This is a genomic window from Bradyrhizobium sp. JYMT SZCCT0180, from assembly GCF_018130165.1.
GTDB lineage: Bacteria > Pseudomonadota > Alphaproteobacteria > Rhizobiales > Xanthobacteraceae > Bradyrhizobium.
The window spans coordinates 1-57,129 of sequence record NZ_JAFCLZ010000016.1 but is presented as its reverse complement, the minus strand read 5'-3'; the positions used below and the strand labels follow the sequence as shown (position 1 = coordinate 57,129).

The following is a 57,129-nucleotide window of genomic DNA, read 5'->3' as shown; positions in this document are numbered from 1 at the left end:
ACGGCTGGTACCGCTGAACGAGGCGTCGCGGCAGGCGATGGCCGATTACCTCGCCGCGATGGAAGCGCTGAAGCCCGAGAAGAAGAAAAACGCCCCGGCCTCGAAATGGCTGTTTCCCTCCTTCGGCGAAAGCGGACACCTGACGCGACAGCATTTCGCGCGCGACCTCAAAGAGCTTGCATCCGCCTCGGGGCTGGCGCCGCGGCTGGTCTCACCGCATGTGCTGCGTCACGCCTTTGCCAGCCACCTCCTGCACAACGGCGCCGACCTGCGCATCGTGCAAACGCTGCTCGGCCACACCGATATTTCGACCACGCAGATCTACACCCATGTGGTCGAGGAGCGGCTCAAGAGCCTGGTGCGCGACCTGCATCCGCTGGCGGAGAAGTAGACTTCCGCGTCTCCAGCAAGTATGCCGCCTTGACTTCGACGCCTTCTCCCCCGAAACAGCCTCACGCTATCGCTACCCGCCATGGGCCTCCGCCCAGACCGTCAGCTAAATCGTTGAAGAGACTAATCTTCTTTATCAAAGACGAAACCACTTCGCCCGCAGCTAAGTTCCTCCCTATATTGGTTTGATGCCGGATCAGATGCGCAGCTACCTCGACTTCGAAAAACCCGTCGCCGAACTCGAGGCCAAGGTCGACGAGTTGCGCGCGCTGGCTGCGACCGGCAGCGACATCGGCGACGAGATTGCGCGCATCGAGGACAAGGCGTCGCAGGCGCTGACCGACCTCTATGCCAGCCTGACTCCGTGGCAGAAGACGCTGGTGGCGCGCCATCCGCAGCGGCCGCACTTCACCGATTTCATCAATACGCTGATCACGGAATTCACGCCGATGGCGGGCGACCGCAAGTTCGGCGAGGACGAAGCGCTGATGGGTGGCTTCGGCCGCTTCCGGGGCGAAGCCATCTGCGTGGTCGGCCAGGAAAAGGGCGCCACCACCGAAAGCCGCATCAAGCACAATTTCGGCATGGCGCGCCCTGAAGGCTATCGCAAAGCCGTTCGCCTGATGGAGCTGGCCGACCGGTTCGGCATCCCCGTGCTGTCGATCGTCGATTCGGCCGGCGCCTATCCCGGCATCGGCGCCGAGGAACGCGGACAGGCGGAAGCCATCGCGCGGTCCACCGACGCCTGCCTGTCGCTCGGCGTGCCTAATGTCGCGATCATCACCGGCGAGGGCATGTCCGGCGGAGCGATTGCGATCACCACCGCCAACCGCGTGCTGATGTTCGAACACGCGATCTACAGCGTGATCTCGCCCGAAGCCGCATCCTCGATCCTGTGGCGGGACGGCACCAAGGCTCAGGAAGCCGCCACCAGCATGAAGATCACCGCCCAGGACATGCTGCGATTCGGCGTCATCGACCAGATCCTGAAAGAGCCCCCCGGCGGCGCCCATCGCGACCCCGCCGCCATCATCGCCTCCACCGGCGATGCCATCGCCCAGGCCTTCAACGACTTCCGCAACCTCGATGCGGATGCGGTGCGCAAGCAGCGGCGGCAGAAATTCCTCGATATCGGCCGCAAACTGGGCTGAACGGGTTCGATTCCCGGCCTTTTTGGGAGATCAAGCGGCCGCGAACCGCTAAAGCGGCAGGCCCGATCGCAGAATCGCCGATTTTTCGCCAAATCGTTGAATTTAGCCGCAATTATGCCCCGACCGCGTTCTTTAAGATCTGTTGACCATGCCCGCCAAGGTACCGCCTTGTGGGGCGGGTTCGAGTTGCGACAAATCGGCCTAAAGGGTAAGATTTTATACATCGGCTTCAGGGCATGACGCTGTGGTTGGGGTGCGAAAATTGCCCGATGGGTGTGGAGCTTAGCTTTTGATTTATCGCTCGCTGGTTCGCGCGCTCGTCACGTCGGCTGCCCTCGCGGCCAGCGTCATGCTGGCCGGCTGCAACAGCGACGAGATTTCGCTGGCCAATAACGCCAAGGCCAACCAGCCGGTCCCGCCGAAGCTGATCCAGGCCATGGTCGAAAAGGACATGGACCTGAATTCGCCGATCCTGGTCCGGTTGTTCAAGCAGGAAGCCGAACTCGAAATCTGGAAACAGGATCGCGCCGGCCGCTTCGCACTGCTGAAGACCTATCCGATCTGCCGCTGGTCGGGCGATCTCGGACCGAAAATCAAAGAGGGCGACCGCCAGGCGCCGGAAGGCTTCTATTCGATCTCGCCGGCGCAGATGAATCCGCAGTCGGCCTATTATCTGTCGTTCAACACCGGCTATCCCAACGCGTTCGACAAGGCGCTCGGCCGCACCGGATCGCAGCTGATGGTGCATGGCGACTGCTCCTCGCGCGGCTGCTACGCGATGACCGACGAGCAGATCGCGGAAATCTATTCGCTGGGCCGCGAGTCCTTCTTCGGCGGCCAGAAGTCGTTCCAGCTGCAGGCCTATCCGTTCAAGATGACGCCAATCAACATGGCGAAGCATCGCAACAATCCGAACATGCCGTTCTGGAGAATGATCAAGCAAGGCTACGATCATTTCGAGGTGACGAAGCGCGAGCCGAAGGTCGATTTCTGCGAGAGGAAATACGTGTTCGACGCCATCAGGGCGCCCAACGCCACGCGCGACCCGGTGTTCGACGCATCGGGCAAATGCCCGGCCTATGCCATTCCCGAGGAAGTCGCCGACGCCGTGCGCGACAAGCAGCAGGCCGAGGCCGCTGAAACCGCCAAGCTGATTTCGAAGGGCACGCCGGTCGCGCGGCTCAACACCGGCATAGACGGCGGCATGCACAAGATATTCGCCGCGCGGGTTCCTGAAGCCAGCACCGGGCTCTCGGAAGGCGGCGACAGCCAGGGACTGGCGGCGCTCTCGCTGGCCCGCGCCCCCGGCACCATCCCGTCCCACGTCAACCCGCCGCGTGCGCCTTCTGACAATCTCCTGCTCGGCGCGCCGCAGGAGCCGAAGCTTGCGGCGGTCGCCAGCGCACCAACAGCCGGACCGACAGCCTCGACCCCGGCCCCGACACGGGTCGCCAACGCCGCGCCGGCCACGCAATCCGACGGCTGGTTCTCCAGCCTCGCCCGCAAGGTCGGCATTGGCGGCGGCGATGCGACCGCGAGCACCTCAAGCACACCGCCGGCCGCGTCGGCGAAGCCGAAGGTGATCGAGGCCAAGCGAACCGAGCCACCGCGTCACGAAGCCGCGGTGCCCAAGACGTCAGCCCCGAAGGCCGAACCCAAGCAAGCCGCAGCCCGGCCGCCGCTGAAACCGTCGGTGACCGATACCGCAGCTCCAGCCGCTGCGGCAGCTCCCGCGCAGGTCGCCGGCTCCGCGCCGATCGTCTCGGCGAACTCGTTCGAGAGCCGCTTCGGGGCGGTGAAGTAGGCTTCTCCGAGTCACAGAAGCGTAGGGTGGGCAAAGCGAAAGCGTGCCCACCATTCAACCTGAACTCATCGGGAGAGAAGATGGTGGGCACGGCGCTTACGCGCCTTTGCCGACCCTAAGATATCGCCTTCGCTGACGGTTACGCTGAGCAGCTCAGCCGTACTTGCCGTGGCAGTGCTTGAACTTCTTGCCGGAGCCGCAGGGACAATCCTCGTTGCGGCCGACCTTGCCCCAGGTGGCGGGGTTCTTGGGATCGCGGTCGGCGGCGCTGACCTCGGGCACCAGCGAGGCATTGGCGAACGCCATCTCGTCTTCGCCGGTATCCGGATTGAGCTTGTGCGCTTCCATCACCGGCAACGGCGGCTGCTGTTCTTCCGGCGGAACGATCTCGACGCGCATCAATTGCGCCGTCACCGCCTCGCGCAGATGCGCGATCATCGCCTCGAACAGGCTGAAGGCTTCCGACTTGTACTCCTGCAACGGATCGCGCTGGCCGTAGCCGCGCAGGCCGATCACCTGGCGCAGATGGTCGAGCATCACGAGATGCTCGCGCCAGAGATGATCCAGCGTCTGCAGCAGAATGGTCTTTTCGACGTAGCGCATCACGTCGGGGCCCCATTGCGCGACCTTGGCCGCCATGCGCTCGTCGACATGCTTCTCAATGCGCGCCAGCAATTCCTCGTCGGCGATGCCTTCTTCCTTGGCCCATTCATCGACCGGCAGATCGACGTCGAGCACGCGCTTCAATTCGTCCTTGAGGCCGGTAACGTCCCACTGCTCGGCATAGGCATGCTCGGGCACGTGCTTGGTCACGACGTCCTCGACGAAGGCGTGGCGCATGTCGGCGACGGTCTCGGCGACGCTGTCGTCCTTCATCAGGTCGACGCGCTGGTCGAAGATCACCTTGCGCTGGTCGTTCTGGACGTTGTCGAATTTGAGCAAATTCTTGCGGATGTCGAAGTTGCGCGCCTCGACCTTCTGCTGCGCCTTCTCCAGCGCCTTGTTGATCCAGGGATGGATGATCGCCTCGCCTTCCTTGAGGCCGAGCCGCGTCAGCATGGTATCGAGCCGGTCGGACCCGAAGATCCGCATCAGGTCGTCTTCCAGCGACAGGAAGAACTTCGAGCGTCCGGGGTCGCCCTGACGGCCGGAGCGGCCGCGCAGCTGGTTGTCGATGCGCCGCGATTCATGGCGTTCCGAACCCATGATGTAAAGGCCGCCGGGCTTGGTGATGGTCTTGGCCGGCTTCGAACCCTTGGCGGGTTCGATTTCGACGACGTCCACGGCCTTCAGCACGATCTCGCGGAAACGCTCGATGTCGGCCTTGATGAGTTCGATCTTGGCGGCCTTCTCGGCCTCGTCGGTGATATCAGCGGTCTCCTGCAAGATCCGCATCTCGAGCGAACCGCCGAGCTTGATGTCGGTACCACGGCCGGCCATGTTGGTCGCGATCGTGATCGCGCCGGGGACGCCGGCTTCCGCGACGATATAGGCTTCCTGTTCGTGGAAGCGCGCGTTCAGCACCGCGAACAGTTTCGCAGGCTTGCCCGCGCGCGCCGCGGCATAGAGCTTCTCCATGCCGGATTCCGAACCGAAATCGATCTGCTTGTAGCCGTGGTTCTTCAGGTAGTCGGCCAGCACTTCCGACTTCTCGATCGAGGCAGTGCCGACCAGCACCGGCTGCAGCCGCGCATTGGCGCGTTCGATCTCGGCCAGGATCGCGGCGTATTTCTCGGTCTGGGTGCGATAAACCTCGTCGTCCTCGTCGAGGCGCGCCACCGGCACGTTGGTCGGGATTTCGACGACCTCGAGCTTGTAGATGTCGAACAGTTCGTCGGCTTCGGTCAGCGCGGTGCCGGTCATGCCGGCGAGCTTGGCGTACATCCGGAAATAGTTCTGGAAGGTGATCGAGGCCAGCGTCTGGTTTTCCGGCTGGACCTGGACATGCTCCTTGGCTTCCAGCGCCTGGTGCAGGCCTTCGGAATAGCGCCGGCCCTGCATCATGCGGCCGGTGAATTCGTCGATGATGATGACCTCGCCGTCGCGGACGATGTAGTCCTTGTCGCGGTTGAACAGCGAATGGGCGCGCAGCGCCTGATTGATGTGGTGAACCACCGAGACGTTCTCGACGTCGTAGAGCGACTCGCCCTTGAGCTGGCCGGCGTCGCGCAGCAGGGTTTCGATCTTCTCCATGCCGGCTTCGGTCAGCGTCACCGTGCGCTGCTTCTCGTCGACGTCGTAATCGGTCTTGTCGAGCTTGGGCAGGAAGGTGTCGATGGTGTTGTAGAACTCCGAGCGGTCGTCGAGCGGGCCGGAGATGATCAGGGGCGTACGCGCCTCGTCGATCAGGATCGAGTCGACTTCGTCGACGATGGCGTAGAAGTGGCTGCGCTGGACCATGTCCTCCAGGCGGTACTTCATGTTGTCGCGCAGATAGTCGAAACCGTATTCGTTGTTGGTGCCGTAGGTGATGTCGCGCGAATAGGCTTCCTTGCGCTCGGCATCGTCGAGGCCGTGGACGATCACGCCGACGGAAAGGCCGAGGAAATTGTAGATCTGCCCCATCCATTCGGAGTCGCGGCGGGCGAGGTAGTCGTTGACGGTGACGACGTGGACGCCCTTAGCCGCAAGCGCGTTGAGATAGACCGCAAGCGTCGCGACCAGGGTCTTGCCTTCGCCGGTCTTCATCTCGGCGATGTCGCCCTCGTGCAGCACCATGCCGCCGATCAGCTGGACGTCGAAATGACGCTGGCCGAGGGTGCGCTTGGCCGCCTCGCGCACGGTGGCAAACGCCGGAACCAGGAGGTCGTCGAGCGTCTTGCCGTTGGCGAGTTGCTCGCGGAATTCGGCGGTTCGGGCCTTCAGCGCCTCGTCCGACAGCGCGGTGAGCGTGGGCTCGAGCGCGTTGATGGCGCTGACGCGGGACTGGTATCCCTTCACCCGCCGGTCATTTGCGGAGCCGAAAAACTTGCGGGCGAGCGCGCCGATCATGCCGAGTTCCTGTCTATGCCGTGTCTTGCTTTGTAGTGTCTTGCTATGCCGTGTCTTGCGTTGCGGCCGTGACGTGATCCACCAAGTTGCCTATCAACTCACCGTGACGCGTCGCGGCAAACGCCCCGATCCGGGGGTCATCCGCCAAGTGAGTGGGATTCAGGCAAGCTAAGGTTCAACGGCAAAAAGCCCAGTAAAATAAGCGCTATCGCCATCGATTGGTTCCGGCAGAGATATGGCTGGGCATGAGCCTTGTCAACGCCGCCAAGATGTCAAGGAATTCATCATTTTGACAGACTTTTCGCGTTGCCAAGGTGCCATGATTGGGCGAGTGTCCCGCCGCCTCACACATACCCATCTTTAAGACAAGGATTTTGCATGACCTCCCCGTTCCCGGAAACGAAGACCGGCCCGCGCTTCGGCTTGGCCTCCTTGAAGGTTTCCTTGGCCCTGACGACCTGCCTGGCTGCGGTTCTGGCCGCCGGCCTGCCGGCCCGCGCCCAGGACAACCCCGTTCTGGCGAAGGTTAACGGCGTGGAGATCCGTCAGAGCGACGTCGCGCTGGCCGAAGAGGAACTTGGCCCCAGCCTCGCCCAGATGGACCCGGCGACCAAGAAGGACAACGTGCTGGCCTTCCTGATCGACCTCAAGATCGTCGCCAAGGCCGCCGAGGACAAAAAGGTCGAGAATTCCGAGGACTTCAAGCGGCGCATGGCGTTCACGCGCAGCCGTCTGTTGATGGACAGCCTGCTGGCCACCGAAGGCAAGGCGGCAACCACCGAAGAGGCCATGAAAAAGGTCTATGAGGAGGCCTCCAAGCAGATCACCGGCGAAGCCGAAGTCCACGCCCGGCACATCCTGGTCGAGACCGAGGACGAGGCCAAGGCGATCGCCGAAGAGCTGAAAAAGGGTGCCGATTTCGCTGATCTCGCCAAGAAAAAGTCCAAGGACCCCGGCGCCTCCGACGGCGGCGACCTCGGCTTCTTCACCAAGGAGCAGATGGTCCCCGAATTCTCGGCCGTGGCGTTCGTGCTCGAGCCCGGCAAGATTTCCGATCCGGTCAAATCGCAGTTCGGCTGGCACATCATCAAGGTCGAGGAAAAGCGCAACCGCAAGGCGCCCGACTTCGAGCAGGTCAAGCCCCAGATCGAAACCTACGTGACGCGCAAGGCGCAGGCCGATTACGTGGCCAAGCTGCGCGAGGCCGCCAAGGTCGAGCGCATGGACAAGCCGGCCGAGCCGGCGGCGAAGCCGGCCGAGGCTGCCAAGCCCGACGCCTCCAAGATGGCCCCCCCGGCGAAGAAGTAAATCGACTTCGCCGCCCGACTTCAGTATTTAGGCATCATGCCCGGCCCACTTCGGTGTGCCGGGCATCCATGTCTTTGGGCCTTCATCGACGGATGCTGAAGGCGTGGATGGCCGGCAAGACGCGCTTTGCGCTTTTGGGTGTGCCGGGCATCCATGTCTTAGGGCCTTCATCAACGGATGCTGAAGACGTGGCTGGCCGCGAATCCCAAGGCGCCTCGCGCTGCTGGATCCGGCCACATCGCTTCCAGTCTTCCTGTCGATAAGGCGCCCCCATGTCATCAGCCGTTTCCCCCCTCGCCCCGACCGAAGTCCCCGACATGCCCGTGATCGCGGGCGTGCGGCTTGCCACGGCTGCCGCCGGCATCCGCTACAAGGGGCGCACCGACGTGCTGCTCGCGATCATGGACAAGGGGACGAATGCGGCCGGCGTCTTCACCCAATCGAAGTGCCCAAGCGCTCCGGTGGAATGGTGCCGCGCCCAACTCAAAGGCGCAGGCTCTTCCAAGGGGCTCGCGCGCGCGCTGGTGGTGAATTCCGGCAATGCCAATGCCTTCACCGGCAAGACCGGACGGCAGGCCACGACCTTGACGGCGTCGATTGCCGCCAAGGCTGTGGGGTGCAAACCAAACGAGGTGTTTCTCGCCTCCACCGGCGTGATCGGCGAGCCGCTTGACGCCACCAAATTCGACGGCGTGCTGGGCACGCTGGCCGAAAGCGCTGCACCCGCGGACTGGATGAGCGCGGCCCGGGCGATCATGACCACCGACACCTTTCCAAAGGTTGCGACCGCGACCGTGAAACTCGGCAAGGCCAAGGTCACCATCAACGGCATGGCCAAGGGCGCCGGCATGATCGCGCCCGACATGGCGACCATGCTGTCCTTCGTGTTCACCGACGCGCCGCTGTCGTCGGCCGTGCTGCAATCGCTGCTCAAGAGCGGCGTCCAGGATACCTTCAACGCGCTGACCATCGACAGCGACACCTCGACATCCGACACGCTGCTGGCGTTCGCCACCGGAACGGCCGCCGCCAACGGCGCGCCAAAAATCACCCGCGCCAGCGATCCGAGGTTGAAGGCCTTCACCAAGGCGTTCCGCGCGGTGCTCGCCGATCTTGCCGAGCAGGTCGCCCGCGACGGCGAAGGCGCGCGAAAACTGGTCGAGGTCATCGTCGAGGGCGCGACTACCAGCATCTCGGCACGCCGGATCGCCATGTCGATTGCGAATTCGCCGCTGGTCAAGACGGCGATCGCCGGCGAGGACGCCAATTGGGGCCGCGTGGTGATGGCGGTCGGCAAGGCCGGCGAGCCCGCCAACCGCGACAAGCTGTCGATCTCGTTCAACGGCATCCGTGTCGCCAAAAGCGGCGCGCGCGATCCGTCGTACAACGAGGCGGAGGTTTCCGAGGCGATGAAGGCTCCGAAGATTCAGATCAAGGTTTCGCTTGGCCTCGGCAAGGGCCGCGACCGCGTGCTGACCTGCGACCTCACCAAGGAATACGTCGCGATCAACGGCGATTACCGGTCGTAGACACGGTTCGTCATTGCCTGCGACAAACGCGAAGCGTTTGCGCAAGGGAGCAAAGCGACGAAGCAATCCACAGTCGCTATGCCGCCCATGGATTGCTTCGCTTCGCTCGCAATGACGGGATTGACGAGTTGAGCCTGCGTCAGCTGCTGATCCGCGCGTCGGCGATGGCCTTCTTGAACAGCGCGTTCATCGCTTCCGCAATGCCCTGGGTCGGGCTGACCTCGAAATACAATCCGGTCGAGGCGCAGCTCTGCATGTTCTGCGCGATCTGGCTGTTCGGCGACGGCCCGTAGGGCCCGGTATTGAACGGCGCGATCCACGAGTTGTACCAGGCGTTGGTCGGCAGCGCGAGATAGGTGGTGTAGAGCACGGCGATCTTGATGCCGCGGGCCTTGATCGCCGTGCAGAGCGCCGCGTTGAGCGGCGACTGGCAGCGTCCGCTGCTGGTGGTCGGCTTGATGCAAGACGACGGATTGTACTCGTCGGCGACGCCATCAGATACGAAAAACAGGTACTTCAGCGGCGCCGAGGAGGTGCCGGCGCCGGGCGCGCTGATCGCGCTGTTGATCGCGGGCATGATGCTGGTGAACTGGGTGTCCTGGTCGTTGTTCTCATTCTGGCCTTTGACGGTCATCAGGTCGATGTTGCCGGCCGCGCTCTTGGCGCTCGACAGGCTGGACGACAGCGAAAACAGCGCGCGCAGCCCAGCCGAGCTCGCAGATGCGCCGAAATCGTAGATCGCCATCCGGAACTGGCTCGAATAGGTCTGGGTCGCGGCCGCGGTGTCCATCAATTGCTCGGTCGCGCTGCGCAGCACGTCGATCCGCGTGGTCACGCCGAGGGTTTTTGCCAGCTTGTAGTAGTTGTTGTTGTTATTGAGATCGTGACAGGCAAACGCACACTTGTCCGACGTGTTGTTGACCATCTTGCTGACATCGGCCGGCGTCGCGCCGACGCCCATCGACGGCGAATTGTCCATCAGCAGATAGAAATCGATGTAGAGCGGCATGCTGGTGGTGGCGGTCGACGCGCCGGTCACGGTGACACTGGTCTTGCCCATCACGCCGAGGAACATCATCGGAACCGCGGCGGAGAACTGAACCTTCGAGGTGATGATGTTCCCGGCCTTGGTCATTGCCGGCGTCATGCTCGTGAGCGTGTAGCCGACCACGCCGTTCATGTTGGCGTTGAAGATATTGGTGGCGTCGGTGACGCCGGCCGGGATCGGCCCATCCGAGGTCATCGATCCCGCGGCGATGAAGCCGGGCGCGCTCTTGGCGACCGAGCCCACGCTGGCCGCGTCGATCGCCGCCTGCAATTTGCTGCGCAGCTGGGTGGCCCGCGAATAGTCGACCGCGCATCCGACCGCCGATATGATGGGCAGCGACGCGATCGCAAAGATCACGGCGATATTGCCGGAGCGGTCGCGACGAAAGCGGTTGAGCAGAGAAGTGAAAGCGCGCATAGGATGCCTGTTCTGGGCTGGTCTTGCGCACATCTTGCCATCGAGAGATTAACTTATAACTTATAAGCATCGATCCTTCGCTACGCTGAACAAACCGTTTGGCCTCGCGACGATTGCTGGTTAATGAATGGCGTGCGGCGCTCCCGCGGTTTTCCGATTAGTTCTTGTGCATGGCTGACATCAAACTCACCCTCGTCGTCGCCTGCGCGCTGGTCGATGCCGACAAGCGCGTGCTGCTGGCGCAGCGTCCGGCCGGCAAGACGATGGCCGGCCTCTGGGAATTTCCCGGCGGCAAGGTCGAGCCCGGCGAACGCCCCGAACAGACGCTGATCCGCGAACTGCACGAGGAGATCGGCATCGACGTCAGCGAGCCATGCCTGGCGCCGCTGACCTTTGCCAGCCACGCCTACGAGACCTTCCATCTCCTGATGCCGCTCTACATCTGCCGGCGCTGGGAAGGCCAGGTGATCGCACGCGAAGGCCAGCAACTGGCCTGGGTGCGCGCGGGCAAACTGCGCGACTACCCGATGCCGCCCGCGGACATTCCGCTGATCCCGCATCTGCTGGATTTGCTGTTGTGAGGTGAGCGCGGTCAAATCTCTCGTCGTCCCGGCGAACGCCGGGACCCATACGCCGCGGCGGTCATTTTGCGAAAGGTATCTAACGTCTGCGCTCTTACCGATGGGCCGCGGCGTATGGGTCCCCCGATGCGCAATTGCGCATCTGAGGTCAAGCCCGGGACGACGGCGGTGCTTGTTGCTGCACCATGATCCAAAACACACCTTCGCATTCTCGCGACGCATTGCGCCCGAGCTTTGCCAGAAATTTCCTTGCCCTCGAAAACAGAGGGCGCAGGGAAGACCGGGTGCGCGCTGCACCCGCGGTCTCGTGTGCAATTGTGCATAAGAATGCGCACACGAGCATACAGGGCAGCGGTGAACACCCGGCCTTCCCTGCGCAATGGCTTTACGGCTTATGACGCGCTCTCCCCGGTGAGACGGCCTCTATTGCCACCGTCGCCCCTCGGAAGCGTTGGCTCCCTTAAGGCTTGACGCCGTTACGGGCGCCAGGACCACACGCTTTCGCCGTACGCATCAGCCGCGACCGTCAATCGCAACTTCAGCGTCCACCGCAACCCGCCCCTCGTCGTGACGACGGCCGACGCCCCTCTGAATGGGACGGGATGGCGATAGATGCCCACTGATTTGGGTCGGACGACAACAGAAATATTTTTGATTTACGGAAATTTTTGACTTGACACGATTTCTGCAAACCAGAAGTGATTTGCCCGTCGGGCAGCCGGGGCCTTGTTCGACAGGCCGGATAGCGGCACAAAATCCATGGGCCCATATCTCACCAACGGAGGCGCGGCATCATTTGATCAATCTGCAATGTTGGTCGCCGCTATGGCGAAACGACGGTAACCAGCCATCGGACCGGGATACAGGAACTGTCTTCCTTGACCGATCGGACCATGCCCCTCACGGTCGCCGAGCCAAAGGTCAGCGTGGCGACTTGTCCTCGATATTGGGCGTAGCGGCTGCGTCGGGCCTCGGTGGGGTCATTGGTTTCGATCTGCTGCACGTATCCCGCCAATCCGTTCATGAAACACAAATCGTGACCATGTGCTGAAACTGTAAGCACATGCAGTTAACGAATATCCGACAGCGGCGCAGGCATCGTCCAAACAAATGCTGAAATAAGCCAGTTGCCACCTCGCTATTTGGGCAAATGAGACTATATGTGAAATATCATCGCGCGCCCCCGGCAGTTATCGATGACTGAGAGCGTTGCGCTCCCGCCTCAACCAAGCAGGCGGTCCACTGTCAAATTCCCCAACGTCCGACTTTCGTGAGTGGCTGGTGCCTCCGGTGCTGCTGCCGATCTTTTTCGTCATGCTGATCGCCGCCGCAGTCATTCTTCAAAGTTGATCCGTCTACGCAAGACCGCAGAACAAATCCCATCGGGAGGTCGCAATGGCCAACAAAGCAACTGTCAGGAACGCGTATGGCGTGCCGGCCATGTTCGCCGGATCAAAAACGGGCAGTGATGACGCTGCCTTCGTTTTTGTCAGGGTTGGAAATGAGGAGCGCCGCATGCGATGGGCCGAATGGGATGCTCTCCCGGCATGGACCGGGCCTCGTCCCTCTTGGGGACCGAAGTCTGGCGCCCCAGCATCCAACCTCGACCAAACATGACGGCCTTCCAGTTCCATTGCTGGAGGTTCGGCAGCTTCTTTCGGCAAATCGATGCTGCTCAACAGCCCCGGCTCGAACCTCCCGGTCCGCGCCGGGGTTCTTCTTTCCCGGAGGCCGGGTACGGAGATTAGGCTCATCAAATGCTCACAGAGGAATCAAAGGCGCTAAAGCTGGGGCAACCGGTCTCCTGGAACGGCAGTCGCAAGCACAAAGGAACGGTTCTATCGGTCGATTGGAGCGGCGTTGAAATCGATTGGAACGACGGCAAATGTGAGTATCGCCATCACACCAACATGGACGATATTCGGCACGAAACGGGCACTTGAGACCACCGCGACGAACGGGTCTCGTTGTTCACGCAAGTACGGTCATTCGGAACTGCTCTATCTGCGACCACGTCGCGCAACAGGCTTGGTAGGTCGCCATCAATCGGCGTCCGTGATCTTTCCTTTGCCGGCGCAAGCCTTGCATTGGAAGGCGGACCCGGCGGCGGAAGGAGAGTAAACGGGCCGCGGCAGGTTGTAATCGCGTGGTGGAGTAGCCACCTAAGAAACACTCTGCATCCGACACGCTTGAAGCACCTGTCCGGATACGCGACGCCTTAGCCACGCAAAATCCTAACGACGATAGCGGCCAACGGCACGTCGCCCTGACGTGCGCGTCATGGGTCAGGACATCCTATGCCTACCGAACATGCCGCCGTGCGGGTCGTCCACAAGCCTTGGGGGGTCCGTGATCTGCACCCCTGGAGCACTACTGACGGGTCTGGTGACGCGATCGGCGAGCTGTGGTTCGAGCGGGCCGCCGAGGATGCGCCTATCCCGGCCTTGCTCCTCAAGCTGCTGTTCACCAGCGAACCCTTGTCGATCCAGGTTCACCCGGACGACACTTTCGCGCGCGCGATGGGGATGCCGAACGGCAAGAGCGAAGCGTGGTATATCCTTTCGGCCCAGCCCGACGCACAGATCGGCGCTGGACTGAAGCACCAGGTAACGCCACAGCAATTGCGTGCGTCCATCCGGGACGGTTCGATCACCGAACTGATGCACTGGCGACCGGTTGCGAAAGACGACGTCATCTACATCCCGGCCGGCACCATCCACGCCATCGGCGCCGGTATTGTGCTCGCAGAAATTCAGCAGCGCAGTGACGCGACATTCCGCCTGTTCGACTATGGCCGGCAGCGCGAATTGCACGAAAACGACGGGGTCGCAGTCGCTCACCCATGGCCGCTTCGAACGCCCTGCAATCCGACTCGCCTTACTGCGGACCGAACGGTTCTCGTCGCCAGCCGGCATTTCGTCCTCGAGCGCGTTGAACTCCCCGAGGGTTCAAGCTGGGCGCTGCTTGCCGAACCCGAGACCTGGATTCTCGTTCTCGGCGGTCACGCCGCCATTGGACTGGCCGCGGCCTCGATCGGGGAGGCCGTCTTCGTCGCCGGCGGCCGCACCAGCATCGAGGTCGGCAGCCACGGATTGAGCGCCTTGATCGCGTATCCGGCGAGCCGGCCGATCGATTCCCTGTTGCAACGGCTTGGTGAAACACCGGGCAACGCTGCCAATCCGGCGGCTCCTGCTGTTCCGCAGCTTGAAGGCGCCAAGGAGCCGCGAACATGACGCCGCTTCGCCGCATCGCCGTCATCGGCAATTCGCTGCCCCGCCGCTGCGGTATCGCCACCTTCACGACCGACCTGGAACGCGCGCTCTCCAGTTCACGGCCGGATCTGGAGGTCAGCATTGTCGCAATGAACGACCACGGACAGGCCTACGACTATCCCGCTTCGGTTGCCTTGCAGATCAAGGATGACACCATTGAAGACTATGTGCGTGCCGCGGCGTTCCTGAATGCCGGCCGGTTCGACGTCGTCTGCCTGCAACACGAATTCGGAATCTTCGGTGGCGAAGCCGGCGGGCACATCCTCGAACTGCTTTCACGCCTCAGCATGCCTGTCATCACCACGCTGCACACGGTGCTGGCCAAGCCGACCGCCGCCCAGCGTGCGGTCATGGAGCGCATCGTCGATGCTTCTTCGAAGATTATTGTGATGGCCAACAAGGGCCGCGAGATGCTGCGCAGCGTTTATCGCGTACCGGACAACAAGATCGAGGTGATCGCGCACGGCATTCCCGACTTTCCGTTTGTCGAGCCCGACGCGGCAAAGGCCAAACTCGGATTCAGCGACCGCTCCGTCATTCTGACGTTCGGCCTGCTCTCCCCCAGCAAGGGCATCGAGGTCATGATCGACGCCATGCCCTTGATCCTGGAACGTCGCGCGGACGCAGTCTATGTCGTGCTCGGCGCGACGCATCCAAATCTGGTGCGCGACCAGGGTGAAGCCTATCGCGACAGCCTGATGACGCGCGTGCGCGAACTTGGCGTCGAGAACCATGTCGTCTTCCTCGACCAGTTCGTCGATCAGGCAACATTGTTAGAGTTCATTTCGATGTGCGACGTCTACGTCACGCCCTATCTCAACGAAGCGCAGATGACGTCGGGGACGCTGGCCTACAGCTTCGGATTGGGCAAGCCGGTGGTGTCGACGCCGTATTGGCACGCGCTGGAGCTGCTGGATGACGGCCGTGGCGTCATCGTTCCCTTCGGCAACGCGGTCGCGATCGGCAAGGAAATTGCGCAATTGCTCACCAATGCCCCGCGTCGGCAGGCAATGCGCGAGCGTGCCTACACCATCAGCCGATCGATGACATGGGAACGTACGGCCGAACGTTACATGGCCACCTTCGAACACGCGCGCCATGGTGACTGGCTCAAGGTGGTGGCGCGTACCGGTCCGGTCGCGATCGCGCACAGCCCTGCGGCGTCGGACATGCAATTGGATCATTTTCTTTCCATGTGCGACGATACCGGCCTGTTCCAGCATGCGGTGCATTCGGTGCCCGATCGCGCCCACGGCTATTGCGTGGATGACAATGCCCGCGCCTTGTTGCTGGCGTGCGCGCTTAACAATCCGGGCGAAACGCGCTTGTCCGAAGTTTTGACGGCCCGGTTTGCCGCCTTCGTGCAGCATGCGTGGAATCCGGACACCAGACGCTTTCGCAATTTCATGGGCTTCAATCGAACCTGGCTCGAAGATCGCGGCTCCGAAGACAGTCATGGGCGAACATTATGGGCGCTGGGTGAGTGCGCGCGCAGGGACGCAAGCCCGTCGCGACGCCGATGGGCGGCCGCCTTGTTTGCCGAGGCATTGCCGGCCGTCGAGGCTTTCAGTTCACCCCGCGCATTGGCTTTCACCCTGCTGGGTCTGGACGGCTATTGCGCCGTTGTTCGCGATGATGCGCGCGCCCGGGAAATCCGACATTTTCTCGCCGACAGGTTGATGGCGGGGCTCGCGTCGGTCGAGACGCCGGAGTGGACGTGGTTCGAGGAAGGCCTGGCGTATGACAACGCGCGCCTGCCGCAAGCCTTGATGCTGACAGGCATGGCCACGCAAAGCCCGATTTATCTCGCTGCCGGATTGCGATCGCTCCGTTGGCTGATGACACAACAAACGGCTTCAACGGGACATTTCCGTCCCGTCGGCACGACCGGCTTTGGCGAACTGCGCCAACCGCCGCGCGCGTTCGACCAGCAGCCGGTAGAGGCAGCGGCGACGATCGCGGCCTGCCTGACCGCCTGGCGCGCGGAGGGCGACGCCGAATGGAAGACGACCGCAAGCAACGTTTTCGCCTGGTTTCTCGGCCGCAACGATTTGTCGATCGCACTGGTCGATCCCGAGACCGGCAGTTGCCGGGATGGACTGCATCCCGACCGCGCCAACGAAAACCGCGGCGGCGAGTCGGTCGTGTCCTATCTGCTCGGTCTTGCCGATATTCGTCAGCTTGCGCGCGTCAACGTCAGCGTGACACCGCCCGTGGCGCTTCGCGCCATCGGCGCCTGAGTACATTTTTCTCTCCAGCGAACCGAGGACACCTTGTCGCAAGCCTCCTTCATGAATCGGCAGGCGCTCTATCTGCGCCCTGACCCCGCGCGCGTGATCGTACGCCCGTTCAAGCCCGCGACTGAACCACGCGACCTCAACCCGACCGACAAGACCCGCGCCAACCATATCGTCGAGCGCGTTCTCGCACTCGACCCGAAGGTCGCAGCTCATCTGTTGGCCGACGTGCTGGAAAACTTTCAGGGCCGGCATCGCAACCTGCTGGAGACGTTCGAGGCCCGTGCCGACGTCATGGAACAGGCGCTGGCGGCTCACGGCGCGTTTTCCAAGGTCCAGCGCCAATTGATCGGCGCTTATTTTCTGAACGAATATTCCTTCGAAGCCTCGGCGCTGTTCAATCCCAGCATCGTCCCGCACCCCGATCAGTCAGGCGCGCCGAACGGCGGTCTCCGCTTCGTGCTCAGCCTCCGGGCCGTTGGCGAAGGCCACGTGTCTTCACTGACATTTCGCACCGGCACCATCGCCGCCGACGGCAGCCTGGCCGTCGATCCGACCGCGCGGCTGGCCTCCAGTCCCCGGGTCGGACGTCGCGTATCCGGACCATCAGGCGAAGAGGTTGAGATCACCTTCAAGGAGGAACAGGATATCAGCGAACGCGTGATATTTCCGGTTACCGCATCCCAATCCCAGGGCATCGAAGACGCGCGTTTCGTCGAATTCAGCGATGGTGACCACAAGACTTACTACGCTACCTTCACCGCCTATACCGGCAGAGCGATACGATCGGAGTTGATCGAGACCAGCGACTTCCTGTCATTTCGAATGTCGCCGCTGCAGGGGACCGCGGCCCACAACAAGGGCATGGCGCTATTCCCGCGCAAGATCGACGGCAAGTACGCCATGATCGCGCGTCAGGATAATGAGAACCTCTATCTGATCTATTCGGATGACCTGCATCAGTGGGACGGCGGTCAGGCGATCCTGAAACCACAATTCCCCTGGGAGTTCGTGCAGATCGGAAACTGCGGATCGCCGATCGAGCTGGATGAAGGCTGGCTGCTGCTCACCCACGGCGTCGGTCCGGTCCGGAAATATTCGATCGGCGCGGCGCTGCTCGACAAGAAAGACCCGTCCAAGGTGCTGGCGCGTTCGGTCGAGCCGTTGCTGCATCCCGAACAGTCAGAACGCGAAGGCTATGTTCCCAACGTGGTCTATACCTGCGGCGCGATGCGCCACAATGACCAGATCATTTTGCCCTACGCCATATCCGACACCTACTCCAACTTTGCGACCATCAAGATCGCAGCCCTGCTGCAGGCAATGTCCTGATGGCGCGGAGAAGCTGTTCGTACGAGAGACCTGTTTCGACGTCCGCTTTGCCGCTGCCTCGAGACTTCCGCCGAGCCTAGCGGTCTGGATTTCATGCGGCGCCCAGCCGGACAGCCCGATCACGTTGAAGGCGGCCTGGATGCGGCCGTCGGGATTGGCCAAGCGGTCGCTGCAGCGAAGATTGAACCGCTCCTCAATTAGAACCAACTCGCCCTCGCGGTGCGGCACGTTTCGGCAGATCGCCAATGCGCGCTCTGAGGCGCGGCAGCGCGAAGTCCAGGAAGGCCCGCAATTTGACCGGCATGAAACGGTTGGGCGGGTACACAAGGCTGACAGGCAGCGGCGGCGGCTCAAAATCCTGCAGCAGCAGCACGAGCTCTCCGGATTTGATCGATTCGGCAAGTTGGTAGGAGAATGCCGCGGCGATCCCCATACCCGCGCGCGCGGCATCGCAGGTCGCTTCAAGGTTGTTCAAGACGAGACGCGACCGCACCGGCACCACATATTCGGTCTGGTCCCGTTTGAACGTCCATGTGGTTGACGAGTGGAACGGCAGGAAGCTGACGCAGTCGTGTGTGGAGAGGTCTTCAGGGGATTTGGGCGTCCCCCGCGATTTCAGATACGCTGGACTGGCGCACAACACGCGGCGGATTTCTCCAATCCGGATCGCAATCAGGCTGCTGTCGGTGAGGGTCCCGATCCGAAGCGCGACGTCGACATGGTCTTCAACAAGATTGACCGGCCGGTCCTGCAAATCGAGTTGAATGTCCACCTCCGGAAAGACAGCCACGAACTCCGCCATCACCGGCACCAAATGTAGCCGGCCAAAGGCAAAGGGCGACGACACAATCAGGTCTCCGCGCGGCGTCGTGTATTCGCCGGACGCCGTGCGTTCGGCTTCCGCCACGTCGGCGAGAATCCGTTTCGCTGCGGCGATGTAGGAGCGGCCCGCATCCGTCGGCACGAGCGCACGGCTCGAGCGGTTGAACAGCTTGGTCTGCAGGTGCGCTTCGAGCTCGGACACTTTCCGGCTGACCGTTGCGAGCGGCGTTTTCTGCCGGCGCGCCGCAGCCGACAAACTGCCGGCCTCGGCAACCGCCAGCACCAGCGACATGGCTTCGAAGCGGTCCATTGGATGTTTCCATTTTTTGGAAGGGTCTTTCTCGAATTTACCAGATACCCATCATTTTCGGAAGGGTCTAGTTACGAACACACAGCAACGGACTGCCCCCAACCCCGAATTCCAGGAGACCGACATGACCTCGATCCAAACCAAAGGCATCGCCCTCATCACCGGCGCATCAACCGGCATCGGCGCAATCTACGCCGACCGGCTGGCGAAGCGCGGCCATGACCTCATTCTGGTGGCCCGCAACAAGGATCGGCTCGCCGCCCTTGCGCGCCGGATCGCGGGCGACACCGGCCGCAAGGTCGAGACGGTCGAAGCCGATCTCACCGTCGCTGCGGATCTTGAGCGCGTCGGGGACATCCTGCGGACCAACGCCGGCATCTCCATGCTGGTCAATAATGCGGGCGTCGGCGCCACCGGTCCGCTGGTTTCCTCCGACGTCGACAAGATGGACGACATGATCAGCCTGAACGTCACCGCGCTGACGCGCCTGACCTATGCGGCGGCGCCGGGATTTGTTGCCCGCGGCAACGGCACGATCATCAACATTTCATCGATCGTCGCGATCGCGCCGGAGGTGCTGAACGGTGTCTATGGCGGCACGAAAGCATTCGTGCTCGCGTTCAACCACTCGCTGGTTCACGAGCTCGCCGACAAGGGCGTCCGCGTGCAGGCGGTTCTGCCGGGCGCCACGGCCACCGAATTCTGGGATGTCGCCGGCATGCCGGTTCATCATTTGCCGCAGCAGATCGTGATGTCGGCCAACGACCTGGTCGACGCTGCTCTCGCGGGCCTCGACCTTGGCGAGACCGTGACCATCCCGTCGCTGCCCAACCAGGCGGAATGGGATCGTTATGAGGCGGCGCGCCGCGCGATGTCGGACAAGATTTCGAGCGCCATCCCGGCCCCCCGCTACAATTTGCGCAACCACGAGCGCGTCAGCGCCTAGGCGACGCGCAACAAGTTCAGCCGAACATCGAATTGAAACCACAACCCTGAAAACGGAGTTCACCATGTCATACATTGCAACTCAGCTCACGGCACCACGCGCTGTCTCCAGCTGGCGCGATCATGCCGAAGACCTGCTCACCTACGCCGAACCGGTCAGCCGCGCCGGCCTCTACGTCTCGCTCGCGGTCATCTACGCCTGGTTCGGCGGGATGAAGTTTACGCAATACGAGGCCAACGGGCTGGTGCCGCTGGTGGAGAACAGCCCGCTCGTCGGCTGGTTCTATGCCCTGCTTTCGGTCCGCGGCTTCTCCACCTTCCTCGGTTTTGTCGAACTCAGCATCGGACTCTTGATCGCCCTCAGACTGGCGAGCCCGATCTTTTCCGCGGCCGGCGGCGTTCTCTCGGCCGGACTCTTCGTCACGACCCTCAGCTTCATGATCTCGACGCCCGGCGTCGTCGTGCCGGAGCTCGGCTTCCCCGCGATCTCGGTCGCGCCCGGCCAGTTCCTCCTGAAAGATGTCGGCCTGTTCGCCGCCTCGTTCTGGGTGTTCGTCGACTCGCTGAAAACCGTCATTCGCAAATGAGCAACCTTTCCAGACAAGATGGAGCAAGAACATGAGCAAACGATTGGACTACAACCATGTTGCACCGGCAGGCGTGAAAGCGCTGGGCGGCGTCTACGGCTACGTCATGCAGAGCGGCCTTTCACCCGTGCTGGTCGACCTGGTCTACTTGCGGATTTCCCAGATCAACAACTGCGCCTATTGCCTCGACATGCACACCCGCGACCTGCTCAAGAAGGGGCAGAAGATCGAGAAGCTCGCGCTGCTGCAGGCCTGGGCGGAAGCCGGCAATTTGTTCGATGAGCGCGAACGCGCCGCGCTGGCATGGGCCGAGACCGTGACCCGTGTCGCCGATACCGGGGTGCCGGATCAGGCCTATCAGGCCGCCCGCGCCGTGTTCGAGGAGCGAGAGCTCGTCGACCTCACGATCGCGATTGGCATGATGAACGCCTACAACCGCCTCGCCATCAGCTTTCGCAACACGCCGCAGGCCGCGCTCGAGAGTTTGAAGGCGGCATAGTTCAGGCCCCGCGCGGCGTGACGACGGCTCTGAAAGCCGGGCTAACGCCGCTCGAGCTACCGCGGGGCAGCGGACGCGGGACAAAGCACGGCCTACTTCGGCGCCCGCTTCACCGCCGCTTCCAGGCTGGCTTTCGCCGAACCCGGCCGCAACGGTTTGGGCTGGCTTTCATGCGGCGCCCAGCCGGACAGCCAGATCACGTCGCAGGTGGCGCGGATGCGGCCGTCCGCATCGGCAAAGCGCTCGCCGTAAATCTCTGCCATCCGCAGCAGCGTGGCGCGGCGGGTCGGTACCCGCCGGCGCTCGACCAGAATATTGGTCGCACCCATCCTTCTCAGATCGGCCATCAGCGCCAACGCGCTGTCGTAGCGCACGATGAGGCGATCGACGTCGGTGACCGGCAGCGCGAAACCCGCGCGCTGCAACAGCGCGCCGACATCGCGCAGATCGGCAAAGGGTGCGACGCGCGGCGACACCCCGCCCTCGCATTCGGCCTCCGCCGCCGCAAAGGATTGCCGGAGTTCGGTCAGCGTATCGCCGCCGATCATCGCCGCCAGCAGCAATCCATCCGGCCGCAGCGCGCGCCTGATCTGCGCCAGCACGCCGGGCAAATCGTTGACGAATTGAAGAGCCAGCGCAGAGACCGCAAGATCGAGCGATTCCGGCGCGAGCCTCAACGTTTCCATTTCATCCGGTTCGACCCGGGTGATGGATTTGAAACGATCGGCGACCGGTTTGCGCAGCAATTCGCCCGGCGTCCAGATTTCGGCGGCGTCGGAAAACTCCCGCGTCACCGCCTGCAAACGCTCTTCGAGGTCTTCGGTGACGCGATCGAGCAGGAAGGTCGCCGGCCCAGCACGGCGCGCACGACCCTGCCGCGCGCGCAACAGCGCGCGGTCGAACAGGATGGGTGCGGTGGTCGGGTTTTGAGCCATGGCGGTTGGTACGCTGATTGGCGCGCCTCTGGCAATCCGGTGCCGGCGCCGAGACATCACCACCACGCTCCCTTGTCGCATCCCCAACGCCGTCTTCTGTGGTGCAGATCACATCTCACGCTTGATCCCGGTCACATAAGGAGCGTGCCTTCACGTGAAGGTGACCGCTGGGCTTCCTTGCAAGGGAGTTTGCAGCTTCATTTCAAGGAGAATGGCAATGGCAGTTTTGGGACTGGAACGCTTTAACAGATATTTCGGCTCGCAACTCCTGGGGACCGACGAGGGTGACAGCATCTTCGGCTTCGGTGGCAACGACCGCATCTACGGCGGCATGGGTGTCGACTACATAAGTGGCGGCAATGGCGACGACCAGATCTACGCGGAAAGTGGTGCACGGCCGAACGTCTTCGAGTTCTGGGGCAACGACACCGTCAGGGGTGGAAACGGCAACGACACCATCAGCTATTACCACTCGGTAGACCCCGTGACGATCTACGGCGATCACCAGCAGGCGTCGGAGGGCAACCTTCAGGATGGCAACGACACCATCTGGGGCGGCTGGGCGCGCGATACGATCATTGGCGGTGGAGGCGATGACACGATCATTGGCGGTCGTGGCGACGACTACATCATCACGGACTACGGATACGGCACCACGCCGGGCTACTACGGCACCAATACCGTATGGGGCGGCGCGGGCCAGGACACGGTCATCGTCAGTGGCTGGGACACGCTCGTGATCAACAGGGGCGACAGCAATCCCGTCGACGGGGCGCAAGACATCGTCGCGCATTTCGACCGCGCGCATGCTCATCTCGAGTTGCCTGGCGATGCGACCGCGTCGAATTACGACGAAACCTACATATCGGGCCGCGGGTTCGACGCTGCGCTCAACATGGCCAATTACATGTTGAAGTCGGTGGACTATGTTTTCATCACGGATGGCCAGAACGGCTACGTGTTTGCCGATACCGACGGCGATACGCGTGCCGACATCGGTGTCACGATGGCCGGGCTGACATCCACCGATCAGTTCAGTCACTATCACATCACCTGAGACTCGAGCGGCGTATCGGGAGCGGCGGCTCGTCACTGGGCTACCGCTTCCGAACGTTACGAGACTCGATCGTCCGCAAGGTCGCCGATCACGACTGGAGGCCTTGTCGATGGTACTGCCTTGGCGCTAGCCTCGCCCCATGGACGCCGAGGCATCACCACCACGCTCCATTTCCACCCATTGGCGCGGCGTGCTGAACGCGGCGCGCGGCGTGTTCGCGCATATTCCGCGGCTGGCGCTCGACATCGCGCTGCCGACGCTGTGCGTTTCCTGCCGCGAGCCGGTCGATGGCGAGGGCGTCTGCGCGCAATGCTGGGCCAAATTGTCGTTCATCGAACCGCCCTACTGCCCGCGGCTCGGCATTCCCTTTGTCTACGACCCCGGGCCCGATCTGCTGTCGATGGAGGCGATCGCCAATCCACCGGCCTACCAGCGCGCCCGCGCCGCCGTGCGCTACGACGATGTCGCGCGCACGCTGGTTCATTCGCTGAAGTACCAGGACCGCACCGATCTGGCGCCCGCGATGGGCCGCTGGATGGCCCGCGCCGGCCAGGAATTGCTCGGTGAAGCCGACGTGCTGGTCCCGGTTCCCCTGCATTGGCGACGCGGCTGGAGCCGCCGTTACAACCAGTCCGGCGCGCTGGCGCGGGTGATTTCGCGCCAAACCGGGGTGAAACTGGCCTCCGAGGCGCTCCGGCGGGTTCGGGCGACCGAACAGCAGATCGGGCTGTCGCGCCCGCAGCGCGCCCGCAATGTGCAGGGCGCGTTCAAGGTAGCCCCTGACCGCAGCACCGACATCCAGGGCCGCCGCGTGGTCCTGATCGACGACGTCCTGACATCAGGCGCCACCACCGACGCCTGCGCCCGTGCCTTATTGCGCGCCAAGGCCGCGCAGGTCGACGTGCTGGTATTCGCGCGGGTTGTGGACACCCACCGGGCTCCCATATAATTCAAAGACTTGCCATTCCCGGAACTTGCGAACCAGAGCGCTCCATGACCGCTGCCGTTGAAATCTACACCCGCCCGGGCTGCGGTTACTGCACCGCGGCCAAATCGCTGCTGACGCGCAAGAATGCCGCGTTTACCGAACTCAGCGTATCCAACGACCCTTCCTATCGCGAACAGATGTACGATCGGGCCGGCGCCGGCTCGACGTTTCCGCAGATCTTCATCGGCGCAACCCATGTCGGTGGCTGCGACGAGCTTTACGCGCTGGACCGCGCGGGCAGGCTCGATGCGTTGCTGGCGGGAGAAAAGGCCTCGTCATGAGCGCTGCCACGACCTTCACCGCCGCGATGGTGCAGATGCGCACCTCCCTGCTGCCGGAGCCGAGCCTCGAGCAGGGCATGAAGCTGATCCGCGAAGCGGTGGCGCAGGGCGCTGATTATGTGCAAACCCCCGAGGTGAGCAACATGATGCAGCTGAACCGCAAGGCGCTGTTCGAGCATCTGGCGAGCGAAGAGGACGACAAGACGCTGAAGGCGTATCGCGCGCTGGCGGCGGAGCTGAAGATCCATCTGCATGTCGGCTCATTGGCGCTGCGCTTCTCGCCGGAGCGCGCGGTCAACCGTTCGTTCCTGATCGGGCCCGACGGCAATCTGCTCGCCAGCTACGACAAGATCCATATGTTCGACATCGACCTGCCCGGCGGCGAGAGCTATCGCGAGTCCGCCAACTACCAGCCGGGCGAAACCGCCGTGATCTCGGACCTGCCGTGGGGCCGGATCGGGCTCACGATCTGCTACGACGTGCGCTTTCCGGCGCTCTACCGTGCACTCGCCGAAAGCGGCGCGTCGTTCCTCACCGTGCCGTCGGCCTTCACCAGAAAGACCGGCGAGGCGCATTGGCATATCCTGCTGCGCGCCCGCGCCATCGAAACCGGCTGCTTCGTGTTCGCCGCCGCGCAATGCGGCATGCATGAGAACAAGCGCGAGACCTATGGGCATTCGCTGATCGTCGCGCCCTGGGGCGAGATCCTCGCCGAGGGCGGCGTCGAGCCCGGCGTGTTCCTCGCCGAGATCGATCCGTCCAAGGTCGAGACCGCGCGAAAAACCGTGCCGTCGCTGCAGCACGGGCGGCGCTTCGGCATCGCCGATCCCAAGGCCGGCCCGGAACATCTGCACCTGGTCCGGGGCTCGGCATGATCCGCTACAACCTGCGCTGCGAGCGGGGCCATGCTTTCGAAAGCTGGTTTCAAAGCTCAACGGCCTATGAGAGCCAGGAGAAGCGCAGGCTGGTGAGCTGCCCGTCCTGCGGCTCGGTCAAGGTCGAGCGCGCCATCATGGCTCCGCAGGTCGTCAGCAAGAAGGGCCGTGAAGATTCGCGTCGGGTGCCCGCTGCGGAAATCGCGAGCACGGAAGGGACGCCAACCGAGGCCACGCCGCTGTTGATGGCGCAGGAGCTCGAGCTGCGCGCCAAGATCAAGGAACTGCGCGACCACATCACCAAGAACGCCGACAATGTCGGCGAGCGCTTTCCCAACGAAGCGCGCAAGATGCATTACGGCGATATCGAGCACCGCCCGATCTATGGCGAGGCGTCGCCCGACGAAGCCCGCGCCCTGATCGACGAGGGCGTCGAGGTCTCGCCGCTGCCGGTGCTGCCGGACGATAGGAATTAGATTCCGTAGGGTGGGCAAAGCGAAGCGTGCCCACCGCTTCTTGCGCGACGAGGATGGTGGGCACGGCGCAAGCGCGCCTTTGCCCACCCTACGAAGCTGGAATTACGCCGCCACCAGCAGCGCCACACCCGCCACGATCAATACGATCCCGGCCAATTCCCGCGCCGACAGCGGCTGCTTGAACGAATAATACGCCACGGCCTGAGCGAACAGCACCTCGACCAGCGCCAGCGTGCGGACATTGGCGGCCGCCGTCAGCGCGAACGCCAGGAACCAGAACTGCGAGGCAAACGCGCCCATGAAGCCCGCCAGCATCGAGGGCCTCCATAAGCCCAGGATTTTCCGGAGCACGTCGGGCGCGCGGAACAGCAGATAGACCGACAGCACCAGCGTCTGCACGAACAGGCCGAACACCAGCGTGTAGGACGCCGCCGTCACGAAGGAAACGCCGGGCACCGCAATGACGGCACCGCGAAAGCCGACCGCCGACAGCGCGAACGCCGCCGCGGCGCCAAGGCCGAGCAGCGTCGGCTTCAGATCCGCAAAACCCTTGCCCCCAGCCGGCCGCAGCGCCGCGATGACGACACCGGCGGTCGCAATCAGGATCGCGACCACCTTCAGCACCGTCAGATGATCGGCCAGAAAGATGAAGCCGAAGATCGCGGTCTGGATCGCCTCGGTTTTCAGGTACGCCGTGGTCACCACGAACGAGCGGTCGTTCATCGCGAGCAGCATCATGCCGGTGCCGACGATCTGGCTCAGCGCGCCGAGCAGCAGCCAGGGCCAGAACGCCGCCGTCGGCCACGAGATATGGTCGCCGGTGACGGTCACGACGACCGCAAAGAAGACGATCGAAAACGGGAAGCCGAACAGGAAACGGATATTGGTCGCGCCCCAGGTCCCGAGCGGCCCCGTCAACGACCGCTGCATCGCATTGCGCGCGACCTGGCCGAGCGCAGCAATGAGGGTGAAGGGAATCCAGAGCGAGGCGACCGTGAACATGGGGATACCGTCGGAAGGGTGCCGCACCGTGCCGGTCGCGGCGCACGCGGTCAACCGAAACGGCGCATGACAGGATTGCGATTTGCTCCCTCGCCCCGTTCTTACGGGGAGAGGGTTGGGGTGAGGGGCTCTCACCCCGAGTGCGATGTATCGTTAGACCTGTACCCCCTCACCCGGATCGCAAGTGCGATCCGACCTCTCCCCGCAAGCGGGGCGAGGTAAGAAAGCAGACTACATCTCCTCCGCGACCACCATGTAGTTCACGTCCATGTCGGACGAGATGCTCCATTTGTCGGCGAGCGGGTTGTAGACCACGCCGGCCTGTTCGGTGATGGCGAGCCGGTTGTTGGCCAGATGCTGGGCGAGTTCGTCGGGGGTGACGAACTTGTTCCACTCATGGGTGCCGCGCGGCAGCCAGCGCAGCACATATTCGGCGCCGACGATCGCCAGCGCAAAGCTCTTCCAGTTGCGGTTCAGTGTCGAGAGCACCATCATCCCGCCCGGCTTGAGCATCGCCGCGCAGCGGTCGAGGAAGACGCCGACGTCAGTGACGTGCTCGACCACTTCCATCGCCAGCACGATGTCGAAGCGCTCGCGCACGTCCATCTCCTCGGCCGTGGTGCAGCGGTAATCGATCGACAGATGACCCTTGTCGGCGTGCAGCTTGGCGGCGGCGATGTTAGTCGCGGAAGGATCGATCCCGATCACCTGCGCGCCCAGCCGCGTGAACGGCTCGCACAAGAGGCCGGCGCCGCAGCCGATATCGAGGATGCGCAGGCCGCCGAGGCAATTCAGGCTTTTGACGTTACGCTCGAACTTGCGGCAGGCGGCGTCGCGGATATAGGTCAGCCGCAGCGGATTGATCTTGTGCAGCGGGGCCATCTTGCCCTTGGGGTCCCACCACTCGTCCGACAGTTTCGAGAATTTCGCGACTTCGGCCGGATCGACCGTGCTTCCCGATGCGCCGGCGTGATTTGTTTGCATGGCCATGATTTACGCGCCGGCCGGTCGTGCCGTGATGGCATTGCGAAATGCCAACGGCGAAGAAATGGTGTCGAGGGTCTTGCCACCCTCGCCGACCCCCAGCACCGTCACGTCGCCGTAGTTGAGGATGCGGCCGAGGATGCTCTGGTTGACGTCAACGCTCTCGACCTTGTCCACGCTCATCTCAAAGGTTTGCCGCTGAACAAAGCCGGTCTTGTGGATGACACGGAAATTGGTGACGTCGGTTTCGGTGGTCCAGCGATGGAACCAGGCGGTCGCCGTCTTGTACAACGCGGCAAGGGCCACGATCGCCGCCAGCGACCAGAGGACCAAAACCATGGGCCCCGCCGGGATCATGCCCGAGCCCACGAAGAGCGCCAGTGCCGCGGCCCAGAGCACGATCGCCGGCAGGAAGAAGATCCAGTGTGCATTGGTGGAATACAGCACCTTCTCGCCGGGCTGCAGGATATCGTCGATATAACGCCCCATTCACCTAACCTTGCACCTGACCTAAATGCGCCCGACCTGAATTAACCCGCTACCACAGCATTTTGCGCCATTTTAGACCGAAAATGCACCCGGATGCTTGCCCCGGGACGCGCCGCTATGTATACGCCGCTTTCGGCCCGGACGCTCCATTTTCGTGCGGGCCACCATACTTATCCTCACAGGGAATGCACGCGTCGTCATGGGCCGCCTCGTGATGAAATTCGGCGGTACATCCGTCGCCAATATCGACCGAATCCGCAACGTCGCGCGTCACGTCAAGCGCGAAGTCGATGCGGGGCACGACGTCGCCGTGGTGGTGTCGGCGATGTCCGGCAAGACCAACGAGCTGGTGGACTGGTGCCGCGACGCCTCGCCGATGCACGACGCCCGCGAATATGACGCGGTGGTAGCGTCCGGCGAACAGGTCACGTCCGGACTGCTGGCGATCGCGTTGCAGGCGATCGGCATTCAGGCCCGCTCCTGGCAGGGCTGGCAAATCCCGATCCGGACCTCGGACGCACACGCCTCGGCGCGGATCCTCGAAATCGACGGCACCGAGATCATCAACCGTTTCAAGGACCGCAAGGAAGTCGCCGTCATCGCCGGCTTCCAGGGCATCAATCCGCAGACGGGCCGAATCACCACGCTGGGGCGCGGCGGTTCGGACACTTCGGCGGTGGCGATCGCGGCCGCCATTCATGCCGACCGCTGCGACATCTACACCGACGTCGACGGCGTCTACACCACCGACCCGCGCGTGGTTCCCAAGGCGCGGCGGCTCGACAAGATCGCCTTCGAGGACATGCTGGAACTGGCCTCCCAGGGCGCCAAGGTCCTGCAGGTGCGCTCGGTGGAACTCGGCATGGTGCATAGTATGCCGGTTTTCGTCCGTTCCAGCTTCGACAAGCCCGAGGATATCGACCCGCACGCCACGCCGCCGGGCACGCTGATCTGCAGCGAGGAGGAAATCATGGAAAACCACGTCGTCACCGGCATCGCCTTCTCCAAGGACGAAGCCCAGATTTCCGTGCGCCAGATCGAGGACAAGCCGGGCGTTGCCGCCGCGATCTTCGGACCGCTCGCGGACGCCAACATCAATGTCGACATGATCGTGCAGAACGTCTCCGAGGACGGCAAGACCACCGACCTGACCTTCACCGTGCCGGCCTCCGACTATACCCGCGCCAGGGACACCATCGCCGCGGCCAAGGACAAGATCGGCTACAAGCGGCTGGACAGTGCCACTGACGTCGCCAAGGTGTCGGTGATCGGCAGCGGCATGCGCAGCCATGCCGGCGTCGCCGCTCAGGCGTTCACCGCACTTGCCGCGCGAAACATCAATATCCGCGCCATCACCACCTCCGAGATCAAGTTCTCGGTGCTGATCGACGCCGCCTATACCGAGCTTGCGGTGCGCACGCTGCACACGCTCTATGGGCTCGACCAGGGTTAGGTAATTCTCCGTCATTCCGGGGCGTGCGCAGCACGAGCCCGGAATCCATTTCACCGCAAAGTCCGCAGCCCAATGGATTCCGGGCTCGCGCCAATCGGCGCGCCCCTGAATGACGACGGAGGGCGCTTGCCGTAGCCGAGCGCGGAACGAGCAGCCCAGGCAGCCGGTACCGAGAGTTAGATTTTCTCTTAGCGCCCGCAGCATTGGCCTGACACAGACGTTATTGCTACTGGCAGGCGTTTTGCTTGGCAAAGCAAGCCTCGATTGGCTATACGGCCTGACAGGTGGTCTGCCGCAAACTGTGCCACAGTTTGGCGATCCCGATTCGGCCGGGAACGATGGTTTTGGTGGCAGCTTGCGGCGGCGCCGAATGAATAAAATTGTTGCTATTGTTGAGTTTCACGCCAGCACCCGGCCATCCGGGTTGCTGGCCTCGCGGGGGAGGATTTTGGCAGATGCGGAGCACGTCGGGAGGCCCCCGCGTCTTGTTGAGACGGCTCCGCGAAACCATGGCGGAGCAGGTCTCCGCCCAGGAGCGGCTGGACAAGATCGTGGTCCTGATCGCGGCCAACATGGTGGCCGAGGTGTGCTCGACCTACGTGCTGCGCGTCGATAACACGCTCGAACTCTACGCCACCGAGGGTCTGAACCGCGACGCCGTCCATAGAACGGTTCTGAGCGCGCATGAGGGCCTGGTCGGCCTTGTCTCCAGCGAGGCCACCCCGCTCAACCTGTCCGACGCGCAAACCCACCCGGCGTTCTCGTTCCGCCCGGAAACCGGCGAAGAAATCTATCATTCGTTCCTCGGCGTGCCGATCCTGCGCGCCGGCAACACGCTCGGCGTGCTGGTGGTGCAGAATCGCGCCAAGCGCACTTACGTCGAGGAAGAGGTCGAGGCGCTGCAGACCACCGCGATGGTGCTCGCCGAGATGATCGCCTCCGGCGAGCTGGCGGCGCTGGCGCAGCCCGGCGCGGAACCCGCGGCGCGGCATTCCCTGCACAAGGCCGGCGCGATCCTGTCCGACGGCATCGCGCTCGGCCACGTCGTGCTGCACGAGCCGCGCGTCGTCATCACCAATTACATTGCCGAAGACCTGCCGAAGGAAATCAAGAAGCTGGACGCGGCGCTGACCAAGCTGCGCGCCGATCTCGACCGCATGCTGGAGCGCGGCGACGTCGCCGAGGGCGGCGAGCACCGCGAGGTGCTGGAAGCCTACCGCATGTTCGCCAACGACCATGGCTGGTCGCACAAGCTGCACGAGGCGGTCGCCACCGGCCTCACCGCGGAAGCCGCCGTCGAGCGCGTGCAGTCCGACACCCGCGCGCGCATGCTGCGTTCGACCGATCCCTATTTGCGCGATCGCCTCCACGACCTCGAAGACCTCGGCCACCGCCTGATGCGGCAATTGGTCGGTCAGGACCACGCGCCGTCACGCGAACAGCTGCCCGACAATGCGATCCTGATCGCGCGCGCGATGGGCCCGGCCGCCCTGCTCGACTATGACCGCAAGCGCCTCCGCGGCCTGGTGCTGGAGGAAGGCACCGCCAACTCCCACGTCTCGATCGTGGCGCGCGCGCTCGGCATTCCCGCGGTCGGCGAAATCCCCAACGCGCCGGGGCTCGCCGATCCCGGCGACGCCATCATCGTCGATGGCACCTCGGGCTCGATCTATGTGCGCCCTTCGGCCGAGATCGAATCGGCCTATGCCGAGCGGGTAAGATTCCGCGCGCGGCGGCAGGCGCAGTATTCGGCGCTGCGCGACAAGCCCTGCGTGACCAGGGACGGCCAGAAGATCGAGCTGATGATCAATGCCGGCCTCGTCATCGACCTGCCGCATATCGACGACACCGGCAGCGCGGGCATCGGCCTGTTCCGCACCGAGCTGCAATTCATGGTCGGCCAGAGCCTGCCGCGCACCTCCGACCAGCTCGCGCTGTATCGCACCGTGCTGGACGCCGCCGGATCGAAACCGGTCACGTTCCGCACGCTTGATATCGGCGGCGACAAGGCGCTGCCCTATATGGAGACCGTGATCGAGGAAAATCCCGCGCTCGGCTGGCGCGCGATCCGGCTCGGGCTGGACCGGCCCGGCCTGTTGCGCGGCCAGATCCGTGCGCTATTGCGCGCCGGCGGCGGCCGCGCGCTGAAGATCATGTTCCCGATGATTTCGGAAGTCGCCGAGTTCGATCAGGCCAAGGCCATCGTCGAGCGCGAGCTGACCTATCTGCGTCAGCACGGCCACGCGCTGCCCGAACGCATCGACGTCGGCACCATGGTCGAAGTGCCGGCGCTGCTTTACCAGATGGACGAACTGCTGAAGAAGGTCGATTTCATCTCGATCGGATCAAACGACCTGTTCCAGTTCATGTTCGCGGTCGACCGCGGCAATGCCAAGGTCTCCGAGCGCTTCGACACCATGTCGGCGCCGATCTTGCGGGCCTTGCGCGACATCGTGCGCAAGGCCGACGCGGCAAAGAAAAGCGCCTCGCTGTGCGGCGAGATGGCGTCGAAACCGCTCGGCGCGCTGGCGCTGATCGCGCTTGGTTACCGCTCGCTGTCGCTGTCGGCGACCGCGCATGGCCCGGTAAAAGCGCTGATCCTCGATCTCGATGCCAAAAAGGCCGAGGCCGTCATGATGCCGCTGCTTGATGCGCCGGCCGGCAGCGTCTCGATCCGACAGAAGCTGACGGAATTCGCGGAAGCCGAAGGGTTGTCGTTGTAGCGAGGCTCTGCCCCCGCAACGCCCCTTCCCTTTTCGCCATTGAGAACTCCGACATGTTACCCGAAGCCAAACTCGATATCCTGCTCGCCCATCACGCTTCGCTCGAGGCGGAGCTGCTCGGCCAATTGAGCTCGGAGAAATACGTCCAGATCACGCGCGAACTCGCCGAGCTCAATCCGCTGATCGATGCCGTCAAGGCCTATCGCGCGGCACGCGCCGAGATAACCGACACCGAAACGTTGCTGGCGGATTCCGCCGCCGATCCTGATATGCGCGGCATGGCGGAAGCCGAGCTCGAAACGCTGCAGGCGCGCGTTGGCGAACTCGAGCAGAAGATCCGCGTCGCGCTGCTGCCGAAAGACGCGATGGACGACCGCAACGTGATGCTGGAAATCCGCGCCGGCACCGGCGGCGACGAGGCGTCACTGTTCGCCGGCGACCTGTTCCGGATGTATGAGCGCTTTGCCGCGCTGCAGGGCTGGAAGGTCGAGGTGATCTCCGCCAGCGAGGGCACCATGGGCGGCTACAAGGAAATCATCGCCGAAGTGCAGGGCCGCGGCGCGTTCGCCAAACTGAAATTTGAATCCGGCGCGCACCGCGTGCAACGCGTGCCCGACACCGAAACGCAGGGCCGCATTCACACCTCGGCGGCAACCGTTGCGGTCTTGCCCGAGGTCGAGGATGTCGATGTCGACATCAAGAACGAGGACTTGCGGATAGAGACCATGCGCGCACAGGGCGCCGGTGGCCAGCACGTCAACAAGACCGAGTCGGCGATCCGCATCACCCACATCCCGACCGGCATCGTGGTCATGATGCAGGACAGCCGCTCGCAGCATAAGAACCGCGCCTCGGCGATGAACATCCTGCGCTCGCGCATCTATGACGCTGAACAGCAGCGCATCAATGCGACCCGCGCGGCCGACCGCCGCGAAAAGGTCGGCTCGGGTGACCGCTCCGAGCGCATCCGCACCTATAATTTTCCGCAAGGCCGCGTCACCGATCACCGCATCAACCTGACGCTCTATAAATTGCCGCAGGTGATCGCGGGCGAAGCGCTGGGCGAACTGATCGACGCGCTGACGACCGAGCATCAGGCCGCGCAACTCGCCGCCCAGGGCGCCGCGGCGTGAGCGCTTCGTCGTCCCGGTTATGGCCGCGGCGTCCCAACAATCTCCGTGTCGTCCCTGCGAACGCAGGGACCCATAACCACAGGCGTTCGTTGTTGCGCGAGATGTCTACGTCCACCGCCCACATCGAGAGGCCGCGGCGTATGGGTCCCTGCGTTCGCAGGGACGACGTGTGGATGGTTTTGCGCGAGGATACCGCATGACCGAATCTTTCGCCGGACAAACCGTCGAGACCGCGCGGCGTGCGCTCACTGCACGCTTCAAATCCAATGCGATCGAATCCGCGGACCTTGATGCGCGGCTGCTCGTCGGGGAAGTGCTTGGCCTTGATCTGACCGGCCTGATCACGGCCGCGCATCGGCAAGTTACGACCGACGAATCGCTGCGGCTGGAAGATTTCGCGCATCGCCGCCTGCAAGGCGAACCGGTCGCGCGTATTGTCGGCCACAAGGAATTTTGGGGGCTGCCGCTAAAACTTTCGGCAGCAACGCTGGTGCCGCGGCCCGACACCGAGACGGTGGTCGAGCTGGCGCTGCAATTATTGCGTGCCGGCGGTTCGCTCAGCCGCAAATTGCGGATCGCCGACCTCGGCACCGGCTCCGGGGCGATCTTGCTGGCGTTGTTGTCGGAGCTGCCGAACGCGCATGGGTTCGGCACCGACATTTCGTCAGCCGCCCTGCAGACCGCCGATGCGAATGCCGCGTCGGCAGGGCTATCTGAACGGACGACGTTCATCGCCTGCGATTACGCGTCCGGATTGACCGGGTCGTTCGACCTGATCGTGTCGAACCCGCCCTATATCCGCTCGGTGGATATCGCCGGTCTTGCCATCGATGTCCGGGAATACGACCCGCTGGCGGCGCTCGATGGCGGCGCCGACGGGCTGGATGCCTACCGCGCGCTGATCCCGCAGGCCGCGCCGCTCCTGGCGCCGGGCGCGGCCCTGGTCGTGGAGGCCGGGGAGGGCCAAAGCGGGCAAATCCAGGCCTTGATGGCGGCGGCGGGGCTGATCCCGGCAGGCACCCCCAAAGCCGATCTGGCGGGCATTCCGAGGGCGGTCGCGGGCGGCAAAATGCCCCGATAAGGCCCTATTGGAACGCAAAAAAACCGCTTGGAATATTGCCCGGGAGCGACTACGTTCCGCTCACAACATCGGTCCAGGGTTGCCGCCCCCGTAATAACGGGTGGGGGCCTGAGTTCTCGAAACGAGAGCCCGCCGAGTGAAAGGTTCCAAAACGCAGGTCCAATCGAGCGCAATAGCCTGAGCTGTGCTGCTCTCGACCGCAAAGCGAACGAAAGCCTGATATTGCGCTTGAAGACCTACGCAAGAAACAGTCACGCAAAACAGTTACGTAGAGCCTGTGCTCCAGCGGCTGTTGAGCTTGTTTCGGTCGGGCGTGTTTCTGTTGGGCTGGTTTTGGCAGGCTAAGTAATTTGGTCCGGCTGGCTGTGAAGGCCGGCGGTTGGGGAACGCGTCCTTGTTGAACGCGAGGGTTGGCGAAATCGACGTCATGAATTTGAACGACACCGTGAATCGGTGCGCACAGTCGTGTGCCCGGTCCGGTGAGGCTACGACGGCAACGGCATAACTTCAGGGCTGGAATAAAGGCAAGACATGAGAAACGGTCAGAACAACAAGCGGATGCGTAACCGGAATAACAACAATAATAACAACAATAATAATAACCGGCGCGGTCAAAACCCGATGACCCGGGTGTTCGAATCGAACGGACCCGATATCAAGATTCGCGGCACCGCCTCCCACGTAGCGGAGAAATACGTCCAGCTGGCGCGCGACGCACGCTCATCCGGCGACCCGGTTGCGGCCGAGAATTACTACCAGCACGCCGAGCATTATTTCCGCCTGATCGCGGCCGCCCAGGAGCAATTCCGGCAGAACCAGCCGCAGCCGCGCACCGAAAACGAAATGCCGCCCGAGGAGCACGAGGACGAGGGCGAGAACTTCAACCATTTCGGCCAGGAGCCGGGCTTCGTGCCGCAGCAGCAACAGCCGTTCGTGCCGCGCGAGAACAATCAGCAGCGCGATTTTCAGCCGCGTGAGGGGCAACCCTTCCAGCGCGACCGCGACCAGCAGCCGCGCGAGCATCATCGCGAACAACGCGAACATCGTCCGCAGCCGCAATATCAGCCGCAGCCCCAGCCGCAGCCGGTGATTGCCGATACCGGCGGCGTCGATCGTCTGCCGTCTTTCATCACCGGGCCGCAGCCGCAGGTGAACGCCGCGCCCGGCGCCTTCGAAGGCAATGGCGGCGGTGAACGTTTCCCGCGCCGGCGCCGCCGGCCGCACGGCCCGCGTCCCGACAACGCAGCCGCCGCGCCGGTCCCGAGCGAAGATTTCAATCCGGGGAATGAGTAAGTAGCGCTAGCGCCAGCTGCGCACAGGCAGTTTTCAAAGGGTGGGCATCGCGCAAGCGTGCCCGCCCTTTTTCATCCCCGCGTCGCCGTCGTCGACGACGGCACCAGCACCGGCTGCAGCGACGGAATCAGACGCGTGCGTTCGCGGTGCGCGGGAATCGCACGGTAGACCTGCTTGGTCGCCTCCACGATGTGCACGCCGGCGAACGGCAGCGACAGCGCCGCGCCGACGCGCTCCCACGCCATCGCCGAACGCAGGAACCAGCCTTTGCCGACCGGCGGCAGGAACAGCGCCTCGCTCCACGCCGTCGGCGTGAACCAGGTCTGCCGCAGCAATTGCGTGATCTGCGCGCGCGAATAGGGCCGGCCGTGCCCGAACGGCGTGTTGTCGGTGCGGGTCCACACGCCGCGGCGATTGGGAATCACCGCAATCAGGCGGCCGGACGGCGCCAGCACGCGCCACACCTCGCGGAGCAGCCGTTCCGGATCGTCGGACATTTCCAGCGCATGCACCAACAGCACACGGTCCACCGCGGCGTCCGGCAACGGCATCGAGAATTCATCGATCAGGGTCGCCAGCGCCGGCCGCGCCGTCGGCCATTTCAGCACACCCTGCGCCGCCGGCATGAACGCGATGCAGCGTTCGGAATCTTCGCGAAACAGGCCGAGATAGGGCGTGGGGTAACCTAGCCCCAGTACGCGAAGCCCATCCGCATCAGGCCATCGCGCCCGGATGCCGCGATTGATCAGCTGCCGCGCCACGATGCCGAGGCGGCGCGAATAGAAATCGCGGAGGTCGATGACGTCGATGGTCATGGGTTCAATCTATCACGCCGCTATTCCCCGCGGGGTGCGGAAATTTGCATTGCCGCAGGAGCGTTAACGCCATATTTCCTGCCCATATGTGGCGTGTTAGAGCTTGATCGGGAAAGGCGCGCCCCGCACTTCGATGGTGGGGCGGGCCCCGGTTTTCCGAAGAGATCATGCTCAGGCAAGAAATCACTCATACTGTTCGTGGAGATACCATGGCTTCGGAAATTCGCACCTTTACCTGCCTCAACGACAATTTCGGCTATCTGATCCACGATCCCGCGACCAAAGCGACCGCCTCGATCGACGCGCCGGAAGCCGGCCCCATCCTCGAGGCGCTGGAACGCGAAGGCTGGACGCTGACGGATATTCTGATCACCCATCACCACCACGATCATGTCGGCGGCGTCGCCGAGCTGAAGCAGAAGTACAATTGCCGCGTCGTCGCCCCGCACGACAAGTCCGCCGCGATCGCCAATGTCGATCTGCGCGCCGCCCATGGCGACGTCATCAAGGTAGGCAGCCTCCTGGTGCGCGTGCTGGAAACGCCCGGCCACACGCTCGACCACATCTCCTATGTGTTCGACAGCGAGAAGGCGCTGTTCGCCGCCGACACGCTGTTCTCGATCGGATGCGGCCGGGTGTTCGAAGGCGACTATCCCATGATGTGGGATTCGCTGCTCAAGCTGCGCGCGCTGCCGGATGATTTCAAACTCTATTGCGGCCACGAATATACCGCCTCCAACGTCAAGTTCGCGCTCACGGTCGAGCCTGACAATGCCGCATTGGTCGCGCGTGCCGCGGAAGTGACGAAGTTGCGCGCGGAGAACAAGCCGACGATTCCAACGCTGCTTGGCGAGGAAAAGAAGGCCAACGTGTTCCTGCGCGCCGATGAGCCGTCGGTTGCCGCCAAGCTGCACATGAAGGGCGCCAACGCCGCCGACGTGTTCGGCGAGTTGCGTGAACGCAAGAACAAGTCCTGATGACGCTCCCGGCAATTACTGCCGAGACAAGTGCCGCCGAGATCATCGCGCGGCTCGAGCTGAAGCCGCATCCAGAGGGCGGGCATTATCGCGAGACGTTTCGCGATTCCCGCACCGATGCCAGCGGCCGTTCGCGGTCCACCGCGATCTATTTCCTGCTGGCGCGCGGCGAGCGTTCGCACTGGCATCGCATCGATGCCGTCGAGGCCTGGCATTACTACGCCGGCAGCGCGCTGACGTTGAAAATCGCCGACGATGACGGGCAATGGAGTTTCAGGCTCGGCCCGAATCTCGCCGCCGGCGAGCAGCCGCAGGCGATCGTGCCGCCCGACACCTGGCAAGCCGCCGAGAGCACCGGCGACTGGACATTGGTCGGCTGCACGGTAGCGCCGGGATTCGATTTTGCGACATTCGAGATGGCGCCGAAGGATTGGGAGCCGGAGTGATTTTGTAGGGTGGGCAAAGCGGAGCGTGCCCACCATTGAGCTACAATCGCGGATCGATGGTGGGCACGGCGCAAGAGCGCCTTTGCCCACCCTACGGGCTGCGCTTCCACACCATATCCTTGGCCGCGATCAGGCCGCCGCCGGCGATCAGGATCGCGGCAATCGCAATCGTAGCGCTCGCCGTGGCAAAGCCTGCGAGAATCAGGAACGCGGTCGACAGTAGCGGTGTCGCATACGATGCCGCGCCCAGCACCCGGATGTCGCCGCGCTTCATGCCGATGTCCCAGGTAAAGAACGCAGCGCCGACCGGGCCGACGCCGAGTGCGATAATGGCAAGCCATTGCCCTGACGTTTCAGGCCAGACCGTGGTCTCGACCATGCCGTGGACCAGAGCCGCGAGCAGTGCGGTGGCGAGGCAGAAGCCGGCCACCGCGTCGGTCGGCACCGCCTTGAGCTTGCGCGACATCACCGAATAGGCCGCCCACACAAAGGCGGCGACGAAGGCCGCGGCCAGTCCCGGAATCTGGGCCGGCGCAAAGCCGCCGCCGCTGTTGCCTGACAACAGCAACACCGTGCCGGCAAGACCGAGCAGCGCGCCGACGATGTGATGCGCCGCCAGCCGCTCGCCGGGCAGCAGCGACGAGAACAGCACGATCAAAAGCGGCCAGAGATAATTCAAGAGCCCGGCTTCGGCGGGCGGCGCAAAGCGCAGCGCCAGGAAATACAGCGCGTGATAACCGAACAGCCCGCCGACGCCGACCACCCACGCGGTCGGCGATTGCCGTAACGCGCCGAAGGCCGCGGGCCGCCAGATGAAGCTGATGAAAGCGACCGCCGCCCCGATCGCGAACGTCATCGCCGCGAGCTGAAACGCCGGAATTTTCCCGGTCGCAACCGTCAGGACCGACAACAGCGACCACATCAGGATCGCGGTCAGTCCGATAAGTGTGGCGGTACGGGGAGTCATCCTGTCCGGCAATGGTCAAATTTCTTGGCGTCATGGCCGGGCTCGTCCCGGCCATCCACGTTTTTCTAACGTCGTTGTAAAGACGTGGATGCCCGGCACAAGGCCGGGCATGACGACTTCTTGATACGGTGGCTGCGAGCGATCCGACGGGACCGCAGCAATCACACCATGTACTGCCCGCCGTTGATCGTCAGCGTCGAGCCGGTGATGGCGCCGGCCTCGTCGGCGGCGAGGAAGACCACCGCGCGGGCGATTTCTTCGGGCTCGCCGAGGCGATTGACCGGGATCAGCGGCAGGATGCTCTTCTCCAGCACGTCCTTCGGCACCGCCTGCACCATTTCGGTGTTGATGTAGCCGGGGCAGATCGCGTTCACGGTGATGCCGCCCTTGGCGTTCTCCAGCGCAAGGGCCTTGGTGAAGCCGATGTCGCCGGCCTTGGCCGCCGAGTAATTGACCTGGCCGAACTGCCCCTTCTGGCCGTTGATCGAGGAGATGTTGATGACGCGGCCGAACTTGCGGGCGCGCATGCCTTCGATCACCTGGCGGGTCATGTTGAACAGCGAGCCGAGATTGGTGTTGATGACCGCGTTCCACTGCTCGAGCGTCATCTTGTGGAAGGCGCCGTCCTTGGTGATGCCGGCATTGTTGATCAGCACGTCGACCGGGCCAAGATCGGCCTCGACCTTCTTGACGCCTTCCGCGCAGGCGTCGAACGAGCTGACGTCCCATTTGTAAACGGGAATGCCGGTCTCCGATTTGAACTTCTCGGCCGCGGCGTCATTGCCGGCATAGCTCGCCGCAACCTTGTAGCCTGCCGCCTTCAGCGATTTGCTGATCGCAGCACCAATGCCCCTCGTGCCCCCCGTAACCAATGCAACACGTGCCATGCGTAGTCCTCCTTGGTGGTCTTTTTACGAGCCGGAATTGTCCCGGTCTTTGACGAAGCCTGCTCTTCAAAGTGCGGCGCGTTTACTCACTCGATAACGCACCAGAGATGAAAATGCCCGGCGCAAGACCGGGCATTTCAGTTTTATCGATTTGAGCCGTGGTTGACAGATGAAGTTTTCATCAACAACGCATCCTGTCTGCCTTTTATCTGTACGCGTTTTCTTGACGCGAACCGGTATCCACTTCGCTTGAAAACGCTACGGTTCAGTCGCGTGCAATGCACATGGCAATGCCCATGCCGCCGCCGATGCACAGCGTGGCGAGGCCTTTCTTGGCATCGCGCTTCTGCATTTCGTGCAGCAGCGTCACCAGCACGCGGGCGCCGGAAGCGCCGACGGGATGGCCGATCGCGATCGCACCGCCATTGACGTTGACCTTGGAGGTATCCCAGCCGAGGTCCTTGTTGACGGCGCAGGCCTGCGCGGCGAACGCTTCATTGGCCTCGATCAGATCGAGGTCAGCGATATTCCAGCCGGCCTTCTTCAGCGCGGCGCGGGAAGCCGGGATCGGGCCGGTGCCCATGATCTTGGGATCGACGCCGGCCTGGCCCCAGGACGCGATGCGGCCGAGGATCTTCTTGCCTTCCTTGGCGGCCTGCTTGGCGGTCATCAGCACCACCACGCCGGCGCCGTCATTGATGCCGGAGGCGCTGCCGGCGGTGACCGTGCCGTCCTTTTCGAAGGCGGGCTTCAGCTTGGCCATCGCATCGACGGTGGCGCCATGGCGCGGATATTCGTCGGCGCTGACGATGATGTCGCCCTTGCGCGACTTGATGGTGACGGGGACGATCTCGTCATTGAACTTGCCGGCCTTCTGCGCGGCCTCGGCCTTGTTCTGCGAATGAACCGCGAACTCGTCCTGCTGGGCGCGGGTGATCTGGTACTGCCGCGCGACGTTCTCGGCGGTGTTGCCCATGTGGTAGCCGTTGAAGGCATCCCACAGGCCGTCCTTGATCATGGTGTCGACCAGCTCGAGGCCGCCCATCTTGACGCCGCCGCGCAGATATTGCGCGTGCGGGGCCATGCTCATGGATTCCTGGCCGCCGGCGACGACGATTTCCGAATCGCCGTTGAGCAGCGCCTGATAGCCGAGCGCGACGGTGCGCAGGCCCGAGCCGCAGAGCTGGTTGACGCCCCAGGCCGGGCTTTCCACCGGGATACCGGCCGCAATCGAGGCCTGGCGGGCGGGATTCTGGCCCTGCGCCGCGGTCAGGATCTGGCCCATGATGACTTCGGACACACGGCCCGGCTCGATGCCAGCCCGCTCCAGCGCGGCCTTGATGGCGATGGCGCCAAGATCATGGGCCGGGGTGGTGGCGAACGCGCCGTTGAAGCTGCCGACCGGGGTGCGGGCGGCGCTGACGATGACGACATCGTCTGACATGGACATCTCCTGTGAGCTTGAGGTTTCTCGACGGCGGGCGGCCGGATGGCGGGCCTGTCTCTTGGGACTATCCTGTTAACCTAGGCATCCTGTGTCAATCGGCCAGAGGGGAAAATCACGCCGCGGCGCATTCAAAATAGCGTCCCTGGCAGTTTCCATAGCAGTACCCATGCCTTGGAATTAACCGTGCCGCACAAAACGGTAGCCGAGCCGCATTGAAAATGCTTACTTTGCTGCGTTGCGTTGCTCGTCTGCCCGCCGGCGATGCCGTCGGGTTCCCCCGCTCTCGGTATCGATGTGTGAGCCCCATGGCCATGGCGAAGTCAGAACAACCCACCACGATCAAGAAGTACGCCAACCGGCGGCTCTATAATACCGGCACCAGCACCTATGTGACGCTCGAGGATCTCGCAGCGATGGTGAAGGATGGCGAGGATTTTCTCGTCTATGACGCCAAGACCGGCGATGACATCACCCGCTCGGTGCTGGCGCAGATCATCTTCGAACAGGAAAACAAGGCGGGGCAAAATCTGCTGCCGACCACGTTCCTGCGCCAGCTGATCCGCTTCTACGGCGACAGCATGCAGATGGTGGTTCCGAAATATCTGGAACAATCGATCGACACGCTGACGCGCGAACAGGAAAAGTTCCGCAAGCAGCTCACCAACACGTTCTCGGGAACGCCGTTCGCACCGCTCGAAGAACACGTCCGCCGCAACATGGAACTGTTTCAGCAGACGTTCTCGATGTTCAAGCCGTTCGTGCCGCCGCGCGGCGGCGCGACGTCGGCCGAACCCGAGAAAGCGCCGGAGCCTGCGGCCAGCGAAGACAATATCGACGACCTTCGCCGTCAGATGAAAGACATGCAGGACCGCCTCGAGCGCATGTCGAAAGAGCCGAAGAAGGAAGAGTGAGACGTTCGTCTCGCTCGTCTCTCTCCATACGTCGTCCCGGCGAAGGCCGGGACCCATAACCACAAATCTTTATTGTTGTGCGAAGGCGTCTACCACCGCGCCTCATCGATAAGCCGCGGCGTATGGGTCCCGGATCGCGCTTCGCTTGTCCGGGACGACGGCTGAAAGTTCAGCGCACGAATTTAACTCGCCGCCGGCAGCACCGTCTCGGCCGGCACGGCCCACGGCCGCTCCGGTGACGCGAGGCCGATCAGGCGGCCCTGGATGTAGTCGCAGCCCCATTCGCGCAGCATGACCGCGGACTCTTCGTCCTGCACCCATTCGGCCACGGTCTTGATCTGCAGCCGCCGCGCCAGATCGATCAGCGTCTGCACGAAGGCGCGGTCATCGGCCGAGCGCGCGATGTTCTGCACGAAGGCGCCGTCGATTTTCACAATATCGACGCCGAGCTTGCGCAGATTGCGGAACGAGGTGTAGCCGGCGCCGAAATCGTCGATCGCGATCCGACTGCCGAAATTCTTCAAGCGGGTGACGAAGCCTCTGATGTCGTCGATATCCTGGATCGCCACGGTCTCGGTGATTTCCACGATCAGCCGTTCGGCCACGCCCGGATGCGCACGCATCAGGGATTCGATCGAGGCCGACCAGTCCGGATCCATCGTGGTGTCGGGTGAGATGTTGAGGCTGAGCTGCACGTTCGGTGACGCCGCGAGTTCGGCGACCGCGAGTTCCAGCACGCGGTGATCGACCAGCCGGATCAGGCCAAGTCGTTCTGCGACGGGGACGATATCCGGTGCCAGCAACGCCTGGCCGTTGGCCTGCTCCATCCGCACCAGGCATTCGTAGAACGCCGGCTGGCGCGAGCGCGCTTCGACCACCGGCTCGAACGCGGTCACGATCCGGCGCTCGTTCAGCGCGGTAACGATTTCATCGGTGACACGGATGTTGACGCGGCGCTGCGCGTCGCGTTCGACATTCGGCTTCCACAGCGAGAACGATCCGGCGCGGCGGCTCTTGGCGCCATCCAGCGTTTCCTGGGCGCGGGTGACGGCCTCATCGGCGCTGCGGGCGTAACGCGGGATGCTGATCGCGCCGATCGACGCCGTGACCGACACCGGTCCTGATACGGTCGGCACCACCTCGTCGCGAATGCCCGCGAGAAACCGCTCGGCCGCGACATTGGTGTCGTCGACGGTGCAGTTGCGCAGGATCAGCCCGAATTTGTTGCCGGAAAATCTCCCGAGCACGTCGCCGCCGCGCAGCCGCGCACGAATGCGTTTTCCGACTTCCGCGATCACGCCATCGGCGACATCGAAGCCGAAAGCGTCGTTGACGCGCGCCAGATGGTCGATGCCGATCAGCATGAAGGCGCAGGACGAGCGGAAGCGCGCGGCTTCCTCGATCGCCTCGGCGAGCGCAGCGATCAGGTGGGTGCGATTGAGTTCGCCGGTCAGCGGGTCGTGCCGCGAGAGCCGCACGAGTTGCTCGTCGCGGGCGCGGCGCTCATTGTCGACGCGGACGACGCCTTGCGCGCGCGCCGGCTTGCCGTCGGCGCCGGCGAACCAGCAGCCGGTTTCCTCGATCCAGATCACGGGCGCGGAGGTCGAGGCTCGCACGCCATATTCAACCCGGTAGGCGACACCCTCGCCGCCGCGTGCCGGGGCCGTGTGACCCAGCGCGTCTGACCGGATCGACCCTTTCGGCTCGATCAGCTTGGCGAACGCGGCGCCGCTGGCCAGCGCTTCCGGGGCGATGTCGGTAAAGATGGAGGCGGCGTTGCCGCTCCAGGCGATGCTGTCGGCGGCGAGATCCCAGACGAACGTGGCCTGCCCGAGCGAAGCGAGGATGCTGGAGGCTTGCGGGACAGCGGACATCAAAGTCGCCTCGATTCGGGACAGCCCAAAGACACGTAAGGTGATTCTGGCTAGCCTGAGGATAGTGGTTCTATCGAATCAGAGGCTAGGCAAAGTTCATAAATAATCTGGAAACCACGTTTTACGGCTGTCGCAAACCTTGAGGGAACCAACCGGGACGCATCGGCATAGGCCTTGCGAGGAGCAGATCGAAGTAGGGTTTCACGTCCCAAAACGTGACAGTTTTAGCCGGTTGCGGTGTGCGATGCTGGATACCGAACGATCAGAAGATATCCTGGACGTAGACGTCTCCGACGCCGACGCGTCGGCCTGTGTCGCGCTCGTGCCGGTGACCCAAACGGTGCACTGGTCGCGGAAAGCGACCATGGCGCGACCCGACCCCACCTTTCTGACCCAACTGATCGCGACCGCCGACCAGGCCCCACAAACCCGCTGCATGCGACGCGCCTCGATCGAGGATGCGCAGGCCGCCTATGGCGCACACCCGCAGGAACGCCGCAGCGTGGCGCGGCGGACCCGGCAGGTCATCTGAGCAAGAAATCTGATCCGACGACCGGTCAGCGCGGCGGCTTGTCCGATGTCGTACCGCTGCCTGGCTGTATCCCCGGCGAGGGGACTTCCGGCGAGGCCGCATGGGGCGCGACTTCAGGCGTGGGCGCCGGTTCGGGGCGATCCAGCAACACTGATTCCGCGACCGATGCCGCGGGCGGCGCTGTCGCTTGTGCGGGCGCAGGCTCAGGCTTCGGCTCGGCCACTGGCGGCTCGGGTTTTCTGGTGCCCTTGGCAGACACTGCAGGCGCCGCGACCGCGCGACGCCGCGTGCGCAAGGCAAGACCGGACAGGAAGTCGACCAGCGCGAGGGCCGTCAGCAGGAAATATGTCGAGGTGCCGAACTTCGGCCACAGCACGAATTCGGCAGCGGCCGCACCGAAAACGATCAGCGACAGCAGATGGTCGGTGAGATATTTCGCGCCGGGACGCGCGCCTTTGATGACTTCGAACATCAACAGGAAGATGCCGACAGCGATCAGGACGTCGCTCAGCGTCACCTGCCATTCCACGCCCGACATCAGCGTCAGCTTGAAAAGCGTAACGCCGAAGGAAACCTCCGGCATCAGGAAGGCGATGATGTTGTAGATCGCGAGCGGAATCAGGAGTAGCGGAAATCCGACCATGGACATCGGCGAGGCCTTAACTAAAGGAAACTTGAACGCTCCTAAGGCGAAGCATCGCGCTTCGCCACCGGGAACCGTCTTACCCCATCCGTTGGCCGAATTCAGGCAGGCACGGCTAAATCGCCGCGCCAAGCCTGGGCCCGATCAGGATTCCTTCTTGGCCTTCAGAACCTGCCGGCCCTTGTACATGCCGGTCTTCAGGTCGAGGTGGTGCGGACGGCGCAATTCGCCCGAATCCTTGTCTTCGGCATAGGTCGGCTTCTTCAGGGCGTCCGCCGAGCGGCGCATGCCACGCCGCGAGGGCGATGTTTTTCTTCTGGGAACGGCCATAACGGTCCTCTAGGGGTGTTGTCGGAGGGCATCGTGCTAGGTAGCGGACCGCCCAGCGCTTCAAAGCACGGGCTGCGATGCCGATAAGGCCGCGCTTATAGAGGAAGGGATGACGTAAAGCTAGGCTTTGCCAAGGTTAAATCGGCCGAAAATTGGCTCAAAATGCACGATTTTCGCTCCAGCACCGCTGCAGCGCGGATGCATTGGCCCGGGCCATGTAGGTGCCGGCCAGACGCCGCACCCCGGGGCCGGGATTACGGGCGCTGCGCCTGACCGGATTGGGCAGGATCGCCGCCAGCAGGGCCGCCTCGCGCGGCGACAAGGCCGCAGCCGAACGGCCGAACGCGTATTGGGACCCTGCCTCGGCGCCGAACTGCCCGGAGGGGCCGAGTTCGGCGATATTGAGGTAAATCTCGAGAATCCGCTGCTTGGACAGCACCAGGTCGATCCACATCGCCAGCGGCAGTTCCAGCGCCTTGCGGACCACGCTGCGGCCCGGCCACAGGAACAGGTTTTTGGCCACCTGCTGGGTGATGGTCGAGCCGCCGCCCGACTTCTCACCCTCTTCGTGATCCTCGATCGCATCCTGCAGGGCGCTCCAATCGACCCCGCGATGGGCGCAGAATTTGGCGTCCTCAGAGCCCACCACCGAACGCGGCAGCGCCGGCGAAATCGCCTTGAAATCGATCCATTGCCGCGACACCGGCGCGCCCTTGAGCCAGCGCCAGGCCATCAGCGTCGAGACCGGGTGGCCGGTGCGATAGAACGGCGTCACCAGATAGGGCAACAGCAGCAGCACCAGCAAAATCAGCAATAGGATTCGGACAAAGCGCAAATTCGGATGCTTCCGGTTCAGCCGAGCCGGCGTAGGGATCGGTCAAGAGACCCCTTAGTAGGTGACATCACCATGATATTTCGTGGGTTTTCCAGCACTTTTAAGGCGGCTCAAGCCGGGAAGCGGAATTGACTGACGCCGTGCCATCAACGATTGTCCGGCAAAATTGATCTGGAGCCTTTCTTAAATGACGACCGCCACTGCCGATTTTACCACACGATTGGATCAGACCGCCGAAGATACCGAGGCCCTGCTGGCGAAGCTGCTGTCGGATACGCTGTTATCAGACGAGATCGCGCGGCCGAAGCGGCTGATGGACGCGATGCGCTATTCAAGCCTCGGCGGTGGCAAGCGCCTGCGGCCGTTTCTGGTGGTCGAGAGTTCGGCCGTGTTCGGGGTTCCGCGCGACGCCGCGCTGCTGGCCGGCGCCGCACTCGAATGCATCCATTGCTATTCGCTGATCCATGACGATCTGCCGGCGATGGACAACAGCGACCTGCGCCGAGGCCGTCCGACCCTGCACAAGAAGACCGACGATGCCACCGCGATCCTCGCCGGCGACGGCCTGCTGACGCTGGCGTTCGACATCGTGACCCGCGACGAGATTCATTCGGATCCCACCGTGCGCCTGTTGCTGACCCGTGCGCTCGCCCGCGCCTCGGGGATCGGCGGCATGGTCGGAGGACAAATACTCGACCTCGCCGGCGAAGGCCGGTTCGGCGACCGCGAGCCGGTCGACGTGGCGCGGCTGCAGCAGATGAAGACCGGCGCGCTGCTGCGCTATGGCTGCATCGCGGGCGCGATCCTCGGCCAGTCCACGCAACAGGAATATCAGGCGCTCGACGATTACGGCCGCGCGCTCGGCGAGGCGTTCCAGATCGCCGACGATCTGCTCGACGTCGAAGGCGACGCCGCAGCGCTCGGCAAGCCGGCCGGCGCCGATGCGGCGCTCGGCAAGACCACCTTTGTCACCCAGCTCGGCATCGACGGCGCCAAGCAGCGCGTGCGCGACCTGCTGGCGCGCGCGGATTCCGCGCTGTCGATCTTCGGCGCCAAGGGTGACGTGCTGAAGGCCGCGTCGCGCTTCGTCGCCGATCGCAAGAGCTGACGTGCCATCGCAGAAGAAGGAACCCGACGAATTCGTCGACCGGTTCAGGAAAAAGCCGGTTCTGCTCCGTGTGGTCTATGGGCGGCCACGCACCTTCATCGCGATCGCAGTCGGTATCGTTGCGTTCTTCTTGCTGCCGGGCTCGCTGCGGCTGGTAACGCGGCTGCTGGTCAGCTGGGACATCTTCGTCGCGCTGTATCTGGCGCTGGTTTTCACCATGGTGTTTCGCAGCGGCATCTTGCACATCCGCCGCAACGCGGCGCTGCAGGACGACGGCCGTTTCCTGATTCTGCTGCTGACGGCGCTCGGCGCGTTTGCCAGCATCGCCGCCATCGTGTTCGAACTCGGCGCCTCCAACCGCAGCGCGCCGGGACTGGTGCTGGCAACGGTGACCATCGCTTTGTCATGGGCGGCGGTACACACGGCGTTCTCGCTGCACTACGCGCATGAATATTACCGCGGCGGCAAACCGGGCGGCCTGCAGTTTCCGAGCGGCGACCAGCATGAGGACGCCGATTACTGGGATTTCGTCTATTTCTCGTTCGTGATCGGGATGACCGCGCAGGTTTCCGATGTCGGGATCACCGACAAGATCATCCGCCGCACCGCTACCGTGCACGGCGTCATCTCGTTCGTGTTCAATACCGCGCTGGTCGCGCTGATGGTCAATATCGCCGCGAGTGCGATCTAGGGTGCGTATCATAAAGTCGGTTGCTGCGAGTCGGCCAGGGTAGCGAGGACGTCGCCGCTCCCGGGCCTACGACGCTGGCTCCGTTCGGAGCGCACGCACCGCAGCTCTGATCATCGCAACGATTTCGAGCTTGGCGTCGCCGTCGTCAGGCTGACGCCACGCGCTCTGGATTGCGACGACCACATGCTCGGCCGGATTGACGACGATAATCTGGCCATAGTCGCCATTCGCCGAAAAGACACCGTTGCTGACGCCGCCCGGCAAGGGCGGCATCGCCCACCAGTGGTAGCCGTATCCCAACGGCGAACCGGGCATGAGCCGACCGAAGCCGGTGGCGGCGCTGTCGGGCTGACCGGCGAGATCGCGCCAGCCGGGCGGAAGCACCCGCCGCCCATTGAAGGCTTCGCCATCCTCCAGCACCAGCTGGCCGAAGCGGCCGAAGTCGCGCAGGCGCGCGCTGACGCCAAACCCGGCGAGCTCCAGGCCGCCCTCGGACTCGAGTTGCCAATGCCCGTCGGCCTCCATGCCGGCAGGTCCCCAGATCTTCTCAGCGCAGTAGTCGGCCAAGGGCCGGGCTGTTGCGGCCACGACCAGCGCGCCGATCAGGCAGCTCTCGCCGGTCGAATAGTTGAAGACGGCGCCCTGCGGATGAGCGCGCGGCAGTTTGCATAGCAGGTCCAGGACGGAGCCTGGACGCCGGCTCACCATGGCCCTGCCGAGGCGATAGTCCTCTGAGCGTCCGTCTGCATCGTTTTTCTCGCGCCAGGCCACACCGGAGCACATCCGCAAGAGGTTACGAATCGTGACGCCCTCGTAAGCGGAGCCGCGCAGCCGCGGCAGGTATTGCTCGCAGCGATCGTCAAGACTGCCGATCGCGCCATCGTGGAGCGCAGCCCCGACGAGCGTCGCCGTGATCGATTTCGCGGTCGACATGTTGGCCCACCGGCTTTCCGGGCCGTTGCCCATGCCGTAGCGCTCCAGCGCGATCTCACCACGCTTCAGGATCAGGAGTCCGGCCGTGCGGCAGCGGGCCATGTGGTCGCTGAGGCCGACGCGGACCCCACCCACCTCAAAGGTCAGGTCCGCGAGCGAACGGGCGTGCGGTGGCAATGGCCGCACTGCGTCGCCGCGCCGGATGACGCGGTGCGGCCAGACCTGGTCCTGGTTGCGGAAGGTCGGCGCCTGGTTTTCGGGTGTCGTGTTCCAGATCTTCGGAGCCGCCCGCTCCGGATCGGTGTCATCAGCGGCATTCGTCGGTGCAGGATTGGCCATGAACACACCCTCGTTCGTTGAGACGACGCCAAATCGCCCGGGAACGGCGCGTTTGCAAAGCAAATCAAGTTGGTTTGACGTGGTCTGGTCCCGCTGGCATGCTGACGGCCTACCGTAGCGGAGACATAGCCCGTCAGGGGATGTGCGAATGTCCGCTTTGGGTCACGCACGACAAAACTCAAAGCGAGCATAACGCGTCCGCTTTCGCGGCCTGAGCCCACCTGCCGATGATTCAAGGCCCCTAAATCGAGGGGCCGAATCATCCGCGACGAACTCACCGACAATGAAATGAGTGGTCTGCTATCAAGCCGTGCGATCTGGCTATGGCTGCGGGCTAGTGAGTCCGCGTCCTGGTCAGCGGCATATCTGGATATTGCCGCCGCTTGGATAGGGGCCGCCCGCCTCAAACGTCCTGTACTCGACGCGACAACCGGTGTTCGCGGAACGGCAGCCGCCCTGATCGCACACGACCTGGCCAGATGCCCGGCCGGATGCCTGAGGCGATGCTTGAGGCCTGGGCGCACTCACCTCGGGCCGCGGCCGCTCCCGCACCGGACGCTCGGGGCGATCATCGGCATCGCGCTTGGCCACCGGCTTGTTGGCGCGGCGCTTTTCGCATTCATTGTCGTCGTTGAGCACCGACCCCTGGGCGCAAGTGATCCTGCTGCAGCGGTCGCCATCGGCCCTGAAGCCATGTTCGCAGACCAGCGGACAGACGCGTGACGGTTTCAGCTTGATCACATCGAGCGTGTCGACGCTGGCCATTTTGGCATCGAGCCTGGTCCCGGCGTAGCGGTTGAACAGCGTCAGCGAGCGCTGCGAAGCTGCGTTCCAGTCGCCATCGGCGGCGCCGGTCAGGCAGCCGACACGGCGCAGTTCGGCCTGCACCGATTTGGTGACGTCGGTCGGTGCCGCTGCGGGGGGCAGAGCCGCGAGATTGACGGCCTTTTCCTTGACAGCTTCCTTGACAAGTTCCTTGGCGGGCGCGGGTGCTTCAGCCGCGAGGCGCTTCTGTTCGGCCGCTGCAGCCTGGTCCTGCGCAATCTGCTTGGCTTTTTCGGCGGCGATGCGCGCCTGCTCGGCGGCCCTGACATCGGCCTCGGCCTTCGACTGCTCCGATCTCTGAGCCCCTTCGGCGACCAGCCGTGCCCGCTCCTGCTCGGCCAGCCGCGCCTTCTCGGTGGCGGCGATGCGGATTTCCTCGGCGGCGATCTTGTCGAGCTGCAGCTTGGCGAGGCTGGCATAGAAGCCGTCGGGATATTGCTTGAGGAAGGCATCGAGCGCGTTCTTGTTGCCGAGCTGAAGCGCCAGTTCGTAATCGCGGCGGGCTTCCGCCTGCGCACTGAGCGCGGGCGCAGGCGCTGCGGCGGCGGCGGGCGCCGGTTTGGCAGGGGCCGGCACCAGCGGCACGTCTTCGCCGCCCAGCGAACCATAGACAAACGGCTCCTGCCGGTTGCCGGTGGTCTTGAGCACTTCGTCGCGGACAAATCCGAAAGCGCGGCGCACGTCGAGCCCCGGCGTCGCGATATGGCGCGACAGCGCTGCCGTGAACGGGCTGTTCTGGCCGTCGCCATCGGCTGCGGTGAACCCGGCCTTGGCCGAATAGGCGATCAGCACGTTCGGGCTGCTCGGCTCCACCTTGGCGAGGCCCTGCCCGATCGCGCGCGAGGCAACCGTGCGCTTCATGGTCTTGGCAAACGGATTGTCCCGGCAGGCATCGAGAATGACGAGCCGCAATTTCTTGGCCGGCTCGATCGCGATCAGCACGCGATCCAGCGAGAGGGCCTCGTCGTAAACGTCGGTGTCGCGCTCCAGTTTTGCATCGACCGGAATCAAATAGTTCGAGCCGTCCACCTCGATGCCGTGGCCGGCGTAATAGACGACGGCGATGTCGGCATCCCGGGCACGGTCGGCGAAGTCGCGCAGCGCGCGCCGGGTTTCGGCCGCGGGCAGATCGCGGCGGGAATCGACGACATCGAAGCCGGCCTCCTTCAGCGTCGCGGCGATCCTGGCGCTGTCGTTAACCGGATTGGCAAGCTGCGGGACATTCCTGTAGGCGGAATTGCCCAGCACCAGGGCGACGCGCTTCTCGGCAAACGCCGGCTGGCACACAGCCAGCAGCGCCGCGGCGGCAAGCACCCATCGATGCAATTTTAGAGATCCAGACCTGATCATGACGCTTCCGGAGCCTCGCACTTTCGCACCGGATATACCTATCACGGGCATAGGGCCGGCTTTGTGAGTTGGGTCACGAACCGCATCGACCCGGATCGCGCCGCCATTTTACCGCCAATCCGGCAAACAGGCCACGGGTTCGCCCGTTGGCAGGGCATGTTTGACGCCGGGCTCATCCGGCCAGCCTCGTCCCGCCATTGCTACGCCCATTCAGGGCGTTCAGCGCGGGACAACGTGACCCTGGTACTGCGGCAAATCGTCGGTGATGGAGAACCAGGACGCTTTGGAACCCACGAAGATGTGGGCGGACGGGCGGATCGAGGGAGCATCGACCAGCGTCCCCATCGCGACATGGACGAAGGCGCCGTCGCGCACCACCGAATAGAGCAAGGAGCCGCATCGCCGGCAGTGCGCGTTGTGGCCGGCATCGTCGCCATGGATCATCACGATATCGTCACCCGCGGTGATGCTGAGCCTGTCGCGCGCAATGCCGGCAAACGGCTTGAACGCCGACCCGGTGGTCCGCCGGCAATTCGAACAATGGCAATTGAGGGCATATTCGAATGAATCGGCCACCGCGTAACGCACCGCGCCGCAGAAGCATTCTCCGGCCAGAATGCGAGCATTCGAATTCGCTGAACCCGTCATGATTCAATTCCCTGCTGCGGTCTTGAACTCATCGATAGCGCAATGCATCTGTTCGTGGCTTACTTCAACTCGAACAATCCTGCATCCTGGGAGGACTATTGTGAGCGAAGACCGATCGAGCGTGGAAGCCGTCGTCCAAAATTATTTCGACGGCCTGTATGAAGGCAATGCCGACAAGCTCGGCGCGATCTTCGATCCCACCGCCGATTTGCGCTGGGTGGAGAAGGGCGAATTGCAGGTGCTGACCGTACCAGACTGGCTGGACCGCGTGCGCAAGCGCCCGTCAGCCAAGGCCGAAGGCAAGCCGCGCGAGGATTTCATCGTCACCATCGACCGCTCGGACGAATCCACCGCCTTCATCAAGGTGCGCTGCCAATTGCCGCCGCGCTATTTCACCGACTATCTGGTGGCGATGAAGCTCTCGGACGGCTGGAAGATCGTCTCGAAATCCTATCGCTATGATCTGCGCGAGTGATGCCTGATTAAGCCTGCATAGGAGAACGCGCCGTGAGCTACGACCGTTCGACCGTCGAAGCCGTGGTCCAGCATTATTTCGACGCCGTCTACGAAGGCGACGTCGACAAGCTCGGCGCGATCTTCCACCCCTCCGCCGATTTGCGCTCGCTGGAGAAGGGCAGGCTGAAGGTCCCCGCCATGCCCGACTGGCTGGATTACTTCCGCAAGCGGCCGTCGGCGAAGGCCGAAGGCAAGCCGCGCGAGGATTTCATCGTCACCATCGACCGTTCGGATGAATCCACCGCCTTCATCAAGGTGCGCTGCCAATTGCCGCCGCTCTACTTCACCGACTATCTGGTGGCGATGAAGCTCGCCGACGGCTGGAAGATCGTCTCGAAGTCCTACCGCTACGATCTGCGCGGGTAGCCTCCCCCGTCCGCGGGTCCAACCGACCGGATTGACGTCCAAGGGGTTTCCCTGCGAATTGGGGAGATCATGGACACCAAGTTTCAGATCTTTTTGATCCTGCTTGCCGTGCTGGCGGGTACCGCACTGCTGGCGCGGCGAATCAATGTCGCGTCGGCCATCCTGATGATGCTCGTCGGCATCGTGCTCGCCTTCGTGCCGGGCATGCCGTCGATCGAACTGCCGCCGGAACTGGTGCTGCTGGTGGTGCTGCCGCCGCTGATCTATTCGGCCAGCGTCGCCATGAGCTGGCGCGAATTCAAATTCAATCTCCGCCCGATCACGCTGCTGGCGGTCGGCTGCGTGATTTTCACCGCCTTCGCGGTCGCCGCCGCCACGCATTACCTGATCGGGCTGCCATGGACCGTCGGCTTCCTTTTGGGTGCCATCGTCGCGCCGCCCGACGTGGTGGCGCCGCTGGCCATTGCCCGCAAGCTCGGCATGCCGCGCCGGATCCTGGTCGTGCTCGAGGGCGAGGGCCTCGTCAACGATGCGACCGCGCTGATCCTCTATCGCTTCGCGGTCGCGGCGATCCTGACCGGCATGTTCTCGCTGCCGAAGGCCACCGGCACCTTCGCCGTCATCGTCGTCGGCGAGTTGCTGTTCGGTCTCGCGGTGGGCTGGCTCAGCCTGCGCATGCGCCACCGCGCCCGCGATCCGCAGGTCGAGATCACGCTATCGCTGATCACGCCCTACCTCGCCTTCTGGATTCCGCACCATCTCGGCGGTTCCGGCGTGATCGCCACCGTCGCCTGCGGGCTCTATATGAGCTGGAACGGGCCGCTATTGATCTCGTCGGCGACGCGCCTGCAGGGCATCTTCTTCTGGGACCTCGTGATCTATCTGGTCGAGGGTTTTCTGTTCTTGCTGACCGGCTTCCAGATGCGCTCGCTGTTCGAGAAATCGAAGGCGTTCCCACTGGACGAGATCCTGTTCGCCACCGCGCTGGTCACGGTCATCGTGATCGTCGCGCGGTTCGCCTGGGTCTTTCCTGCCATCTATCTGCCGCGCCTCTTGAACCCGCGCCTGCGGGCGCGCGATCCCAGCCCGCCATGGCGAAACACCTTCGTGATCGCCTTTACCGGTGTGCGCGGCGCGGTGTCGCTTGCCGCGGCGCTGGCACTGCCGCTTGCGCTGCCGAATGGCGACGCGTTCCCGCATCGCGACCTGATCCTGTTCGTGTCCTTCGGCGTCATTTTCATCACCCTGGTCGGACTGGGGTCGGGCCTGCCGCTGCTGGTGCAGTGGCTCGGTCTGGCGCAGGCCGGCCGCAGCGAACACATCGCCGAGCACGAAGCCGAAATCGCCGCGCGGCGCGAGGCGCTCGATGCCGCGCTCAAATCGCTCGATGCCATCACCAACGACCGCGAATTGACCGACGAAGTCGTCAAGCTGCTCCGCGCACGGCACGAATCCCGCACCAATCAATTGCCCGATTCGTTCAATCCCGATGTGGAGGACGCCTCGGCGGCCGGCACCGACCTGACGCGCGAGCTGATCGCGACGGAACGTAGATTCATTCACGCCTTGCTGCGCGACGGCAAGATCACCGACGAGACGAGGCGCCGGATCGAGCGCGACCTCGATCTGGAGGAAGCGAGTTTGAGCAACCGGGAGTATCGAAGGATTCCGTTGTAGGTTTTGTCATGCCCGCGAAGGCGGGCATCCAGTAATCGCCGCCATCAGTGATAGATCCGAGAATGCGCGGAGTACTGGATCGTCCGCCTTCGCGGACGATGACAGCCAGTTTGGCTCACGCGTTTTTACTCCGCCGCAACGTTCCGCCCGGGACCGCCGACGAACCCCGCCGCATCGCCGAAGCGCTCGATCATCACGGCGGTGAGGTCTTTCGTCTTGCTGGTCACGCAGGCGCCGGAGCGGACGGTGTAGCGGTCCTGATGCCGGGCATGCGGCGGAGCCTCGCCCTGCTGCAGCGCGCGGGCGGCCTCCATCACCAGTTTGCGGAAATGCATGATGCCGAGATCGGTCGGACCGAGATGTTCTCGCGTCCGGTCGGCGATCGGGCCCTGGCTGTCCTGCACCGCGGCGTCCTGTTCGGAGACGCCCTTGATGCCGGTGTAGCTTTTTGTCTTCTGCAGCTTGCGGTCGATCAGATAGTCGTTGGCCTTGTTGCGCAGCGGAATGTAGTTCTCGTCGACCTCCGACATCACCCCGTTGCCGCGGTCGTAGCCGTCGCGCTCGGCCTGCGTCAGCGGTCGCTCGGGATTCCAGGCATAGGTGTAGATCCAGCAGCTGGTATCGGTCACCGGTACAAAACTTTGACCAAAAATGTTCTCGCCGGGCATCGAACTCGGCGCATAGGCATGCACCGGCATCAGGAACTGGGCGATGCGCCAGTAGATGTTGTCGGACCCGGTGAGCCGCCCGCCGGCAACCGTGAGGCCGGCCGCGTGCGGGCTGATCTTGATCACCGGGCGCGGGTCCTCGGCGATCCAGCGCATGTGGTCGGTCGCAACGCGCGTGAGCGGATTCACAAAATGTTTCTTGATGTCGAGGATCTCGTTCTCTTCCTTCTCGAAGCTGAGATGCGCGAAGGTGAAATGCGCGGTGTCGATCGAGCCTTCCAGCGCCTGCACCCAGTTGCAGTCCTGCCATTTCTTGGTGACGTAGCGGTGCGAGGCCGGCAGCAGCGCCATTTCCAGCGCCGGCAGTTCCGGCATCTGGTCCGCCGGGCCCATATAGGCCCAGATCATGTCGCCCCATTCGCGCACAGGATAGGACTTGATCTTGATCAGGTCTTTTGCATTCAGATCGGGATAGGAGGTCGGCATGTCCACGCAATTGCCTGACGTGTCGAACTTCCATCCGTGATAGACGCAGCGGATGCCGCATTCCTCGTTGCGGCCGAGCCAGAGATTGGCGCCGCGGTGCGGACAATACTGATCGATGACGCCGACCACGCCGCGCGTGTCGCGGAACGCCAGCAGCTCCTCGCCCATGACCACGATCTTCTTCGGCGTGCCGTCGGCCTCAGGCAGTTCCGCCGACAGCAGCACCGGCATCCAGAACCGGCGCAGCAATTCGCCCATCCCCGTTCCTGCGCCGCTTTCGATCAGGAACCTGTTGTCTTCCGCGCGGAGCATGGCGTGACCTCCGGAGTCTTGTTTTGATTTTGGGTAAGCTTGGCGCAGGGAGGGCGAGGCGTCAACGGACACCTCGAACCAGGATGTCGTCCCGGCGAACGCCGGGACCCATAACCCCGGTCATCTCTTGTTGAAGGAAGTCTTCGATCATCGTGCGTAACAACAACCGCCGCGGCGTATGGGTCCCGGATCGCGCTTCGCTTGTCCGGGACGACGTGAAGTTTGTTTGCATGGGTTTCAATTCAAAATAAGCGTTCGCATTCTCGCGACGCACTGCGCCCGAGCTTTGCCAGAAACTCCTTGCCCTCGAAGTAAGAGGGCGCAGGGAAGACCGGGTGCGCGCTGCACCCGCGGTCTCGTGTGCGGTTTGCACTAAATAGGCTGCACACGAGCATACAGGGCAGCGGAGAACACCCGGCCTTCCCTGCGCAATGGCTTTACGGCTTATGCCGTGATCTCCCCGGAGACGAGTTCTTGGTTGACTCCGTCGCTATCGTTTCCGCTCACGCTTATCCGACAGCTTGACACCTGCAACGGGCGCCAGGACCACACG

General features: G+C 63.5%; 50 protein-coding genes (1 of these 50 only partly in view). 31 read left to right on the top strand and 19 right to left on the bottom strand.

From position 1 onward, the window contains the following. The 3 genes from xerD to JQ641_RS23290 all read left to right on the top strand — a co-directional run. A protein-coding gene (gene xerD / locus JQ641_RS23300) for a site-specific tyrosine recombinase XerD (protein ID WP_211998244.1) crosses the window boundary here: on the top strand, positions 1 to 391 show its final stretch. It extends 566 nt beyond the left edge of the window; the window shows 391 of its 957 coding nt (coding positions 567–957); its start codon lies beyond the left edge, outside the window; its stop codon occupies positions 389 to 391. A gap of 187 nt (positions 392 to 578) precedes the next feature. Then, a complete protein-coding gene (locus tag JQ641_RS23295; RefSeq protein WP_192736474.1) occupies positions 579 to 1,541 on the top strand; it encodes an acetyl-CoA carboxylase carboxyltransferase subunit alpha in 963 nt (320 codons plus the stop codon). A 289-nt stretch (positions 1,542 to 1,830) separates the two neighbouring features. Beyond that, positions 1,831 to 3,345, top strand: a complete 1,515-nt coding sequence (locus JQ641_RS23290) for a L,D-transpeptidase family protein (protein ID WP_211998243.1) — start codon at positions 1,831 to 1,833, stop codon at positions 3,343 to 3,345. A 153-nt stretch (positions 3,346 to 3,498) separates the two neighbouring features. Here JQ641_RS23290 and secA read toward each other — a convergent pair whose 3' ends face one another. Next, positions 3,499 to 6,336, bottom strand: coding sequence for a preprotein translocase subunit SecA (secA, locus tag JQ641_RS23285; protein ID WP_211998242.1), 2,838 nt, complete (start codon positions 6,334 to 6,336; stop codon positions 3,499 to 3,501). 378 nt (positions 6,337 to 6,714) lie between these two features. On the opposite strand from secA, the gene JQ641_RS23280 reads away from it, so the two are divergent. Together JQ641_RS23280 and argJ are read left to right on the top strand one after the other, a co-directional pair. Further along, the gene (locus JQ641_RS23280) at positions 6,715 to 7,644 is read left to right on the top strand and encodes a peptidylprolyl isomerase (protein ID WP_211998241.1); all 930 of its coding nucleotides are present in this window, start codon (positions 6,715 to 6,717) and stop codon (positions 7,642 to 7,644) included. Positions 7,645 to 7,916: 272 nt separating this feature from the next. Then, on the top strand, positions 7,917 to 9,173 hold the full coding sequence (gene argJ / locus JQ641_RS23275; protein ID WP_211998240.1) for a bifunctional glutamate N-acetyltransferase/amino-acid acetyltransferase ArgJ: 1,257 nt from the start codon (positions 7,917 to 7,919) through the stop codon (positions 9,171 to 9,173). Positions 9,174 to 9,312: 139 nt separating this feature from the next. Here the strand turns inward: argJ and JQ641_RS23270 are convergent, their stop codons facing one another. Continuing rightward, on the bottom strand, positions 9,313 to 10,638 hold the full coding sequence (locus tag JQ641_RS23270) for a TadE/TadG family type IV pilus assembly protein (RefSeq protein ID WP_211998239.1): 1,326 nt from the start codon (positions 10,636 to 10,638) through the stop codon (positions 9,313 to 9,315). Positions 10,639 to 10,808: 170 nt separating this feature from the next. On the opposite strand from JQ641_RS23270, the gene mutT reads away from it, so the two are divergent. From mutT to JQ641_RS23250, 4 genes are all read left to right on the top strand, one after another. Continuing rightward, positions 10,809 to 11,219, top strand: coding sequence for an 8-oxo-dGTP diphosphatase MutT (gene mutT / locus JQ641_RS23265; protein ID WP_211998238.1), 411 nt, complete (start codon positions 10,809 to 10,811; stop codon positions 11,217 to 11,219). Positions 11,220 to 13,516: 2,297 nt separating this feature from the next. Continuing rightward, positions 13,517 to 14,452 carry a class I mannose-6-phosphate isomerase gene (locus JQ641_RS23260; RefSeq protein WP_211998237.1) on the top strand — a complete coding sequence of 312 codons (936 nt, stop codon included), beginning with the start codon at positions 13,517 to 13,519 and terminating at the stop codon, positions 14,450 to 14,452. Beyond that, on the top strand, positions 14,449 to 16,731 hold the full coding sequence (locus tag JQ641_RS23255) for a glycosyltransferase family 4 protein (RefSeq protein ID WP_211998236.1): 2,283 nt from the start codon (positions 14,449 to 14,451) through the stop codon (positions 16,729 to 16,731). Before JQ641_RS23260 ends, JQ641_RS23255 begins: the two co-directional genes overlap by 4 nt. A gap of 51 nt (positions 16,732 to 16,782) precedes the next feature. Continuing rightward, positions 16,783 to 18,060, top strand: a complete 1,278-nt coding sequence (locus JQ641_RS23250; protein WP_249150626.1) for a glycoside hydrolase family 130 protein — start codon at positions 16,783 to 16,785, stop codon at positions 18,058 to 18,060. Positions 18,061 to 18,253: 193 nt separating this feature from the next. Here JQ641_RS23250 and JQ641_RS23245 read toward each other — a convergent pair whose 3' ends face one another. After that, the gene (locus JQ641_RS23245; RefSeq protein ID WP_211998234.1) at positions 18,254 to 19,192 is read right to left on the bottom strand and encodes a LysR family transcriptional regulator; all 939 of its coding nucleotides are present in this window, start codon (positions 19,190 to 19,192) and stop codon (positions 18,254 to 18,256) included. A 124-nt stretch (positions 19,193 to 19,316) separates the two neighbouring features. On the opposite strand from JQ641_RS23245, the gene JQ641_RS23240 reads away from it, so the two are divergent. The 3 genes from JQ641_RS23240 (at position 19,317) to JQ641_RS23230 (ending at position 21,223) form a co-directional block, all read left to right on the top strand. After that, positions 19,317 to 20,138: an SDR family NAD(P)-dependent oxidoreductase gene (locus JQ641_RS23240; protein ID WP_211998233.1), complete on the top strand. Its 822-nt coding sequence runs from the start codon at positions 19,317 to 19,319 to the stop codon at positions 20,136 to 20,138. Positions 20,139 to 20,202: 64 nt separating this feature from the next. Further along, a complete protein-coding gene (locus JQ641_RS23235; RefSeq protein ID WP_211998232.1) occupies positions 20,203 to 20,724 on the top strand; it encodes a YkgB family protein in 522 nt (173 codons plus the stop codon). A 31-nt stretch (positions 20,725 to 20,755) separates the two neighbouring features. Beyond that, positions 20,756 to 21,223 carry a carboxymuconolactone decarboxylase family protein gene (locus tag JQ641_RS23230; RefSeq protein WP_211998231.1) on the top strand — a complete coding sequence of 156 codons (468 nt, stop codon included), beginning with the start codon at positions 20,756 to 20,758 and terminating at the stop codon, positions 21,221 to 21,223. 92 nt (positions 21,224 to 21,315) lie between these two features. On the opposite strand, the gene JQ641_RS23225 is transcribed toward JQ641_RS23230, so the two are convergent. Further along, entirely contained in the window at positions 21,316 to 22,158 is an 843-nt protein-coding gene (locus JQ641_RS23225; RefSeq protein ID WP_211998230.1) for a methyltransferase domain-containing protein, read from the bottom strand. Positions 22,159 to 22,375: 217 nt separating this feature from the next. Between JQ641_RS23225 and JQ641_RS23220 the strand changes: the two genes are divergently transcribed. The 5 genes from JQ641_RS23220 to JQ641_RS23200 all read left to right on the top strand — a co-directional run bounded on the left by JQ641_RS23220 (position 22,376) and on the right by JQ641_RS23200 (position 25,835). Beyond that, on the top strand, positions 22,376 to 23,215 hold the full coding sequence (locus JQ641_RS23220) for a hypothetical protein (protein ID WP_211998229.1): 840 nt from the start codon (positions 22,376 to 22,378) through the stop codon (positions 23,213 to 23,215). Between the two features lie 139 nt (positions 23,216 to 23,354). Next, on the top strand, positions 23,355 to 24,164 hold the full coding sequence (locus tag JQ641_RS23215) for a ComF family protein (protein ID WP_211998228.1): 810 nt from the start codon (positions 23,355 to 23,357) through the stop codon (positions 24,162 to 24,164). A gap of 44 nt (positions 24,165 to 24,208) precedes the next feature. Continuing rightward, entirely contained in the window at positions 24,209 to 24,484 is a 276-nt protein-coding gene (gene grxC, locus JQ641_RS23210; RefSeq protein ID WP_211998227.1) for a glutaredoxin 3, read from the top strand. Further along, on the top strand, positions 24,481 to 25,359 hold the full coding sequence (locus JQ641_RS23205) for a carbon-nitrogen hydrolase family protein (protein WP_211998226.1): 879 nt from the start codon (positions 24,481 to 24,483) through the stop codon (positions 25,357 to 25,359). The genes grxC and JQ641_RS23205 overlap by 4 nt, the downstream gene beginning before the upstream one ends. Further along, a complete protein-coding gene (locus tag JQ641_RS23200) occupies positions 25,356 to 25,835 on the top strand; it encodes a DUF1178 family protein (protein ID WP_211998225.1) in 480 nt (159 codons plus the stop codon). Before JQ641_RS23205 ends, JQ641_RS23200 begins: the two co-directional genes overlap by 4 nt. Positions 25,836 to 25,937: 102 nt before the next feature. Here the strand turns inward: JQ641_RS23200 and JQ641_RS23195 are convergent, their stop codons facing one another. The 3 genes from JQ641_RS23195 to JQ641_RS23185 form a co-directional block, all read right to left on the bottom strand. Next, positions 25,938 to 26,837 carry an EamA family transporter gene (locus JQ641_RS23195; protein WP_211998224.1) on the bottom strand — a complete coding sequence of 300 codons (900 nt, stop codon included), beginning with the start codon at positions 26,835 to 26,837 and terminating at the stop codon, positions 25,938 to 25,940. Positions 26,838 to 27,068: 231 nt separating this feature from the next. Then, positions 27,069 to 27,827 carry a bifunctional 2-polyprenyl-6-hydroxyphenol methylase/3-demethylubiquinol 3-O-methyltransferase UbiG gene (gene ubiG, locus JQ641_RS23190; protein ID WP_211998223.1) on the bottom strand — a complete coding sequence of 253 codons (759 nt, stop codon included), beginning with the start codon at positions 27,825 to 27,827 and terminating at the stop codon, positions 27,069 to 27,071. 3 nt (positions 27,828 to 27,830) lie between these two features. After that, positions 27,831 to 28,310, bottom strand: a complete 480-nt coding sequence (locus JQ641_RS23185; protein ID WP_211998222.1) for a PH domain-containing protein — start codon at positions 28,308 to 28,310, stop codon at positions 27,831 to 27,833. 199 nt (positions 28,311 to 28,509) lie between these two features. Here JQ641_RS23185 and JQ641_RS23180 point away from each other — a divergent pair, with 199 nt between their 5' ends. The 5 genes from JQ641_RS23180 to JQ641_RS23160 all read left to right on the top strand — a co-directional run bounded on the left by JQ641_RS23180 (position 28,510) and on the right by JQ641_RS23160 (position 35,993). Then, on the top strand, positions 28,510 to 29,763 hold the full coding sequence (locus JQ641_RS23180; protein WP_211998221.1) for an aspartate kinase: 1,254 nt from the start codon (positions 28,510 to 28,512) through the stop codon (positions 29,761 to 29,763). 455 nt (positions 29,764 to 30,218) lie between these two features. Then, a complete protein-coding gene (gene ptsP, locus JQ641_RS23175) occupies positions 30,219 to 32,486 on the top strand; it encodes a phosphoenolpyruvate--protein phosphotransferase (protein WP_211998220.1) in 2,268 nt (755 codons plus the stop codon). A 53-nt stretch (positions 32,487 to 32,539) separates the two neighbouring features. Beyond that, on the top strand, positions 32,540 to 33,619 hold the full coding sequence (prfA, locus tag JQ641_RS23170) for a peptide chain release factor 1 (RefSeq protein ID WP_211998219.1): 1,080 nt from the start codon (positions 32,540 to 32,542) through the stop codon (positions 33,617 to 33,619). Positions 33,620 to 33,815: 196 nt separating this feature from the next. Further along, positions 33,816 to 34,700: a peptide chain release factor N(5)-glutamine methyltransferase gene (gene prmC / locus JQ641_RS23165; RefSeq protein ID WP_211998218.1), complete on the top strand. Its 885-nt coding sequence runs from the start codon at positions 33,816 to 33,818 to the stop codon at positions 34,698 to 34,700. Between the two features lie 531 nt (positions 34,701 to 35,231). Next, positions 35,232 to 35,993, top strand: coding sequence for a DUF4167 domain-containing protein (locus JQ641_RS23160; protein WP_211998217.1), 762 nt, complete (start codon positions 35,232 to 35,234; stop codon positions 35,991 to 35,993). A gap of 71 nt (positions 35,994 to 36,064) precedes the next feature. Here JQ641_RS23160 and JQ641_RS23155 read toward each other — a convergent pair whose 3' ends face one another. Further along, complete coding sequence (locus JQ641_RS23155; protein WP_211998216.1) at positions 36,065 to 36,808, bottom strand: class I SAM-dependent methyltransferase; 744 nt, start codon at positions 36,806 to 36,808, stop codon at positions 36,065 to 36,067. Between the two features lie 209 nt (positions 36,809 to 37,017). On the opposite strand from JQ641_RS23155, the gene gloB reads away from it, so the two are divergent. Both gloB and JQ641_RS23145 read left to right on the top strand, forming a co-directional pair. Next, the gene (gene gloB / locus JQ641_RS23150) at positions 37,018 to 37,785 is read left to right on the top strand and encodes a hydroxyacylglutathione hydrolase (RefSeq protein ID WP_211998215.1); all 768 of its coding nucleotides are present in this window, start codon (positions 37,018 to 37,020) and stop codon (positions 37,783 to 37,785) included. After that, entirely contained in the window at positions 37,785 to 38,231 is a 447-nt protein-coding gene (locus tag JQ641_RS23145) for a cupin domain-containing protein (protein WP_211998214.1), read from the top strand. Before gloB ends, JQ641_RS23145 begins: the two co-directional genes overlap by 1 nt. Before the next feature lie 91 nt (positions 38,232 to 38,322). Here JQ641_RS23145 and yddG read toward each other — a convergent pair whose 3' ends face one another. The 3 genes from yddG to JQ641_RS23130 form a co-directional block, all read right to left on the bottom strand. Next, on the bottom strand, positions 38,323 to 39,198 hold the full coding sequence (yddG, locus tag JQ641_RS23140; protein WP_211998213.1) for an aromatic amino acid exporter YddG: 876 nt from the start codon (positions 39,196 to 39,198) through the stop codon (positions 38,323 to 38,325). A gap of 161 nt (positions 39,199 to 39,359) precedes the next feature. Further along, positions 39,360 to 40,085 carry an acetoacetyl-CoA reductase gene (gene phbB / locus JQ641_RS23135; protein ID WP_211998212.1) on the bottom strand — a complete coding sequence of 242 codons (726 nt, stop codon included), beginning with the start codon at positions 40,083 to 40,085 and terminating at the stop codon, positions 39,360 to 39,362. Positions 40,086 to 40,350: 265 nt separating this feature from the next. Then, a complete protein-coding gene (locus JQ641_RS23130) occupies positions 40,351 to 41,529 on the bottom strand; it encodes an acetyl-CoA C-acetyltransferase (protein WP_211998211.1) in 1,179 nt (392 codons plus the stop codon). Positions 41,530 to 41,843: 314 nt separating this feature from the next. Here JQ641_RS23130 and phaR point away from each other — a divergent pair, with 314 nt between their 5' ends. Beyond that, complete coding sequence (gene phaR / locus JQ641_RS23125; protein WP_211998210.1) at positions 41,844 to 42,443, top strand: polyhydroxyalkanoate synthesis repressor PhaR; 600 nt, start codon at positions 41,844 to 41,846, stop codon at positions 42,441 to 42,443. Between the two features lie 182 nt (positions 42,444 to 42,625). Here the strand turns inward: phaR and JQ641_RS23120 are convergent, their stop codons facing one another. Continuing rightward, complete coding sequence (locus JQ641_RS23120) at positions 42,626 to 44,317, bottom strand: bifunctional diguanylate cyclase/phosphodiesterase (RefSeq protein ID WP_211998209.1); 1,692 nt, start codon at positions 44,315 to 44,317, stop codon at positions 42,626 to 42,628. Between the two features lie 244 nt (positions 44,318 to 44,561). Here JQ641_RS23120 and JQ641_RS23115 point away from each other — a divergent pair, with 244 nt between their 5' ends. Continuing rightward, positions 44,562 to 44,849, top strand: coding sequence for a hypothetical protein (locus JQ641_RS23115; RefSeq protein ID WP_211998208.1), 288 nt, complete (start codon positions 44,562 to 44,564; stop codon positions 44,847 to 44,849). Positions 44,850 to 44,874: 25 nt separating this feature from the next. Here the strand turns inward: JQ641_RS23115 and JQ641_RS23110 are convergent, their stop codons facing one another. The 3 genes from JQ641_RS23110 to mtgA all read right to left on the bottom strand — a co-directional run bounded on the left by JQ641_RS23110 (position 44,875) and on the right by mtgA (position 46,657). Next, a complete protein-coding gene (locus JQ641_RS23110; protein ID WP_211998367.1) occupies positions 44,875 to 45,492 on the bottom strand; it encodes a hypothetical protein in 618 nt (205 codons plus the stop codon). 144 nt (positions 45,493 to 45,636) lie between these two features. Beyond that, positions 45,637 to 45,822 (bottom strand): 50S ribosomal protein L32, encoded by a 186-nt coding sequence (gene rpmF / locus JQ641_RS23105; RefSeq protein ID WP_027540899.1) that lies wholly within the window; start codon positions 45,820 to 45,822, stop codon positions 45,637 to 45,639. A gap of 157 nt (positions 45,823 to 45,979) precedes the next feature. Next, entirely contained in the window at positions 45,980 to 46,657 is a 678-nt protein-coding gene (mtgA, locus tag JQ641_RS23100) for a monofunctional biosynthetic peptidoglycan transglycosylase (protein ID WP_211998207.1), read from the bottom strand. Between the two features lie 187 nt (positions 46,658 to 46,844). On the opposite strand from mtgA, the gene JQ641_RS23095 reads away from it, so the two are divergent. Beyond that, positions 46,845 to 47,765: a polyprenyl synthetase family protein gene (locus tag JQ641_RS23095; protein WP_211998206.1), complete on the top strand. Its 921-nt coding sequence runs from the start codon at positions 46,845 to 46,847 to the stop codon at positions 47,763 to 47,765. A gap of 1 nt (position 47,766) precedes the next feature. Beyond that, on the top strand, positions 47,767 to 48,456 hold the full coding sequence (locus JQ641_RS23090; RefSeq protein ID WP_211998205.1) for a DUF1345 domain-containing protein: 690 nt from the start codon (positions 47,767 to 47,769) through the stop codon (positions 48,454 to 48,456). Positions 48,457 to 48,522: 66 nt separating this feature from the next. On the opposite strand, the gene JQ641_RS23085 is transcribed toward JQ641_RS23090, so the two are convergent. From JQ641_RS23085 to JQ641_RS23075, 3 genes are all read right to left on the bottom strand, one after another. Further along, the gene (locus tag JQ641_RS23085) at positions 48,523 to 49,728 is read right to left on the bottom strand and encodes a serine hydrolase domain-containing protein (RefSeq protein WP_211998204.1); all 1,206 of its coding nucleotides are present in this window, start codon (positions 49,726 to 49,728) and stop codon (positions 48,523 to 48,525) included. A 354-nt stretch (positions 49,729 to 50,082) separates the two neighbouring features. Next, on the bottom strand, positions 50,083 to 51,903 hold the full coding sequence (locus JQ641_RS23080; RefSeq protein WP_211998203.1) for a caspase family protein: 1,821 nt from the start codon (positions 51,901 to 51,903) through the stop codon (positions 50,083 to 50,085). A gap of 219 nt (positions 51,904 to 52,122) precedes the next feature. After that, on the bottom strand, positions 52,123 to 52,551 hold the full coding sequence (locus tag JQ641_RS23075) for a GFA family protein (RefSeq protein ID WP_211998202.1): 429 nt from the start codon (positions 52,549 to 52,551) through the stop codon (positions 52,123 to 52,125). A gap of 100 nt (positions 52,552 to 52,651) precedes the next feature. Here JQ641_RS23075 and JQ641_RS23070 point away from each other — a divergent pair, with 100 nt between their 5' ends. The 3 genes from JQ641_RS23070 (at position 52,652) to JQ641_RS23060 (ending at position 55,110) form a co-directional block, all read left to right on the top strand. Then, entirely contained in the window at positions 52,652 to 53,026 is a 375-nt protein-coding gene (locus JQ641_RS23070; protein WP_211998201.1) for a nuclear transport factor 2 family protein, read from the top strand. 32 nt (positions 53,027 to 53,058) lie between these two features. Further along, positions 53,059 to 53,433: a nuclear transport factor 2 family protein gene (locus JQ641_RS23065; RefSeq protein WP_211998200.1), complete on the top strand. Its 375-nt coding sequence runs from the start codon at positions 53,059 to 53,061 to the stop codon at positions 53,431 to 53,433. Positions 53,434 to 53,502: 69 nt separating this feature from the next. Next, positions 53,503 to 55,110 (top strand): Na+/H+ antiporter, encoded by a 1,608-nt coding sequence (locus tag JQ641_RS23060; RefSeq protein ID WP_211998199.1) that lies wholly within the window; start codon positions 53,503 to 53,505, stop codon positions 55,108 to 55,110. A 125-nt stretch (positions 55,111 to 55,235) separates the two neighbouring features. Here JQ641_RS23060 and JQ641_RS23055 read toward each other — a convergent pair whose 3' ends face one another. After that, positions 55,236 to 56,576, bottom strand: coding sequence for a Rieske 2Fe-2S domain-containing protein (locus JQ641_RS23055; RefSeq protein WP_211998198.1), 1,341 nt, complete (start codon positions 56,574 to 56,576; stop codon positions 55,236 to 55,238). Positions 56,577 to 57,129 lie beyond the last annotated feature (553 nt).

Coding starts and splice junctions, on each gene's coding strand:
- JQ641_RS23295 (WP_192736474.1), top strand. CDS start 579: ATGCCGGATCAGATGCGCAGCTACCTCGACTTCGAAAAACCCGTCGCC.
- secA (WP_211998242.1), bottom strand. CDS start 6,336: ATGATCGGCGCGCTCGCCCGCAAGTTTTTCGGCTCCGCAAATGACCGG.
- JQ641_RS23280 (WP_211998241.1), top strand. CDS start 6,715: ATGACCTCCCCGTTCCCGGAAACGAAGACCGGCCCGCGCTTCGGCTTG.
- argJ (WP_211998240.1), top strand. CDS start 7,917: ATGTCATCAGCCGTTTCCCCCCTCGCCCCGACCGAAGTCCCCGACATG.
- JQ641_RS23270 (WP_211998239.1), bottom strand. CDS start 10,638: ATGCGCGCTTTCACTTCTCTGCTCAACCGCTTTCGTCGCGACCGCTCC.
- mutT (WP_211998238.1), top strand. CDS start 10,809: ATGGCTGACATCAAACTCACCCTCGTCGTCGCCTGCGCGCTGGTCGAT.
- JQ641_RS23260 (WP_211998237.1), top strand. CDS start 13,517: ATGCCTACCGAACATGCCGCCGTGCGGGTCGTCCACAAGCCTTGGGGG.
- JQ641_RS23255 (WP_211998236.1), top strand. CDS start 14,449: ATGACGCCGCTTCGCCGCATCGCCGTCATCGGCAATTCGCTGCCCCGC.
- JQ641_RS23250 (WP_249150626.1), top strand. CDS start 16,783: ATGAATCGGCAGGCGCTCTATCTGCGCCCTGACCCCGCGCGCGTGATC.
- JQ641_RS23245 (WP_211998234.1), bottom strand. CDS start 19,192: ATGGACCGCTTCGAAGCCATGTCGCTGGTGCTGGCGGTTGCCGAGGCC.
- JQ641_RS23240 (WP_211998233.1), top strand. CDS start 19,317: ATGACCTCGATCCAAACCAAAGGCATCGCCCTCATCACCGGCGCATCA.
- JQ641_RS23235 (WP_211998232.1), top strand. CDS start 20,203: ATGTCATACATTGCAACTCAGCTCACGGCACCACGCGCTGTCTCCAGC.
- JQ641_RS23230 (WP_211998231.1), top strand. CDS start 20,756: ATGAGCAAACGATTGGACTACAACCATGTTGCACCGGCAGGCGTGAAA.
- JQ641_RS23225 (WP_211998230.1), bottom strand. CDS start 22,158: ATGGCTCAAAACCCGACCACCGCACCCATCCTGTTCGACCGCGCGCTG.
- JQ641_RS23220 (WP_211998229.1), top strand. CDS start 22,376: ATGGCAGTTTTGGGACTGGAACGCTTTAACAGATATTTCGGCTCGCAA.
- JQ641_RS23215 (WP_211998228.1), top strand. CDS start 23,355: ATGGACGCCGAGGCATCACCACCACGCTCCATTTCCACCCATTGGCGC.
- grxC (WP_211998227.1), top strand. CDS start 24,209: ATGACCGCTGCCGTTGAAATCTACACCCGCCCGGGCTGCGGTTACTGC.
- JQ641_RS23205 (WP_211998226.1), top strand. CDS start 24,481: ATGAGCGCTGCCACGACCTTCACCGCCGCGATGGTGCAGATGCGCACC.
- JQ641_RS23200 (WP_211998225.1), top strand. CDS start 25,356: ATGATCCGCTACAACCTGCGCTGCGAGCGGGGCCATGCTTTCGAAAGC.
- JQ641_RS23195 (WP_211998224.1), bottom strand. CDS start 26,837: ATGTTCACGGTCGCCTCGCTCTGGATTCCCTTCACCCTCATTGCTGCG.
- ubiG (WP_211998223.1), bottom strand. CDS start 27,827: ATGGCCATGCAAACAAATCACGCCGGCGCATCGGGAAGCACGGTCGAT.
- JQ641_RS23185 (WP_211998222.1), bottom strand. CDS start 28,310: ATGGGGCGTTATATCGACGATATCCTGCAGCCCGGCGAGAAGGTGCTG.
- JQ641_RS23180 (WP_211998221.1), top strand. CDS start 28,510: ATGGGCCGCCTCGTGATGAAATTCGGCGGTACATCCGTCGCCAATATC.
- ptsP (WP_211998220.1), top strand. CDS start 30,219: ATGCGGAGCACGTCGGGAGGCCCCCGCGTCTTGTTGAGACGGCTCCGC.
- prfA (WP_211998219.1), top strand. CDS start 32,540: ATGTTACCCGAAGCCAAACTCGATATCCTGCTCGCCCATCACGCTTCG.
- prmC (WP_211998218.1), top strand. CDS start 33,816: ATGACCGAATCTTTCGCCGGACAAACCGTCGAGACCGCGCGGCGTGCG.
- JQ641_RS23160 (WP_211998217.1), top strand. CDS start 35,232: ATGAGAAACGGTCAGAACAACAAGCGGATGCGTAACCGGAATAACAAC.
- JQ641_RS23155 (WP_211998216.1), bottom strand. CDS start 36,808: ATGACCATCGACGTCATCGACCTCCGCGATTTCTATTCGCGCCGCCTC.
- gloB (WP_211998215.1), top strand. CDS start 37,018: ATGGCTTCGGAAATTCGCACCTTTACCTGCCTCAACGACAATTTCGGC.
- JQ641_RS23145 (WP_211998214.1), top strand. CDS start 37,785: ATGACGCTCCCGGCAATTACTGCCGAGACAAGTGCCGCCGAGATCATC.
- yddG (WP_211998213.1), bottom strand. CDS start 39,198: ATGACTCCCCGTACCGCCACACTTATCGGACTGACCGCGATCCTGATG.
- phbB (WP_211998212.1), bottom strand. CDS start 40,085: ATGGCACGTGTTGCATTGGTTACGGGGGGCACGAGGGGCATTGGTGCT.
- JQ641_RS23130 (WP_211998211.1), bottom strand. CDS start 41,529: ATGTCAGACGATGTCGTCATCGTCAGCGCCGCCCGCACCCCGGTCGGC.
- phaR (WP_211998210.1), top strand. CDS start 41,844: ATGGCGAAGTCAGAACAACCCACCACGATCAAGAAGTACGCCAACCGG.
- JQ641_RS23120 (WP_211998209.1), bottom strand. CDS start 44,317: ATGTCCGCTGTCCCGCAAGCCTCCAGCATCCTCGCTTCGCTCGGGCAG.
- JQ641_RS23115 (WP_211998208.1), top strand. CDS start 44,562: ATGCTGGATACCGAACGATCAGAAGATATCCTGGACGTAGACGTCTCC.
- JQ641_RS23110 (WP_211998367.1), bottom strand. CDS start 45,492: ATGGTCGGATTTCCGCTACTCCTGATTCCGCTCGCGATCTACAACATC.
- rpmF (WP_027540899.1), bottom strand. CDS start 45,822: ATGGCCGTTCCCAGAAGAAAAACATCGCCCTCGCGGCGTGGCATGCGC.
- JQ641_RS23095 (WP_211998206.1), top strand. CDS start 46,845: ATGACGACCGCCACTGCCGATTTTACCACACGATTGGATCAGACCGCC.
- JQ641_RS23085 (WP_211998204.1), bottom strand. CDS start 49,728: ATGGCCAATCCTGCACCGACGAATGCCGCTGATGACACCGATCCGGAG.
- JQ641_RS23080 (WP_211998203.1), bottom strand. CDS start 51,903: ATGATCAGGTCTGGATCTCTAAAATTGCATCGATGGGTGCTTGCCGCC.
- JQ641_RS23075 (WP_211998202.1), bottom strand. CDS start 52,551: ATGACGGGTTCAGCGAATTCGAATGCTCGCATTCTGGCCGGAGAATGC.
- JQ641_RS23060 (WP_211998199.1), top strand. CDS start 53,503: ATGGACACCAAGTTTCAGATCTTTTTGATCCTGCTTGCCGTGCTGGCG.
- JQ641_RS23055 (WP_211998198.1), bottom strand. CDS start 56,576: ATGCTCCGCGCGGAAGACAACAGGTTCCTGATCGAAAGCGGCGCAGGA.